Annotated in this window: 49 protein-coding genes and 1 riboswitch (1 of these 50 running past the window's edge); of the genes, 29 read left to right on the top strand and 20 right to left on the bottom strand. The window is 42.8% G+C overall.

The window, feature by feature from the left end; all coding sequences use genetic code 11:
* From RM347_RS23795 to RM347_RS23770, 6 genes are all read left to right on the top strand, one after another.
* Nucleotides 1-360 carry the final stretch of a Rieske 2Fe-2S domain-containing protein gene (locus RM347_RS23795; protein ID WP_322716824.1) on the top strand. 999 nt of this gene lie to the left of the window's left edge, so the window shows 360 of its 1359 coding nt (coding positions 1000-1359); the start codon falls outside the window, past its left edge; the stop codon is at nucleotides 358-360.
* Between the two features lie 212 nt (nucleotides 361-572).
* A complete protein-coding gene (locus RM347_RS23790; RefSeq protein WP_322716870.1) occupies nucleotides 573-911 on the top strand; it encodes a hypothetical protein in 339 nt (112 codons plus the stop codon).
* A gap of 165 nt (nucleotides 912-1076) precedes the next feature.
* Nucleotides 1077-2261, top strand: coding sequence for an AbrB family transcriptional regulator (locus tag RM347_RS23785; RefSeq protein ID WP_322716825.1), 1185 nt, complete (start codon nucleotides 1077-1079; stop codon nucleotides 2259-2261).
* Nucleotides 2262-2385: 124 nt separating this feature from the next.
* Nucleotides 2386-3201, top strand: a complete 816-nt coding sequence (locus RM347_RS23780) for a DUF1838 domain-containing protein (RefSeq protein WP_322716826.1) — start codon at nucleotides 2386-2388, stop codon at nucleotides 3199-3201.
* A gap of 43 nt (nucleotides 3202-3244) precedes the next feature.
* Nucleotides 3245-3406, top strand: coding sequence for a hypothetical protein (locus tag RM347_RS23775; protein WP_322716827.1), 162 nt, complete (start codon nucleotides 3245-3247; stop codon nucleotides 3404-3406).
* Complete coding sequence (locus RM347_RS23770; protein ID WP_322716871.1) at nucleotides 3407-3721, top strand: GNAT family N-acetyltransferase; 315 nt, start codon at nucleotides 3407-3409, stop codon at nucleotides 3719-3721.
* A gap of 73 nt (nucleotides 3722-3794) precedes the next feature.
* Here RM347_RS23770 and glsA read toward each other — a convergent pair whose 3' ends face one another.
* The gene (glsA, locus tag RM347_RS23765; protein ID WP_322716828.1) at nucleotides 3795-4766 is read right to left on the bottom strand and encodes a glutaminase A; all 972 of its coding nucleotides are present in this window, start codon (nucleotides 4764-4766) and stop codon (nucleotides 3795-3797) included.
* Between the two features lie 888 nt (nucleotides 4767-5654).
* Between glsA and RM347_RS23760 the strand changes: the two genes are divergently transcribed.
* The 7 genes from RM347_RS23760 (at nucleotide 5655) to RM347_RS23730 (ending at nucleotide 14917) form a co-directional block, all read left to right on the top strand.
* Nucleotides 5655-6755 (top strand): septal ring lytic transglycosylase RlpA family protein, encoded by a 1101-nt coding sequence (locus tag RM347_RS23760; RefSeq protein WP_322716829.1) that lies wholly within the window; start codon nucleotides 5655-5657, stop codon nucleotides 6753-6755.
* Nucleotides 6756-6957: 202 nt separating this feature from the next.
* Complete coding sequence (locus RM347_RS23755; protein ID WP_322716830.1) at nucleotides 6958-8562, top strand: bifunctional pantoate--beta-alanine ligase/(d)CMP kinase; 1605 nt, start codon at nucleotides 6958-6960, stop codon at nucleotides 8560-8562.
* 505 nt (nucleotides 8563-9067) lie between these two features.
* The gene (locus RM347_RS23750; protein WP_322716831.1) at nucleotides 9068-9670 is read left to right on the top strand and encodes a superoxide dismutase; all 603 of its coding nucleotides are present in this window, start codon (nucleotides 9068-9070) and stop codon (nucleotides 9668-9670) included.
* A 544-nt stretch (nucleotides 9671-10214) separates the two neighbouring features.
* The gene (locus tag RM347_RS23745) at nucleotides 10215-12209 is read left to right on the top strand and encodes a cytochrome-c peroxidase (RefSeq protein ID WP_428850600.1); all 1995 of its coding nucleotides are present in this window, start codon (nucleotides 10215-10217) and stop codon (nucleotides 12207-12209) included.
* A gap of 154 nt (nucleotides 12210-12363) precedes the next feature.
* Nucleotides 12364-12570, top strand: coding sequence for a hypothetical protein (locus RM347_RS23740; RefSeq protein ID WP_322716833.1), 207 nt, complete (start codon nucleotides 12364-12366; stop codon nucleotides 12568-12570).
* Nucleotides 12571-12664: 94 nt separating this feature from the next.
* Complete coding sequence (locus tag RM347_RS23735; RefSeq protein WP_322716834.1) at nucleotides 12665-13801, top strand: AIR synthase related protein; 1137 nt, start codon at nucleotides 12665-12667, stop codon at nucleotides 13799-13801.
* A gap of 429 nt (nucleotides 13802-14230) precedes the next feature.
* Nucleotides 14231-14917 carry a PHP domain-containing protein gene (locus tag RM347_RS23730; RefSeq protein ID WP_322716835.1) on the top strand — a complete coding sequence of 229 codons (687 nt, stop codon included), beginning with the start codon at nucleotides 14231-14233 and terminating at the stop codon, nucleotides 14915-14917.
* Nucleotides 14918-15000: 83 nt separating this feature from the next.
* Here the strand turns inward: RM347_RS23730 and RM347_RS23725 are convergent, their stop codons facing one another.
* From RM347_RS23725 to RM347_RS23710, 4 genes are all read right to left on the bottom strand, one after another.
* A complete protein-coding gene (locus RM347_RS23725; protein ID WP_322716836.1) occupies nucleotides 15001-15705 on the bottom strand; it encodes a precorrin-2 C(20)-methyltransferase in 705 nt (234 codons plus the stop codon).
* A 2-nt stretch (nucleotides 15706-15707) separates the two neighbouring features.
* Nucleotides 15708-16334, bottom strand: a complete 627-nt coding sequence (locus RM347_RS23720) for a precorrin-8X methylmutase (protein ID WP_322716837.1) — start codon at nucleotides 16332-16334, stop codon at nucleotides 15708-15710.
* A 48-nt stretch (nucleotides 16335-16382) separates the two neighbouring features.
* Entirely contained in the window at nucleotides 16383-17990 is a 1608-nt protein-coding gene (gene cobG / locus RM347_RS23715) for a precorrin-3B synthase (RefSeq protein WP_322716838.1), read from the bottom strand.
* A 3-nt stretch (nucleotides 17991-17993) separates the two neighbouring features.
* Nucleotides 17994-18077: riboswitch (adenosylcobalamin-variant (AdoCbl-variant) riboswitch) on the bottom strand.
* Between the two features lie 248 nt (nucleotides 18078-18325).
* The gene (locus RM347_RS23710; protein WP_322716839.1) at nucleotides 18326-18811 is read right to left on the bottom strand and encodes a molybdenum cofactor biosynthesis protein MoaE; all 486 of its coding nucleotides are present in this window, start codon (nucleotides 18809-18811) and stop codon (nucleotides 18326-18328) included.
* A 688-nt stretch (nucleotides 18812-19499) separates the two neighbouring features.
* Here RM347_RS23710 and RM347_RS23705 point away from each other — a divergent pair.
* Nucleotides 19500-21944 (top strand): hybrid sensor histidine kinase/response regulator, encoded by a 2445-nt coding sequence (locus RM347_RS23705; RefSeq protein WP_322716840.1) that lies wholly within the window; start codon nucleotides 19500-19502, stop codon nucleotides 21942-21944.
* On the opposite strand, the gene RM347_RS23700 is transcribed toward RM347_RS23705, so the two are convergent.
* Nucleotides 21934-22362 (bottom strand): KTSC domain-containing protein, encoded by a 429-nt coding sequence (locus RM347_RS23700; protein ID WP_322716841.1) that lies wholly within the window; start codon nucleotides 22360-22362, stop codon nucleotides 21934-21936. The genes RM347_RS23705 and RM347_RS23700 overlap by 11 nt on opposite strands.
* Nucleotides 22363-22632: 270 nt before the next feature.
* Here RM347_RS23700 and RM347_RS23695 point away from each other — a divergent pair, with 270 nt between their 5' ends.
* The 3 genes from RM347_RS23695 (at nucleotide 22633) to RM347_RS23685 (ending at nucleotide 26324) form a co-directional block, all read left to right on the top strand.
* Entirely contained in the window at nucleotides 22633-24396 is a 1764-nt protein-coding gene (locus RM347_RS23695) for a Rieske (2Fe-2S) protein (protein WP_322716842.1), read from the top strand.
* 340 nt (nucleotides 24397-24736) lie between these two features.
* Entirely contained in the window at nucleotides 24737-25129 is a 393-nt protein-coding gene (locus RM347_RS23690) for a hypothetical protein (RefSeq protein ID WP_322716843.1), read from the top strand.
* A 226-nt stretch (nucleotides 25130-25355) separates the two neighbouring features.
* On the top strand, nucleotides 25356-26324 hold the full coding sequence (locus RM347_RS23685) for a tetratricopeptide repeat protein (protein WP_322716844.1): 969 nt from the start codon (nucleotides 25356-25358) through the stop codon (nucleotides 26322-26324).
* Nucleotides 26325-26597: 273 nt separating this feature from the next.
* Here RM347_RS23685 and RM347_RS23680 read toward each other — a convergent pair whose 3' ends face one another.
* The 10 genes from RM347_RS23680 to RM347_RS23635 form a co-directional block, all read right to left on the bottom strand.
* Nucleotides 26598-29171: a beta strand repeat-containing protein gene (locus RM347_RS23680; RefSeq protein ID WP_322716845.1), complete on the bottom strand. Its 2574-nt coding sequence runs from the start codon at nucleotides 29169-29171 to the stop codon at nucleotides 26598-26600.
* Nucleotides 29172-29285: 114 nt separating this feature from the next.
* Nucleotides 29286-29483 (bottom strand): hypothetical protein, encoded by a 198-nt coding sequence (locus RM347_RS23675; protein WP_322716846.1) that lies wholly within the window; start codon nucleotides 29481-29483, stop codon nucleotides 29286-29288.
* An 817-nt stretch (nucleotides 29484-30300) separates the two neighbouring features.
* Nucleotides 30301-30924: a DUF411 domain-containing protein gene (locus RM347_RS23670; protein ID WP_416211873.1), complete on the bottom strand. Its 624-nt coding sequence runs from the start codon at nucleotides 30922-30924 to the stop codon at nucleotides 30301-30303.
* 146 nt (nucleotides 30925-31070) lie between these two features.
* Nucleotides 31071-31622 (bottom strand): hypothetical protein, encoded by a 552-nt coding sequence (locus tag RM347_RS23665; RefSeq protein WP_322716847.1) that lies wholly within the window; start codon nucleotides 31620-31622, stop codon nucleotides 31071-31073.
* A 169-nt stretch (nucleotides 31623-31791) separates the two neighbouring features.
* Nucleotides 31792-32364, bottom strand: coding sequence for a DUF4142 domain-containing protein (locus tag RM347_RS23660; RefSeq protein ID WP_322716848.1), 573 nt, complete (start codon nucleotides 32362-32364; stop codon nucleotides 31792-31794).
* 86 nt (nucleotides 32365-32450) lie between these two features.
* Nucleotides 32451-32654, bottom strand: coding sequence for a ChaB family protein (locus tag RM347_RS23655; protein WP_322716849.1), 204 nt, complete (start codon nucleotides 32652-32654; stop codon nucleotides 32451-32453).
* 147 nt (nucleotides 32655-32801) lie between these two features.
* Nucleotides 32802-33365 (bottom strand): type 1 glutamine amidotransferase domain-containing protein, encoded by a 564-nt coding sequence (locus tag RM347_RS23650; protein WP_322716850.1) that lies wholly within the window; start codon nucleotides 33363-33365, stop codon nucleotides 32802-32804.
* A gap of 33 nt (nucleotides 33366-33398) precedes the next feature.
* Nucleotides 33399-35150 carry a thiamine pyrophosphate-dependent enzyme gene (locus RM347_RS23645; RefSeq protein ID WP_322716851.1) on the bottom strand — a complete coding sequence of 584 codons (1752 nt, stop codon included), beginning with the start codon at nucleotides 35148-35150 and terminating at the stop codon, nucleotides 33399-33401.
* A 117-nt stretch (nucleotides 35151-35267) separates the two neighbouring features.
* The gene (locus RM347_RS23640) at nucleotides 35268-36389 is read right to left on the bottom strand and encodes an aldo/keto reductase (protein ID WP_322716852.1); all 1122 of its coding nucleotides are present in this window, start codon (nucleotides 36387-36389) and stop codon (nucleotides 35268-35270) included.
* Nucleotides 36390-36466: 77 nt separating this feature from the next.
* Complete coding sequence (locus RM347_RS23635; RefSeq protein ID WP_322716853.1) at nucleotides 36467-36910, bottom strand: pyridoxamine 5'-phosphate oxidase family protein; 444 nt, start codon at nucleotides 36908-36910, stop codon at nucleotides 36467-36469.
* A 437-nt stretch (nucleotides 36911-37347) separates the two neighbouring features.
* Between RM347_RS23635 and RM347_RS23630 the strand changes: the two genes are divergently transcribed.
* The 3 genes from RM347_RS23630 to metK all read left to right on the top strand — a co-directional run bounded on the left by RM347_RS23630 (nucleotide 37348) and on the right by metK (nucleotide 42249).
* On the top strand, nucleotides 37348-37893 hold the full coding sequence (locus RM347_RS23630; RefSeq protein WP_322716854.1) for a DUF5132 domain-containing protein: 546 nt from the start codon (nucleotides 37348-37350) through the stop codon (nucleotides 37891-37893).
* A gap of 117 nt (nucleotides 37894-38010) precedes the next feature.
* Nucleotides 38011-41061, top strand: a complete 3051-nt coding sequence (locus RM347_RS23625) for a cation-translocating P-type ATPase (RefSeq protein ID WP_322716855.1) — start codon at nucleotides 38011-38013, stop codon at nucleotides 41059-41061.
* A gap of 3 nt (nucleotides 41062-41064) precedes the next feature.
* A complete protein-coding gene (gene metK / locus RM347_RS23620; RefSeq protein WP_322716856.1) occupies nucleotides 41065-42249 on the top strand; it encodes a methionine adenosyltransferase in 1185 nt (394 codons plus the stop codon).
* 60 nt (nucleotides 42250-42309) lie between these two features.
* Here the strand turns inward: metK and RM347_RS23615 are convergent, their stop codons facing one another.
* Both RM347_RS23615 and RM347_RS23610 read right to left on the bottom strand, forming a co-directional pair.
* The gene (locus RM347_RS23615) at nucleotides 42310-42636 is read right to left on the bottom strand and encodes a type II toxin-antitoxin system PemK/MazF family toxin (protein WP_322716857.1); all 327 of its coding nucleotides are present in this window, start codon (nucleotides 42634-42636) and stop codon (nucleotides 42310-42312) included.
* Nucleotides 42621-42815 (bottom strand): DUF2281 domain-containing protein, encoded by a 195-nt coding sequence (locus RM347_RS23610; protein ID WP_322716858.1) that lies wholly within the window; start codon nucleotides 42813-42815, stop codon nucleotides 42621-42623. The genes RM347_RS23615 and RM347_RS23610 overlap by 16 nt, the downstream gene beginning before the upstream one ends.
* Nucleotides 42816-43166: 351 nt before the next feature.
* Here RM347_RS23610 and RM347_RS23605 point away from each other — a divergent pair, with 351 nt between their 5' ends.
* From RM347_RS23605 to RM347_RS23590, 4 genes are all read left to right on the top strand, one after another.
* Entirely contained in the window at nucleotides 43167-43358 is a 192-nt protein-coding gene (locus RM347_RS23605) for a bromodomain-containing protein (RefSeq protein ID WP_322716859.1), read from the top strand.
* Nucleotides 43359-43538: 180 nt separating this feature from the next.
* Complete coding sequence (locus RM347_RS23600) at nucleotides 43539-44090, top strand: alpha/beta hydrolase (RefSeq protein ID WP_322716860.1); 552 nt, start codon at nucleotides 43539-43541, stop codon at nucleotides 44088-44090.
* A 178-nt stretch (nucleotides 44091-44268) separates the two neighbouring features.
* Entirely contained in the window at nucleotides 44269-44841 is a 573-nt protein-coding gene (locus RM347_RS23595; protein WP_322716861.1) for an HdeD family acid-resistance protein, read from the top strand.
* Between the two features lie 212 nt (nucleotides 44842-45053).
* Nucleotides 45054-47150, top strand: coding sequence for a glycoside hydrolase family 10 protein (locus tag RM347_RS23590; protein ID WP_322716862.1), 2097 nt, complete (start codon nucleotides 45054-45056; stop codon nucleotides 47148-47150).
* A gap of 236 nt (nucleotides 47151-47386) precedes the next feature.
* Here the strand turns inward: RM347_RS23590 and RM347_RS23585 are convergent, their stop codons facing one another.
* Complete coding sequence (locus RM347_RS23585) at nucleotides 47387-47527, bottom strand: RRXRR domain-containing protein (protein ID WP_322716863.1); 141 nt, start codon at nucleotides 47525-47527, stop codon at nucleotides 47387-47389.
* Between the two features lie 398 nt (nucleotides 47528-47925).
* On the opposite strand from RM347_RS23585, the gene RM347_RS23580 reads away from it, so the two are divergent.
* The 5 genes from RM347_RS23580 to RM347_RS23560 all read left to right on the top strand — a co-directional run bounded on the left by RM347_RS23580 (nucleotide 47926) and on the right by RM347_RS23560 (nucleotide 54053).
* Entirely contained in the window at nucleotides 47926-49242 is a 1317-nt protein-coding gene (locus RM347_RS23580) for an efflux RND transporter periplasmic adaptor subunit (RefSeq protein ID WP_322716864.1), read from the top strand.
* Nucleotides 49243-49467: 225 nt separating this feature from the next.
* Nucleotides 49468-50208, top strand: a complete 741-nt coding sequence (locus tag RM347_RS23575; protein WP_322716865.1) for an SDR family oxidoreductase — start codon at nucleotides 49468-49470, stop codon at nucleotides 50206-50208.
* A gap of 319 nt (nucleotides 50209-50527) precedes the next feature.
* Nucleotides 50528-51241, top strand: a complete 714-nt coding sequence (locus RM347_RS23570) for a rubrerythrin family protein (RefSeq protein WP_322716866.1) — start codon at nucleotides 50528-50530, stop codon at nucleotides 51239-51241.
* 572 nt (nucleotides 51242-51813) lie between these two features.
* A complete protein-coding gene (locus tag RM347_RS23565; protein ID WP_322716867.1) occupies nucleotides 51814-52545 on the top strand; it encodes a class I SAM-dependent methyltransferase in 732 nt (243 codons plus the stop codon).
* Between the two features lie 20 nt (nucleotides 52546-52565).
* Nucleotides 52566-54053, top strand: a complete 1488-nt coding sequence (locus RM347_RS23560; RefSeq protein WP_322716868.1) for a hypothetical protein — start codon at nucleotides 52566-52568, stop codon at nucleotides 54051-54053.
* 188 nt (nucleotides 54054-54241) lie between these two features.
* Here RM347_RS23560 and RM347_RS23555 read toward each other — a convergent pair whose 3' ends face one another.
* Complete coding sequence (locus RM347_RS23555; RefSeq protein ID WP_322716869.1) at nucleotides 54242-57115, bottom strand: ATP-binding protein; 2874 nt, start codon at nucleotides 57113-57115, stop codon at nucleotides 54242-54244.
* Nucleotides 57116-57671 lie beyond the last annotated feature (556 nt).

The following is a 57671-nucleotide window of genomic DNA, read 5'->3' as shown; positions in this document are numbered from 1 at the left end:
ATCTTAGTGGTTGAGTACCGGAAGTGGCTAGATACATTTGGGTCATCTTTGCCTTTTTATCAAGGCTATTCCACATGGAAAAATGTTGAGAATGGCGAGCTGAATTCAAAGCCAGTTTTGCTAGACAGATTCACGCGACACACACTTATTTGTAGTTCTTGCAATCGAGCTTATAAAGTTACAAATAGGGTCAAACAAAGTTGTATAGGGGTAGCGATCGCTCTAGCTGCGGTAGGGATACTTGCGGTTGATTATAAAATTAGAATCGCAGCAATATCACTTTCTGTCGCAGCAGTTGTAATGTCCGCTATGGCTGATACACTTAAAACTCACTTTGAGCATTCCTACACTCGTCACTAAAATAGGGACTGGGGACTGAATTCTTGTTATCAGTATTTAATACTTAGTACCCAATACCCAGTCCCCAGTCCCCAATCCCCAATCCCCAATCCCCCCCTTTATCCTCTTCGGTCATGATGAAGTTAGCGGCTCTGCGCTAAAGTAAAAATATTGGGATAAAAATCTCTGGCAGTAAGTTCAATACACCCCTAATCTTTACCACTGCGGCGATGATGTCTCAAGAGCATAACGAATCACTCCAAATTCAGGAGATCACCAAACTCAAACCGAAACACTTTGCTGATTTAGTCAGATCGGCACAATTGATTTTTGACCCCACAGCAGGAGTTTCGGGAAGAAATATCACAGTTGACTGGGAACAATTCGGAATTCCCCATGATGTGGCAGACAATCTCAAATCACTTGGTCAGCAGTACCAATATGCATCTCCTCACATCCCTGTTGAAGTCATTTGGAGTAAATTAACTCCAGAAACTCGTATTTGGTTCGTTAAAAATAAAGATCGGTTGTGGCAGCTTGAGGAAGCTTTCCCAGCCCTTGACGAAGATTAAACGGCTGAACCATTGAAAGGAATACAAATTATTTGTAGGGGCACAATTGCGGTTGTGCCCCTATCCTCTCTCTATAGCGATTCTTGTGTAAATTGAGAACTGGGTCTCTTATGCGATCGCATTAGCTTAAGTACATAAGTTAAATTAATAAAAAAGCCTGTATAGATGAATCAAAGCCTAAGTGTTGCTCCCAGCCTGGAAGAACACACTCATGAAAATCCTGTTGTTAGCAAACAACAGCTATTTACGAAGCAACTAATTGTCCTTGTCTTGGAAATGCTTCTGGCATTACCTCTGGGTTTACTCCTGGCAAAGTTCCAAATTGGCAGGATTGCCTGGATATTTGGCGGGATTGCCGCTGGTACAGTGGTTCTTCAAGGGTGTCGAATTCTTTATCAATATTCCCCCAAACCTAACCGCACTGCAAGAAAAGTGGGAATGGCACTTGTAGGCTTAACTGTCGGCGCTTCCAATGCCCACGGTAATCTAGCTAGTGTTGCTTCTGGTATTCCCATATTTATTTTTCTTACTTTGTTTTTGCTGCTGAGTGGAAGCTGTATTGGTTATATTTACTCTCGCCTCAGCAAAACTAACCTGTTGACATCAATGCTGGCTACAGTTCCTGGTGGTGTAGGAATTATGGCAGCGATCGCCGCCGATTACAACAAGAATGTTAGCTTGGTTGCCCTAGTTCAGGCGATTCGCGTCACCTCAGTAGTTGTTCTAATTCCCTTTATCGCGAAGACATCAGCTGGTAATTACTATCCGCAAACACTCCCAATCAACGGTGCTTGGCTCAATTTCGATCCATCTCAACTAGAATTACTTCTGTTAGTACTGCTAATCACTGGATTAGTAGTTTATCCAGCTATATTATTTAAAATTCCCGCTGGCGATTTCTTTGGTGCATTGTTGATTGGTATCGGGTTTAATCCTTTGCTACATTGGCTGCCTTTTGTGGGTGATATTAGCTTTAATCCGCCGCCTTTAATTAACTTATTTGGTCAAATGCTCCTGGGAATTACTATTGGTGAGTATTGGGGAGACAAACCCAACTTTAGAAAGCGGACTATCGGCTATGCCTTGATGTCTGTAGGGATGACCCTCGTAGCCGGAGCGATCGCTGCTATACTTGCGATGCAATTAACTTCTTGGGACTGGTTAACCTGTCTTTTAGTCACAGCACCAGGAGGATCGGCAGAAATGATCCTAGTTTCTCTAGCATTGAATCATAATGTTGAAATTGTCACAACTGGTCATTTAGTGCGACTAATTGCGATTAATAGTTCCCTGCCTCTTTGGGTGTTCTTGTTTCGCTGTCTGGATGAGCAAGTTTCTGAATCAGTTTAATTGATAAAGGTATTGGGCATTGGACATGGGACAAATGACTAATGACAAATGACTAATGACAAAGATGCAACTTGAATGCTGGTTAGCTTATTCTTTTGTTATCCAGATACTAAGGATGCTTTAGATGGTTGCCCAAATCCAAGAACTCGAAGCCCAACACTGGGTTAAAACTCGTTCTTCCCTCGACCCTAGCGAATCCACTTTCCTGATTTGGAAAGGTAAAATTTACGCCTTTATCCCCGGTGAGAAAAGACAACTCCTGTTTAAGATGCTGGGATTGAGTGTTAGCCGATGTATTCCCACAGCAGAAGGTAGTTGGGATTTTACTTCCAGGGAACTAACTTACTACCTCAACCCAAAAACAGATGAAGTTTTATCCAAATGGGAGAATCCTTGGACAGGCGAGACAGTTCCGGTGATTCACGTTGCCAATAATCCAGTGCAGGGAAGATTTGAGGGAAATTTTCCCGCACAAGTTGATGGTGATAGCACAACTTTCGTTTTTGATATATTTCCCTATTACCCCAATCCCCTAGCAGACGATCGCAAATTTGCCGAATACAGTCCAAATCCAATTTATCAGGCAGCGGAATTATTTAAATTAACAGTGCCAACCGCAGATTTATTCAACACAGCCCTCTCCTCAGTTTCTCAACTCAAACTAAGTTGGGATCGGATTGGTCAATGGCTTCCCTGGATGAAAATGGGCGATCGCCCCGGTCAACTGATTTACAGTGCTGTCGGCAGCAAAGTCAATGGTTTAACAGAACTGCCCCCAGTGCTGCAAGATGAGATTAATAACCGTATTCCTCTATATAAACAAGCCCCAAAAGGATTAATAGATGGGGAAGATATGACTTCCTGGTTGTACTTCCAAAAGCACTTTCAAGCTTACTTGGCTGGTGAAATCTTCCCGCTTCCCCAAGCAGAGGAATTGTAAACTAGCTGGAAAGAACTATCGAACTCTTGCCAGGAGACAGCTGATGGCGATCCGAGAAGCAAACTTAGCCGACTACAGCAACTTAATGGCGGCAGAGTTTCTGGCAGGTTTATCCTATGAAGAACGAGAGACAAAATGGATAAAAATTTTAAGCAATATAGCTCAGGATAATTTCACATATATTGCTGAGGATGAAATTGGATAAATAGTTGGTTTTGCCAGTGGAGGTCAAGAGAGGACAGGCGATCGCCTTTATCAAGGTGAGTTGTACGCTATCTATATTCTGGAGAAGTACCAGCGCCAAGGTTTAGGATATTGCCTGGTTTCCACCATAGCAACAAGGTTACTCCAGCCAGGTATTAGTTCAATGTTAGTGTGGGTTTTAGATGATAACCCCGCCTCCCGATTTTATCAAAGCCTTGGTGGTCAACAGGTATACCAAAAGCAAATCGAGATTGCTACAGTGCAACTGGTTGAGGTTGCATACGGTTGGACGGACACGCGAAGAGGGATTATTTAAAATTTGGCGATCGCTAAATTGGGGATTGGGGACAAGCGGATAAGGTAACTAGGAAAATAACCCAATGCCCAATTCACTCTTGACCAGAACAATCAAATAAATGTAAACCTAACCGTTGGGAAAGTTCTTCACACACTTTGACTCCCCGTACACTGTTACCACGCACATCCAGCAGTGGCGAAAAAACTCCAATGCCCATCTTATTGGGTACAACCGCGATAATCCCACCACAAATACCACTTTTCGCCGGAATCCCAATTTTGTAAGCCCACTCACCGGCAAAGTTGTACATTCCGCAGGTGTACATCACACTCAAAATATCTTTGATGTAACGCTTATCTACCGCCTGTTCTTTGGTGATGGGATTAATACCTCTGTTAGCAAGGGTAGCCGCCATCACCGCTAAGTCTTGGCAATTCACCATCACAGCACACTGCTGAAAATAAAGATCGAGTGACTCTTCAATATTCGGGTCAATCATGCCAAAGTTGAGCATCAGATGCGCCATTGCGCGGTTGCGATGTCCTGTACTGCGTTCTGAGGTAAAAACTGAAATGTCAACGAACACGTCGTGGCCAATATATCGCTTGAACATATCCAGCATCCGATTGAGGCGTTCGGTGGGACCGGAACCTTTAATTAAGCTGGTGGTAGCGATCGCACCTGCATTTACCATTGGATTATAAGGTCGCTTCGATTGCTCATCTAAAACGATCGCGTTGAATGCATCTCCCGTCGGTTCTACGCCAACTCTAGTCAAAACGTAATCCAGTCCATGATCTTCTAAGGCAAGTCCATAAGCAAACACCTTAGAAATTGACTGAATGGTAAAGAGTTGGTCGTAATCCCCAACTTTGTAAACCTGACCATCTACTGTGACAATGCAAATGCTGAACAAATCCGGGTTTACCTTTGCTAGTTCTGGAATGTATTTCGCTACTGCACCCTCGCCCAGGAACTTGTACTGAGAATGCAAATCTTTAAGAACAGCTAATAATGGCGATGAATCTATTTCTAAATCTCTTTGATTTACTTGGCTTGTCATTATGCTGATAGCATTCCCCAAAATACTCACTATATATAGTAGGGGTACAGGCGTACATACTTACAGCCGCAAAGATTTTGGAAAAGATAGCTTGCTCTAAAAAATCATCTTTGAGCAATTACTTAGTACCAAAAATGCCTGTTGTTGTTTTTGATACCAACAAAAATTGATCTACAAGCGATCGCGAAGATTTTCTAATTTCTTCATCATTAATCACAAAAAATATTAAGTTGAGTATCTTTCTTTTTTTTATACTCAGTAATACGGTAATTGAAAGTTATATTTGTCACTTCTCTACGTTGAGTCATGGGGAATAAAAGTCATGATTAATCTCAGTAGAAAAAACATCTTAAACTCAAACTAATTTGCATAATCATTTTAGATGTAACTCATATCACGGCTTATTTATAGGGAAATTTAAATATTTAATTAAATAAACGATTTTAAGTATTTATGCCGATGCTATTTAATTAAAGTTATATTATCTTCTTATAGGAAATAGTAAAAATACATGTTATCTAGAATACACGAGTAGTAGTGAGCCTTTAGAACAGAAGTCAATAGGGTGTCGTCACTTTGGCGTGCAACAAGCGTAAAGTTTTTTTAAGAAATTTTTGAGTTGCAGAAAAAAGCGTTACATAGCCAAAGTCCGCCTTTGAGAAAGGTTTCACCCTTAAATTTGGAACTTTAATTTGATTAAGCAGTCGATAATTACGCTAAAACCCTGATCCCCAAGCCAAAAGGTTCGTGTTAGTCTGTTGCAGTTATAAATAACAAAGTGAAAACGGAACGAGTTCGAGTTTATTCAGAAGGGAAATAACTTTCACGAGTGAAAAATCCCGCGAGTTATAAAACTTTAAGTTCTACAGTCGCTTTAAAAACGGACGCATGAATCAAAGACATTTGTGGATTATTGTTGCCCTGTCTATGGCTGCTTTGGGCATACCCTCAGTCGGTTGTACTCAAACCACCAAGGGAAATGCGCTAGCTTCCCAAAAATCACCTGCCCCTGATGTGGTGAAGGTGGGAGAGTACCAATCCAGAGCAGGGAAACAAACCTTGGATGCTGTGATTACAGAAATTCATCCTCACAACATTGGAGGACGTAAGGCGGCAACCCTTTTTATCCGAAATATACCTGTTCTAACCTTTTTGAGTTCTGTATCAAATACGAGTCTTGAAACTAAAAAAGTTGGTGCAATTGGAAATACTGGGGGCGTACAATCGTACGCCCTTATTGCTAGCAATTCACCACAGGCAGTGAGTACTGGTAACGCAACCGATGTGAGTAACCAGAGTAGCTCCGGTGACAATGACCCGGTTCAGATAGCTGGTGTAATAGCAGCTAAGATCAACCAGTTGAATCGGGAAAATGTGGACGGGAGTAAGATTACCGTAAGTTGGAAAGCAGGGGAAAAATCGACTGCCAATCAAGCGCAAAACAAAAGCGCCCCCCTCCAGCAAAATGGCGATCGCTATGTAATCAAAATTAATGGCGAAGAATTGGTCGAAATCAACGAAGGTACGCGACTAGCAGATACCACAAATAATCTGGCGCAAGATGCATTGCAAGCAACCAATCGCCTGCGGAGGCTAATGGGCAATGCATCTCCCCTAAAAGAGATTGCGAATTTACCAGTACGTCAAATATCAATACCAAAGCTACCCCAACAGATTGCCGTTGGAGTAGTGCGAACCACTTTGAGAGGCATGGCTTCTTATTACGGCTATGACGGTTCTGGTACTCAGACTGCAAGCGGCCAGAGATTCAATCCAGAAGGAATGACTGCCGCTCATCGCAGCTTACCCTTTGGTACGCAAGTCCGTGTAACTAACACCCGCAACGGTCGTTCTGTAGTGCTGCGAATTAATGACCGAGGCCCATACATTCGGGGTCGGGTCATTGACGTATCTGCTGGCGCAGCTCGAATTTTGGGAATGATGGGCAGTGGCGTGGCACCAGTGCATATTGAAGTTTTGGGTAAATAATCATTAGGGAGTAGAGAGCAGAAGAGGAGGGAGCAAGGGAGAAGAGTTTTCCCCTCTGCACCCTGCCCCCCGCGCCTTTGTCTCTTTTCAATGCCCAATTCCCAGTTCCGTATCACTTAATTCCCCTAGTTCAATCATCTCTTCCCTCTATTTCAGATATAAACTAACGGGGGAGGGATCGATAAAAACTAGGGGTATTTTTGTGCGCCTGCTGACAACAGTCGCAGCTTTACGCTGCTATTTAACTAAACGCTGCTCAGAAAACCAGCTGATTGCGGTTACTGAGGATCTGAGACTAGATGAGATGACTGGCTGGTATCAGACGGCAGTCGGTCTGGTGCCAACGATGGGAAATTTACATCAAGGTCATTTAAGCTTGATTCAACGGGCGCGGCAAGAAAATTCGACGGTGATTGTTAGTATTTTCGTCAATCCCCTGCAATTTGCTCCTAACGAAGATTATCAACGTTATCCTCGCACCTTAGAGCAAGACCAACAACTTTGCGAACAAGCTGGGGTAGATGCCATTTTTGCGCCAACTCCGGAAGAAATGGCAGTTCCCCAGAAGAGTATACAAGAATCAAAAGTTACACAAGTTATCCCCCCATCTGCTATGATAACAGGCTTGTGTGGTCGTTCTCGGCTAGGTCACTTTCAGGGTGTCGCTACGATTGTGACCAAACTTTTCAACTTGGTACAGCCTGACCGTGCCTACTTTGGTCAAAAGGATGGTCAGCAACTGGCAATTATTAAACGCTTAGTAGCTGACTTAAATTTGCCAGTAGAAATTGTTGCTTGTCCAACAGTGCGGGAAGCGTCGGGTCTTGCTTTTAGTTCTCGTAATCAATATTTGACTGCAACGGCAAAAGAACAAGCAGCGGCATTATATTGCGGCTTGCGACGAGCTGAAGCTGCATTCATTGCAGGCGATCGCAATAGCAACAAGTTGATAGCAGTGGTACAGCAAGAAGTGGCAATGGTCAGCACGGTCTCAGTGGAATATATTGAATTGGTTGAACCGACTACGTTGATGTCTTTAGAAAAAGTTGAGGAGGAAGGAATGTTGGCGATCGCAGCTCGTCTTGGTGCTACACGTTTGATTGACAATATTATATTGCGCGATCGTCAACCGATCATTGCCATTGATGGCCCAGCCGGTGCTGGAAAATCCACAGTGGCGCGTCAAGTGGCAGCAAACCTGAGCTTAGTGTATTTAGATACAGGAGCAATGTACCGTGCTGTCACTTGGTTAGTACTGCAAAAGGGTATTGCCATTGATGATGAGTGTGCGATCGCTGAATTAACTAACCAGTGTAAAATTGAACTTACTCCTACCCAGGATTTACAATCGTCCGTGCGGGTTTGGATTAACGGTACTGATGTTACCCAGGCAATTCGCACCATTGAGGTAACATCTCAAGTATCTGCGATCGCGGCACAAAACGCTGTACGCCAAGCACTTGTTAAACAACAGCAAAACTGGGGTAAAAAGGGTGGATTAGTAGCTGAAGGTCGGGACATCGGCACTCATGTATTCCCCGATGCCGAAGTGAAAATCTTTTTAACCGCTTCTGTGAGTGAACGCGCCCGTCGCCGCCAGGAGGATTTTAACAAACAAGGTCAACCTGAGATAAGTTTAGAGCAGCTGGAACGGGACATTGCCGAACGTGACTGGAAAGATAGTACACGCAAAGTTTCCCCTTTGCAAAAAGCAGCGGATGCGATTGAAGTTCAGACAGATGGTCTGAATATTTCTGAAGTCACAGCACAAATTGTTAACTACTACCAGCAGCGTTTATCTCAGTAGTAATTACCGCTATTTGCTGTTGTTTTTTAGTTCAAAAGGGTGGTGCGTGAGTGATTATTCACTTACCATCCTTAAAACTGCATTTAAAAACAAAATAGGTAATTTGGCTATTGGCTGTCTTTATTGAAAATCAAGCTTTGTTCTAGCAATTTTAAATTATTTAATACTTAAATCATCTTACTTTCGACTGATTTTCACATTGCAATTAATCTTACTAAAGATAGAAGTATGAAAGCTTTAATTGTTAAATGCTAATTATTTATCGGTTTATAGAGATGAAATATTAGCCATTTTTATTTATAGTCGTGAAGTCATAGTGATTTGGCTTATCATCGAAGTACTTTCTTCCCATCTTCACTTTATCTTCACTTTGGTAGTAGAATGACGATGTTAAGTTTTATGTTCCATCATTAAAGACATAAAACCTTAAAAATAAAAGCTGTTAATTTTCCAAGCTTCTGCAATAGCTTGAAACTGGAAACCGGTAAAGAGAGGATTTCACACAATGGTATTTGTACAAGACCCACTACCCTTCGACAAGAATGCTCTAGAGCCATATGGCATGAAAGCTGAAACTTTGGAGTATCACTATGGCAAGCATCACAAAGCTTATGTAGACAACCTCAACAAGCTCACTGAAGGTACAGAACTTGCTGATAAGTCTCTGGAAGAGGTGATCAAAATTTCCTTCCAAGACTCCTCTAAGGCGGGAATCTTCAACAATGCTGCTCAAGTTTGGAACCACACCTTCTTCTGGAATTCCTTGAAACCAAATGGTGGCGGCACACCCACTGGCGATCTCGCAGCCAGGATTGATAAAGATTTTGGTAGCTTCGACAAATTAAAGGAAGAGTTCTCTAACGCAGCTGCGACTCAATTTGGCAGTGGTTGGTCTTGGCTGATTGATGATGGTGGTACGCTGAAGGTGATCAAAACACCAAATGCAGAAAACCCTCTAGCTCATGGTAAGAAGGCACTCCTAACCTTGGATGTTTGGGAACATGCCTACTACATTGACTACAGAAATGCCCGTCCAGCGTTCATCAAGAACTTCTTAGATAACTTGGTTAACTGGGACTTTGCTGCTGAAAACTTGGCTAAAGCTTAATCAACTGTCAGTCTTAAATTGGTTGTGGCTTTTAATAGCTGTGTAAAGCAAAGATAACCAGTTAATTTATCAATAATTACCAGCAGTCACGAGTAGTATCGTGGCTGTTTTTGATTGGCTAGGCATATAGCCGATCTGGTGGGATATCCTGAGTAAGTCCGCAGCAACACTGGTTTAGATTAAAAAATTAATTAAAAATTTTACTTAAGTAAATGGGCATGAATAATAAAAGGTTTGTACTAAGGGTTTCAGATATCAAAATAGGGCTGAAACCTTTACTCATAGCTAATTTGATTATTTTATATTGCGTAACATAGTTTGATTTATTCCTGCCTACTTACTTAAGTATAAAAAACCTGATATTTTAACGTCTATGTGTCACGAGATACAAAAAAAATTCAAATTCGAGAGTGGAGCAGTAATGCTTCAACTCTTGAGAAGATTAACATTCATATAAAACATGAGGAAAATCCAACTTGGCGCCATCTTTATGGCTGCTGTCTTAGCCAGACTTATTGATTTGGCATCAAGGTTGTCAAGGAAAATGAAAAGCGGTGTGACGATCGCAGCATTTGTGGCGATCGCAGTGCTAGCGGGACATACTGTATCAGCGCAAGTACTACCCCCAACTTTATCTTCGCTAAAGACGGTCGCAATTCCAGAGCCTGACAATTATGGAGAATTTATCAAAGATAAGAGCAAAGCGATCGCGTTAGGAAAGGCTCTTTTCTGGGATATGCAGGTCGGCAGCGATGGCAAAATGTCTTGTGCTACTTGCCATTTTCATGCAGGAGCGGACAACCGGGCTAAAAACCAACTCAGTCCGGGGATCTTGCGCGTGAATGCAGATAAAAGTCCAATTCCGGATAATACTTTCAATATCGGTCAGCCGAACTACACACTCAACCCAGGAGATTACCCATTTCACAAACTGGAAGATCCAAATAACCGTCTCTCAACAGTTCAATCCGACAGTAATGATATCGCCTCCTCCCAAGGGGTCTTTAATTCAAAGTTCGTTGCTGCCGTTCCGGGTAGTCCCGAGGATACAGTGACTCAACTCGACGATCCGGTTTTTAACGTCGGAGGCATCGAAACCCGCCGGGTAGAGCCGCGCAACACACCAACCGTGTTCAATGCGGTGTACAACTTTCGCAACTTTTGGGACGGACGAGCACAGAATATCTTCAATGGGGTAGATCCGTTTGGGACAAGAAACCCCAATGCGAAGCTGTACAAAGCAGCAACCCTCTTAAGTCCGCTACAAGCAGTTAGTGTCAGACTCAAAAATTCATCTCTAGCTTCGCAAGCAGTGGGACCACCGCTCAGTGCCTTTGAGATGTCCGCAGATGGTCGCACGTTCCAAGATATTGGTGACAAATTTGAGTTTAATTTGCTTGACAACATATTAAACATTGTCAAGAGCGGGAAGCTCCCTCTCCCTAGAGAGCTTGGTAAAAAATTACTTCCTCTGAGACCGCTTGGGAAGCAAATCGTACATCCTGAAGACAGTGTACTAGGTCAGTACAGCAGAGCGCCAGGAAAGGGCCTGACAACGCTTACCTATGAACAGATGATCAAGGCTGCCTTTAAGCCTGAATGGTGGCAATCCACTCAGTTAATCCAGGTTGATAAAGCAGATGGAAATAGCCGGAAAGTTGTCCTCCTACCGGATCTCTTGAATAGCACTGAGGAGTACACACAAATAGAGTACAACTGGTCGCTGTTCTTCGGGCTAGCTATACAACTGTACGAGTCAACATTAGTATCCGACAATGCACCTATTGACAAGTTCTTAGAAGGAAATACTAGCGCTCTAACTACCCAGCAGCAGCAAGGTCTCACTCTTTTTCAAAACAGCGGTTGCATCTTTTGCCACGGTGGAGCAGAATTCACTGCTGCTTCGGTTAGAAATGTGCAGAATAGGGGGCGACTCACACGTTCGCCAGCACCTGGAAACCCTATTGAAGACACCGGCTTTTTCAAGATTGGGGTTACACCCGATCTTGAAGATGAGGGTGTGGGCGCTGATGACGGGCTGCAACCTGTATCACGTCCGTTATCGGAGGCGCGGCTAGCCCAGCAAGGAAAGTTCCAAGAGGTCTTTGGTGAAGCGCCCAATATCACGCCTGGTCTAGTAGAAGCAGATGGGGTTTTTAAAGCTCCGGGACTCCGTAATGTAGATATGACTGCTCCCTATATGCACAATGGTGGAATGTTGACCCTGCGGCAAGTAGTCGATTTCTACAGTCGGGGCGCGGCGGACGACACTCCAAATACACCTCGCCTTCCTGTGCTGAATCTGAGCGACGAAAACAAGGAGGCACTGGTGGCCTTCTTAAAGGCACTCACTGATGAGCGAGTTCGTTACGATAAAGCACCCTTCGACCATCCGCAGTTGTTCATCCCTAATGGACATCCAGGGAACCAAACCTCTGTCACCAATGACGGTACTGGTAAAGCTACCGATGCTTTAGTGGAAATCCCATCTGTTGGTCGTAATGGTCGCAGCAGTCCCAGTCCCAACTTTCTTGAGTAACCTTAAATAGCCACAACCCCTTTTGGGTGTAGTAGTTGACCTTGATAAATCTTGTAAATAGGTTTCATCCCCGCTTCTTCGAGGCGGGTTTTTAGTACCCTTAACTGCCTTCTGTATCCTAAAAGTAGTAGCATAAAAATTAAAATACTATTATATGGATAGCAAAGAACTAGCGCAATACATCGAAGCTAGGAATAGCATCTCTAAACCTTGGGTATTGGTACAACTGCGCCTCAAGAAATTGCAAGAGCGTCGAGCCACCCTTACAAACGATGTCTACACTAAAGAATTAGAAGATATTTACCAAGACTTGATGAATTTGGGGGAATGGTGGCGCGGTATTGAAGATGAGGTATTTTAAAGTGAGGAGTTATGACTTTTCCTAACTTTTAACTCTTGCACAAACGCGATTAATCGCGTCTCTACTCCTAACTTCTAACTTAAAACGCAACCTGATGGCTCAAGCTCTCGATCAAGTCGATTACGATACTCTCGATGCCGCAAAACGACGCTTCATCGATGCTGCAAAACGCACACTTGGCTTTGCAAGTGCCTATGGCATCGTACCCGCGTCGGGTCTGGGAGCAAGCGCTAACGCTTTCAGCTTCAACCTCGCTCCGTTTCTGGAGGCGGGGGCTAGAGAACTTTCTATGACACTTGTCCCCGAAGGACTGGGCACCGCAGACGATACCCGCCCTGATGACCTTTCCGAAGAAGAACTTCGACGATTCTGGTGGAATATTGGCATTAAGATCATCTCGTGTCTGACAAACGACGCTGCAACTTCCGGTATGCAGACTATACTTCTTGGTCTTTATCTGCCGTCGAGTACTCCTGAAACAATCTTTACCCCGGCTTTCCTTGATGGGTTTCTGGATGGAGTAGTTGAGGGGTGCAAACGAGTGGGGTGTGTCTATCTTTCAGGGGAAACTCCTCAACTAAAAACTAAGATGATTCCAGGTCGGCTCGACATCGCAGGCTCGGTTTTTGGGGTTATGCCGGCTGGTGTTGCTCCTATTGATAGCTCGCGTCTGGATGCCGGAAATACTATTGTTCTCGTCGAAAGTTCGGGGCCCCATGAGAACGGCTTTACCCCACTGCGAAAGCTCGCCGAGTCTCTTCCTGATGGCTATAGAACAAAACTTCCAAGTGGACAGGAGTTCTGGGAAGCGATGAATGCTGCGTCGTATCTCTACACGCCGCTTGTACAGGCGGTGCTTGGCGAGGGAATTAGTCCCACTGCGATGGAGAATATCACGGGTCATGGCTGGCAAAAGCTGATGCGGTCGGTGAAGCCGCTCCGGTACGTCATCGAAACGATGCTCCCAGTGCCGGAGATATTTACGTTTGTTGAGGGTCATCTTGAAGGCGGAGCCGAGACGATGCTTTCCGTGTTCAATTACGGTGCAGGATTTGCATTCTATACAGAGTCGGAGCAGGATGCAGAGAGGATTGTTATGCTTGCAAGAGAACAGGATCTCACGGCCCTGATTGCCGGAAGGGTTGAAACGTCTCTGAGCCGTGAGGTGGTGATAGAACCGCTGGGAGTCACCTTGAAGGGAGATTCTTTTGGAATTGCGCGAGGGGTATAATAAGCAGCAAGCGATCGCTAGTTTTCTCGAAACTATTTTTGATCGCTAAAATCATTACTAGTTAGATAAAATAGTGTAATTACTGAGACGAATAATAAATTTTACACAGCAAACAGAGTTAGATTTCAGGCTTATTAGAGATAATTGCTCTACTAAGCCTTTAGTATCTAAGTCATTTACCACAGATGCTATAGGCGTATTTATGAAATTTTGGTTGCAATATTTATTACTACGTAAAATTAAAGTACTTTAAATTACCCATGACCACTGAGGTTAAGATTTGCTAACGTAGTCTTAACATATTGAAAAATTTGCTGATAAAGCTGAGAAAGTAGCAGCCAACACTAATTTTTAGTGCTGGATCTTTCTTATCTGGTAGATGTGGCGTTTTAGTGTGTTGAGAATATATATTTTTGTTCAGAGGGGGTTATGGCTGTAAATTTGGCCCGGACTACTGCTTCCACAGAACTTTTGAAGCAAATATTCCATAACATTGATGCACATAGTTGTCCAAGGTTATTCAACTTTCACATGCACACTGTCTACTCGGATGGGAGATTGCAGCCGAGTGGATTGATGGAGCAGGCGATCGCTATTGGGCTAAAAGGGTTAGCCATCACCGATCATCATGGTATTATCGGCTATCAAGCTGCACTTGCTTGGTTAGAAGACTGGAAGTGGAATAATCCTGGTGAAAGCACTCCTCACCTGTGGAGTGGTGTGGAAATCAATGCCAACCTTTTGGATATAGAAGTTCATATTTTGGCTTACGCTTTTGCAACAGAACACCCTAGTATGAAACCCTATCTGCAAAGAAGGGCGACTACAGGCCAAGAATATCAGGCAAGTAACGTGATTGCCGCTATTCATGAAGCTGGAGGATTGGCAGTTCTGGCTCATCCCGCTCGTTACAAGCGATCGCATTTTGACTTAATTCCAGCTGCGGCCCAAAAGGGTCTCGATGGTGTGGAAACTTTCTATGCCTACAATAACCCTAACCCCTGGCAACCCAGCGTATTGGAATCAGAACAAGTGCAAAAGTTAGCTGATGAATACTTTCTTTTCAATACCTGTGGTACTGATACCCACGGTTTGAGCTTACTACAACGCTTGTAAAGATGAATCCATTTTTTTAACTCTCCTGGTTCAATCTGCCAGGAGGTTATTCTATTTTGGATTTTCGATTATTCAACAAAGGACTATAGTCGATTTTTGGTGGGAATCACAATCATTGAAAAATAGGGCACTTCATCTGGATTAACTTCATCCAAGGGGACGATGCGTTGCTGTGACGTTGATGCACGCTCAATATATCTTGCCCGTGACGCTAGTCCTAGTTTATGCAGGATATTCCGCACTTTGGTAAAGTGACGACCTAGCTTCATAATTGCCGCTGCATCAGTCATCAGCAGATGTGTAGTCAGTTCTTCTGCTGGCAATGGGGCGGGTAAGACGGTGAGAATATCGGTGTAGTAGGTGAAAGGTACACCCAAGGCTACCGGACAAGCCATCAGCGAGGAAACTCCGGGGACAACTTCTGTTTCGTATTGGTCACATAACCGCGTGAACAGGTACATGAACGAACCATAGAAAAATGGATCTCCCTCGCACAACACCACGACATCTCGACCCGCTGCTAAATGGTCGGCGATTGGTTCAATTTCCTTATCATAAATAGACTTTGCCTTTTCAGGTTCCAAAGCGCGGGGGAGGTGAAATAGCACCTCGATTTGATTGCCAGGAAGATACTGCGCCACGATCGCTCTAGCAATACTTTCTTTATCTGTGGCTGATTGATAGGCTACCACAGGAGCCGCACGTAATAGCCGTAGCGCCTTCAGAGTCAATAGTTCTGGATCGCCTGGGCCGACACCAATTCCATAGAGACGACCTTTGGGTTTCATATTCATTCTTCCTCCGTTGCCAGGGCGTTAACTGCTGCTGCCGCGATCGCACTTCCACCGCGCCGACCGTGTAAGGTTAAAAATGGTACATTTCTGCTATCTGCTGCCAGTGCGGCTTTCGATTCTGCTGCACCGACAAACCCCACTGGAAAGCCCAAGATAATCGCAGGCTTGGGCGCTCCTTCATCGAGCATTTCTAGCAGCCTAAACAGTGCTGTGGGCGCATTACCAATTGCGATTACTGCTCCTTCGAGGTGCGATCGCCATAATTCTAAAGCTGCCGCCGACCTTGTAGTACCCATACGCTGGGAAAGTTCTGGCACTTTTGAATCGTTGAGGGTACAGATAACTTGATTGTTTGCAGACAACCGCCGTCTGGTGACGCCTTCGGCAACCATCCGACAATCGCACAGAATTGGTGCTCCTGCTGCCAGTGCTGCCCTTGCGGATTGCACTGCTGTTGGTGAATATCCCAAGTCAGTGACAATATCCGTCATCCCACAGGCATGAATGAGACGCACAGCAACTTTTGCTACATCTGCTGGCAGCACATTTAGGTTCGCTTCTGACCGGATGATTGCAAAGGAATTACGGTAAATTTCGTTGGCTTCTCGGATGTAGTCGGGCATTCAATTTGAGATTTTAAATTTTGGATTGACGTATAAAAATCAAAAGGCTTAGATTCCTAACTTCTCTAAAAAGTTGGGAATGTTGTAGTTCACGAATGATTTAGGAGTAATGTTAAATAAGTGCTGTAATTGAGTCAGTGCATATCGATTAGCAAATTCCCCAAAGGACTCGTCAGAATTTAGGCGTTGAATTTTATATACATATAGCATCCGCTCTATTAATGCAGGTAGTTCGGCAAAAGTTACATATTGATATAGTTCACGTCCGAATTTCTGCTTGCTATCACCAACATAAACGTGATAACCCTCTACAGTTCCATTGTCAGCCTCAATGCTGACGCCGAGAAGAGTAATATCACTCTTGCTATGCTGGGCACAAGATTTTTCGCAGCCGCTGAAGTGGATATTAACTGGGCAATCCAGAGTAACGCGAGTTTCAAGATACTCCGCTAATGTCAATGCATGACTTTTGGTGTCTGTGGCAGAAGAGGCGCAACCCCTTTTGCCAGAACAGGCAACTAATCCACTCTTGATGTTGGTTGCTGAGGAATCTAATCCTAAGAAAGCAATTTCACTTTGGACATCGCCAACCCATTGCTGAGGAATATCTGTAAGAAGCAAATTTTGCCAAGGGGTTAGCCTGAGAGTTCCACTACCGTATTTTGCTGCTAAATCTGCTAAACCCCGCATCTGTCTACTCTCCAATCGCCCAAGGGGCAAGACAACACCAATGTAAAATAAGCCTTGCTGACGTTGGAGATGGATGCCAATATGCTGATACTTTCCCTCTCCTTGCAAAAGAGTAGAGAATTTCTCCCCCTTCCCTATTAGGGAAGGGAGTTGGGGGGTTAGGTCTTTTCTTGTTTCACTGTACAAAAGAGAAAAAGGTAGACGCTGCTGAACTTCCTGGAGATAATTTTCGCAACCCAAAGTATTTAGCAACTCTCTCAGGCGTAGCTTACGCTTATTCGTAGTATGACTATGAACTAGATAGACATCCGCCAAAGCTGCCAAGACGGGCAAACATTCCTCTGGTAGTAAAAAAATACCCATGTCGCTAGGCGGTTGACCCTTCTCGCCGACACTGAGATAGAGGCGAAAATAAACATTACCGTCAACTAAAACAGCAGCAAAGGCGATATCATTCAAGCGATCGCACACCCGAATTATCCCACCACCATCAAAGCAAACGCTAAATTTTGCCGACAGTCCCGAAAGCGCCGGATGTGCTGCAATACAATCATCCCAACCTTGGACAAAAGGGCGAGTATCGATTAATTCCTGGGGGTCGATACCAGCGGTTGGACTGGTCATAATATTGCGGATTTGGTCTACAACAGTATTATGAGAACCTAATCCCATTTCCTGGAGGTACTTCAGAACCTCAGCATTTATCCCTGTGCGGATTTCACGGACTTGCAGGTTAGCTCGATTAGTCACATCTATATAGCCGCCACCGTGCTGTTCTGCTATATCTGCGATCGCACGGCACTGCTGACTACTAATAATTCCACCTGGTATTCTAATGCGAGATAATATACCATCTGCGGCGGGAGTAGCATAAAACAAGCCAGGACAAGTGGCAAATCCAGAAAGCAAACTTAAACTCCTTCCCCGTGCAACGCAGGGAGTAGACGGTGAGTGTGTCTTGAGCACATCCTGAGAGTTGGCATTCTGACTTGGGCGATCCCATCACAGCTGCGGCACAGTCCCGGAATTTCACCGGAGTTTCCCAACTCTCAGCTTTAGTAATTCAGACTTTGTTTAGGTTATAGATATCAACCAGACATCATCCAGATAATTATCTTACATTAATATAGCCATAAATTTTACCTGAGCTTATCCACTGCCGTGTTAAGTGGCTCATGCGCCAGTGCGATCGCATGGAAATTCCTACTCCCTGAAGACAAACTTTTTGTTAGTCTAGGGTAGCTGAAAACTCAGCTTGTTCCCTAGACAAAACACGAGCAAAGGCGATTTTCTCTGGAATCTTAACAACTTTCTCCTGATGTTTCACAAGCACCAATACTCACCCAGCGGCTAGAACCATCTTCCCAATGTTCTTTCTTCCAAATGGGGGCATTGTGTTTGAGAGTATCAATAGCATATTGGCAAGCTTCAAACGCCTCACTCCGATGAGGACAACCCACTGCTACTAAAACGCTGATTTCCCCAACTCGCAAACGTCCAACGCGATGATAAATCGCTACTCGATTCACATCAGACGTAGATAAACGAATATCAGCAGCAATTTGATAAAATATCCGCAACGCCATCGGTTCGTAAGCTTGATACTCTAAAGCAATCACAGGTTTACCATCGGTTTGATTGCGAACCATACCACTCATCACAACCACAGCACCGTTGGCTGGATCGTCAGACTTGGTGTAGATTTCTTCAAGAGACAATGGTGCAAAGGTAATGGCAAAACTATCTTCGGCTCTTGGTTTAACAGCAGAGGCAAGTGTAGTCGTCATAAATGCATTGATATTATGTGGGCTTTTTCTATTGTCTCTGAAGAAAGCGTTGCTAGTCTATATTTAGTAGCTCTTGTTAATGCTTTTGAGCAAAAAAGGGTTTTTAAAGTTTAACAATTTTGTTGCCCATCAGCAAAGCAATCAAGGGTTAAAATTCTCTTATTATAAGTAGGTTGGCACGATAAAACTAAACTATGTAAAGAAAGATAAAGTAAGCTAAAACCTTCTTATCTCTTGCCTTCTGCGTCTTGCCACTTTCTTTATTTTAACTACAAATTTTGAGGTCAACCTAGTTTGTAAAAGTAATTTTATCTGTTAGCAAAAAATTATAATGACGCAAATATTATAAAATTTACTTAAAATAACGGAAATTTACTGTTATCCGCTTTAAGGCATATTATTATAATTAAAGCGATCAAGTTATCTGCTTGTTCACTTATTTAAATAATCTGATAGTGACTTTATTCAGCTATCAAGTGCATTCAGGAGGCAGAAGGAACCCCCGCGCAAGCAACTGCCTGGGATTGAACAAGAGGCAATGGAACAGGGAGCAAGCAAAAAAGAGAAGAAGCAGGGAGCAAAAGCAGTGGGGAAAAGGGGAAAACTCACCCCCTTGCCCCCCGCCCCAATTCCTCTTTTTCCCTGCTTATTGCCCCTTTCAAGAACTAGCAATAGTTAGGAACAATTTATGAAATCTTTCGTGTGTAACAATGAATCAGCTAGGCTTGAGGCTCTGCGTCAGTACCAGATTCTCGACACTCCACCAGAACAAGCATTCGACGAGCTAGCGTTCTTGGCCGCACAGATTTGTAACACACCAATCGCCTTGATTAATCTAATTGACGCTAACCGTCAGTGGTTCAAAGCTAAGGTAGGGTTGGATTTACAGGAAATGCCACGAAATAACGAGTTTGGCTCAATTTGTATAGAAAGTGGCGAAGTTCTGATTATTCCCGACACCTTGAGTGATGAACGATTTACTACAAATCCCCTAGTTATCTCAGATGAATTCAGTGTGAGATTTTATGCTGGCGTCCCTTTGTTAGCACCGACAGGAGAAGCGATCGGAACTCTGTGTATAATTGATCGCGTACCACACCAAATTAGTCCCCAACAGGTGGAAGCACTGCAATCTCTTAGCCGCGTGGTAGTTAGACAACTAGAAATCCGGCGGAACTTAGTTGAACTGGCAAGCATAAAACAGGAGTACAAGCAGGCACAAGAAGCATTACATCAAAGCGAATCTACTTTAAGCAGCTTTTTTAACAGTTCGCCGATGATGATGGGAATTGCCGAGTTGGTAGATAATGACATCCTACATATTTCGGATAACCCCGCCACAGCGAAATCCTTTGGACTCACGCCACAAGCAATGCAAAATCGGCTAGCGCGAGATATGGGTGCAACAGATAAGCGTGTGTCCCAGTGGATACATCACTACCGTCAAGCAGAGCGCACTCAATCACCCGTCAAATTTGAATATTCTTACGATACTCCCCAAGGTGAAATATGGTTATCAGTCACAGTCTCAACAATTGCGGTAAGTTCCGGTAGGCGTCCGCAATTCGCATACATAGCCGAGGATATTACCGAACGCAAGCAAGTAGAACAAAAAACCCGCGAACAAGCAGCATTGCTGGATATTGTCAGTGATGCGATCGTCGTGCAAGATTTGTCCAACAAAATTTTATTATGGAACAAAAATGCTGAAAAACTTTACGGCTGGAAGTCAGAAGAAGCTATGGGTAAACAGTCCGATGAACTTTTATCTACTGAACCTTTGGCGCAAGACTCAGAAATTTATCAGACTGTCTTAAAGAATGGCTTTTGGCAAGGTGAATTACACAAAACCAGCAAATCTGGCAAGAAACTAATCGTTGAAAGTTGCTGGAGGCTGATCGTGGATGAGCATTCTCAAGCCAAATCAATTCTTGCCGTTGATACTAATATTACCCAGAAAAAACAACTGGGAAAGCAATTTTTACATGCTCAACGCATGGAAAGTATAGGCACTCTTGCTAGTGGTATGGCTCACGATTTAAATAATGTGTTGTCACCTATTTTGATGTCAGTGCATCTGCTCAAAGCTAAAACCTGCGATCAACAGATTAACCAGATGCTCTCAATAATAGAAAACAATGCTAAACGTGGTGCTGATTTGGTCAAGCAAGTGCTGTCATTTGCTAGGGGAATTGAAGGCGATGTTCTAGGACAAGCTGCTACGCGTCAACACAGCGTGCTTCAACTCAAACACCTGATTTTAGAAATGCGGCAAATTATCTCACAAACATTTCCCAAATCAATTGCAGTGTACACTGAAATTCAGGAGAAATTGTTACCTATTTTTGCTGATAGTACCCAACTACATCAGGTACTGATTAATTTGTGTCTCAATGCGCGGGATGCCATGCTTACAGGTGGAACTTTAACAATATCTGCCGAGAATATTTGGATTGATGAAACTTATGCAAGTATGCATATAGGAGCTACTGTTGGTACTTACATTGTCTTGACAGTTGCTGATACAGGATTTGGAATTAGCAAAAAAATATTAGATAGAATATTTGAACCATTTTTTACAACAAAAGAGTTGGGTAAAGGTACGGGGCTTGGGCTATCAACAGTAATGGCAATTATTAAAGAACATGGTGGTTTTATCACCGTATCAAGTTGTGTCGGTAAGGGTACAAAATTTCAGGTGTTCTTGCCAGCAGTTCAGCAAGTTCCAATCCAGGCGTTAGAAGATATAGAAATACCAATTGGATCTGGAGAATGCATTTTGGTTGTAGATGATGAAGCTGCCATTCAGGAAATTACTAAAACATCTCTAGAAAACTATAATTACACAGCAGTTACTGCTAGTGACGGCATGGAAGCATTAGCAATTTACACCCAGCATCAAGAGAAAATTAGTGCCGTAATTATTGATATGATGATGTCCAAGATGGATGGAGCAACTACCATTCGCACATTGCAAGGCATAAATCCGCTATTGCCGATTATTGCTGTTAGTGGATTGGTAACAAGTGAGCAAGTACCAATCGATAAAACGGCTGAATATACAGCTTTTTTACCTAAACCCTACACAACGCAAGAATTATTGAAAACCCTAAATGCAGTTATTAGTCATTAATATAATCTGCGCTATCTAGACGATCGCAGTCATATCTACCTTTAATCTCTTGATTGAAAAAGTTGCCAATTGAGTCAGAGGAATGTAAATCTTCCCAAGTATCCTCGTCTACACCTAAGTACTGATAAACAGATCCACTTTGAAACTCAACTTGCAAAATGCGTTCGTTGCGATCGTAGCCTACAGCCATAGCCATCGATGAGACAACTGGTAGCATGACAATTGGTTCTTCTTCAAAGGGCAATATATTCGTTTCGGCAATTGCCTCGTTAAGTTCTTGCAATCCTTCATAAGCTTGTACTGGCGCTGGAATTTCCAAAAATTCTAGTTCGTCGCCTCGGTCGAGCAACAACTGCAAATATCCGTCAGAGTGAGCGATCGCTACTAAACTGCTCAAGTCTACCTTAGATAGCTTCATTTATTTTGTGCTCTCCTGTTAGCGTAGTCGGGAGTGTTAAAGTTTTATGCAACACTTACGTGCTTTAATAGTACAAATATACTATTAAAGCATTTGGCTGTCAAGGTTTTTTCACTGGTTTGCAATCGAGTTGAGCCGTGTACCTAACTTATTCATCGGCCTTACGCACTGTACAGTTCACAAAAATTAGAATTGCATCGCTGCTCAAACCGTTAAAAGTTCGCCAGAGTGATAGTAGGAGTTTTGACATCACTTTTGTGGAAAACTGAAATGACTCAAAAATTTGCACCCCCAACTGATAGAGACAAATATACCCGTGTTGCTAAATTTGCAGATGTTCAGGCAGCAGGTAGTTTGTTGGTTCGCAGCGAAAAACACACCATTGCTCTGTTTTACTCAGATAATAAAGTCTATGCAATTGATAACCGTTGTCCTCACATGGGCTTTCCGCTCCACGGAAGCACTTGCAAAGATGGCATTGTGACTTGCCCTTGGCACTATGCCCGCTTCGACCTCGCTAGTGGCGGCACATTTGACTCTTGGGCAGATGATGTTCCCTCCTTTGGCGTAGAAATCCGCGATGGGGAAGTTTGGGTAAATCTAGATCCTCCAGTTGACCTTCATGCCCATCACAGCCAACGTCTTCAGGATGGCTTAGAACAGAGTATTTCGTTAGTTATTGCCAAATCAACGATCGCATTACTAGATATGGGGGCAGATATTACCGAACCATTTCAGATGGGACTAGAATTTGGCACTCGTTACAACAAAGCAGGCTGGAGTGCAGGCTTAACCATCCATACCTGCATGATGAATTTGCTCCCTTATCTGGATGCAGAAGACAAACCCCGCGCCCTTTTCCAAGGACTTTCCGCAGTCGCTAGTGATAGCGCTGGAGCACCGCCTCACTTCGTAGTTCATCCATTACCTAATTCCACCGTTGACCTGAAAACCCTCAAAAGCTGGTTTTGCCAGTTTATTGAAGTGCGGGATAGTGAAGCAGCAGAGAGATGTCTGATATCTACAATTCGGGCGGGAGCTAATTCTGAACAAATTGCAGATATGTTGTTTACATCTGCCACAGATCACCGTTACCTTGACACTGGTCATACACTCGACTTCATAAACAAGGCACTGGAAGCCCTGGATGCCGTTGGTTGGCAAGGGGCGGAGTCAGTTTTGGCGAGTCTAGTTTCTGGTTTAGCAACTGCTTCCCGCATGGAAGAGTCCAATTCTTGGCGCTATCCTGTGGATTTGGTGGCAATTCTGGAGTCTGCCTTTGAGCAGTTACATAAGGCTTTGGCAACAGGACAACCTCGACATGGAACTTGGTCAGGTCAGGAGGAATTGGTGCCGATTTTGTTAGGGGAAGACCCAGAGAAAATTGCCAACTCTCTTTTAACTGCTCTAGAAGCTGGTTGTACTGAAGAACAATTAGCAAGTGTAGTTACTTACACAGCAGCATTGCGGGTAGCTCGTTTCCACACTAACAACGAATTTGGGGACTGGAATTCAGCACACCATCCGTTCACTTTTGCCAATGCAGTGCATCAAGGATTACGACGAGTGCCTTCACTGCAACTACTACGAGGTGTGTTTGATGCTGCGATGAGTGTATATCTGAATCGTTTTTTGAATGTGCCACCAGCAAGACTTCCAGAACCAAAAGACCCCGCTCAAAATCCTGAAGAGTTGCTCAAGCAACTACCAGATTTATTAAATCGCCAACAACAAGTAAATCAGACAGGTAAATTGGTTGCTGATTATTTATACAATGGCGGCTCTGTGGAGCGACTGATGGCAATGTTGGGTAAGTTGATGCTGCGCGAAAATCGGGAGTTTCATGTGATTCAGGAAATGGAAGCAGCCTTTCGGCAATACTCCCTGCTGGGTGAAACTACTGCTGGGAGGCATGTTTTAGTCGCTGCTGCTCGTTATTTGGCGGCACACGCGCCCACAATGCGATCGCAAGGGCAAACCTATCAAATTGCCGATCGGTTGCATAAAGGCGATCGCCTGTTTGAGGAATCTTAATTTAGCTAATCTTGGAAGACTCGATAATTGCTGCGATCGCCTAATGCCGGAATTTGTGCGATCGCGGCAATTTCTGCTTTATTAGGGGAAATCAAAAGGCGGATTGAAAAATTGCATAAATGTTTAACTCGCCACAGTTAAGTACTTAAAAATTTCAATAAATCTGTTCTGTGTATGGATTTAAGGGATTTTCCATTGCTTTTTGCATCGCTTACTAGTTCACCCTTTTGGGTGAGTCATATCTCAACCGATCAGGTGACCTGATCGAAGGAAGCTGAGATTAATAATAAAGAGGAATCTATTACTAAAGAACAAATCGCACTTTACCCAAGAATAAATTATGAAACTTGTTAACTTAATAAATTCCGCACTTATTTTTGCTTCTATTACTCTTGTACCTGGCATTGCTGGTGCTCAAACAGCTACTACCAACAACAGTGAAACAGTAGTTATTAACTCTAACAATTTATCTAGTAACTCTACTTCTGTGAATTACCTCCAACCTTTCAATCTAGTTAGTTTTGCTTATCAGGGAGGTTTGCAACAACATGGTATTCCTAGCGGAGGAGAGCTAGTATTTAAAACTTTGAACAGAAATATTATTGCGAAAGATGTTGTTAAAGCTGCTGTTAATGCAGATAAATTACCATCACAAGTTTTAAACGACCAAAATTATCTAAGTGCTGTTAATTTAGAACTCAATGCATTGCCCGATTATGCTGCTGCTGATTGATTTGGTTTTTCTTATATCTTTTGAGAAAGCTAAATTTCTCAGCATACTATATTCATAGGCTTGTTACCAATATAAATAAAAGCATTTTATACACAGAGATCGCTGAGTATAAAAGAAATATTTTTAAGAGAAGTTGTGCTTATAAGTTGCACTTATCCTGTGCTAAAGCCATATAAAATTGTATAATCAACAGCTTATTAAGCAAAAATTTCGTTTTCTATAGAGAATGACAGAAGTAATTAGATCCGGGAGCCTAAATAACATTGAGTCCATCGAGTTTGAAGAGCAATGCTTAGAAAAAGCTAGAGAAACAGGTGATGCCGACGACGAGCAAAGCCAGCGCAATGGGGAAGTCATTTCTTTAGGAAGTTTGGGCAATGCTTACCAGTCACGAGGTGAGTACTACCTGGCAATTGAGTTTTATCAGCAGTGGTTGGATATAGCTAGAGAAACAGGCGATCGCTTGAGCGAAGCCAAATCTTTATCTGGGTTGGGTAACGCTTACCAATCACTGGGTAAATACCAGCGAGCAATTGAATTTTATCACCAGTGGTTAAGTATCACCAGAAAAATAGGCGATCGCACTGGGGAAGGCATTTGCTTGGGAAGTTTGGGCAATACTTATGAATACCTGGGCAAGTACGAGCAAGCGATTGAATGTTATCAGCAGTGGTTGAGTATAGCGAAGAAAATAGGCGATTGGACTGGGGAATGCATTTGCCTGGGAAGTTTGGGCAATACTTATGAATCATTAGGGGATTACCAACTGGCAATTGAGTTTTACCAGCAATGGTTAGGGCTGGCAAAATTCCTCAGCAATCGCAATGGCGAAGCCATGGCCTTGAGTGGGTTGGGTAGTGCTTATAAGGCTTTGGGACATTACCAAAGGGCGTTTGAGTTTTATCAGAATTCATTAGAGATCAGAAAGGATCTCGATGACCAAAATGGAGAAGCAAACGCCTGGTTTAATTTGGGTTTGGTGCTAGAAAAAATCAATCGAGAGTCAGAAGCGATGTATGCCTTTTGCAATGCTCGTGAAATTTATCACGCAATGGGACTCGATGCAAGCCTGCAAGATTGTAATCATGCCATTGAGCTTCTTTCTCAAAATGTTGCCAGCACAGTATCAGTCTTCTGGTTTGGGAGATGGATAAGTAATTTATCGCAGTTGATCAAAGCGGATTCTAAACAATGAAGCGTGCTGAGTTGCCAGTGCTGTTAGCGGTAACGGGGTTAAAGACTCTGCTACCGCTAACAGCACTAACTAAGGATTTAGTAGAAGCGATGTTGGCGTGTGGGGTAAAATGACTGTAGAATAAGCTTTCTGACTTAAGTTGACACCAATTGCATCTTGTCCGCCCAGATTATGCAACTTAAATACCGCCGATTAGCTTAGTAAAGGATTCAGTTCTGTGTTCCAAGCTTGAAGTTTCATGTTCCAAGCTTGGAACATTGGGTTTCGAGTAAACTATGCTTGCAAGACAAAATCAGATGCCGTGAGAATTGGCGCACCAGTTAGAGTTGCAAATAAACCACCACTGCCAAAACCAGCCGCGATGCCATTTTGGTTGTAAAACAATTGCCCAGTCACAGCGTTATACACAATTTTCGCCGTGCTAGTCCCGGCAGAAGTTGTGATTTTAAAATCGCTCTTGTTACTAAAACCTGTTCCGGGAGTAGAAGCGATCGCATTAAAGGTAGTCTTATCTAAGATTATCTTGTCACCTTGAGAGTGTTTGAAATCACTAATGGCATCTACACCAACAGCAGTCAAGGCAAAGGGAGCATTGGTATTGTAAAGGAATCTGTCAGCACCCGCACCACCAACAAGGATATCATTGCCAGCACCGCCAATGAGAGTATCATTACCAACGCCACCCCGTAGCAGGTCGTTGCCACTCTTACCGTTAATCGTATCGTTACCCCCCTGACCATTAACCACATCATTTGAGTTGTCAAAACCCGTGATGTTGTTGGAGAGGTCATTGAGGAATGTCACGGTGTTCTTGCTAAACAGGCTAGTTTGAGTGGAATTGGCATCGAAGACATCAAAACTGTCAGCGATGCTGGTCTGTTTATCAAACAGGATATTGCCGAGTGCAGGTGTTGAAGAAGTTGCTGGCAGGTTATCCAGGTTTTCTAATTTGAAGTTTTGCAGAGTGACTTTGGTGTTAGCCACATTTTCAAAGGTGACTTCTAAATTGTTGCCATTTTGAGTTAATTGCAGATTTCTGGCAGTTAAGCCATTACCTGTAAATTTCAGTGTATCAACATTGGTAATCACTGCTAATGATGGGTTTGTGCCTTTCCCTACACCACCAAAATCGGTGATGATGTCATTGCCATCAGCTTGGCGAATCAGAAATTTATCTTGACCACCGTTGCCTGTGAGGGTATCGTTACCAGCTTTACCGTCGATGATGTTGTTGCCAATTGTACCGATGAGAGTGTCTGCTGAGGCAGTTCCCGTTAGGTTAATCGTGCTGCCACTGCCGATGTTCTTCCCCCCAAATACCACGTAGCTCTGCCCTGAGTAGCCGCCGTTGGGGGAGGCATAAGGTGCCCCAATAATCAGGTCGTCAATGCCATCACCGTTGATGTCCCCCCCATTGCTGACTGAGGTGCCTGATTCGTCAGATGATGCAATGCCATTAATTAAAAAGCCATTAGTGCCATTCAAATCAGAGAGGTTGAGGGTGCCGCCACTGCCCAGATTCGTTTCCCCAAACACTACATAGCTTTGCCCTGCATCAGATTTGCCATTGGGGGAGGCAAAAGGTGCCCCAATAATCAGGTCGTCAATGCCATCGTTGTTGATGTCCCCCCCATTGCTGACTGAGGTGCCTGATTGGTCAGATGATGCAATGCCGTTAATTATAAAGCCATTAGTGCCATTCAAATCAGAGAGGTTGAAGGTGCCGCCACTGCCCAGATTCGTTCCCCCAAACACTACATAGCTTTGCCCAGTCTCAAATTTGCCGTTGGAGGAAGCCCTATATGCCCCAATAATCAGGTCGTCAATGCCATCGTTGTTGATGTCCCCCCCATTGCTGACTGAGGTGCCTGTGACTGAGGTGCCTGCGGGATTAAGATTATCTTCTCTGCCGTTAATGAAAAAGCCATTAGTGCCATTCAAATCAGAGCGGTTGAGGGTGCCGCCACTGCCCAGATTCGTCTCCCCAAACACTACATAGCTTTGCCCAAGAAAAAAGTTGCCGTAGATGTCGGCATATATTGCCCCAATAATCAGGTCGTCAATGCCATCGTTGTTGATGTCCCCTGCATTGCTGACTGAGGTGCCTGAGCGATCATCTTCTGCAATGTCGTTAATTATAAAGCCATTAGTGCCATTCAAATCAGAGAGGTTGAGGGTGCTGCCACTGCCCAGATTCGTTCCCCCAAACACTACATAGCTTTGCCCTGGATCAAGTTCGCCGTTGAGGTCGGCACGATATGCCCCAATAATCAGGTCGTCAATGCCGTCGCCGTTGATATCTCCTGCATTGCTGACTGAGATGCCTGAGCGATCATTTTCTGCAATGCCGTTAATTATAAAGCCATTAGTGCCATTCAAATCAGAGAGGTTGAGGGTGCCGCCACTGCCCAGATTCGTTCCCCCAAACACTACATAGCTTTGCCCAGCACTATAGTTGCCGTTGGGGGAGGCACCAAATGCCCCAATAATCAGGTCGTCAATGCCATCGTTGTTGATGTCCCCTGCATTGCCGACTGAGATGCCTGAATAGTCACCTCCTGCAATGCCGTTAATTATAAAGCCATTAGTGCCATTCAAATCAGAGGGGTTGAGGGTGCTGCCACTGCCCAGATTCGTCCCCCCAAACACTACATAGCTTTGCCCAGCACTATAGTTGCCGTTGGGGGAGGCACCAAATGCCCCAATAATCAGGTCGTCAATGCCATCGTTGTTGATGTCCCCTGCATTGCTGACTGAGGTGCCTGAAAGGTCATCTGGATTGATGCCGTTGATGGCAAAGCCGTTAGTGCCGTTGAGGCTGGAAAGGTTGAAAACTGAATTTGCCATTATTTCTCCAGTATTAGAAACGCGATTAATCGCGTCTGTACAAGTACCGCAAGGCGTAATTCGTAATTTGTAATTCCGATTACGCAAGAGTTTTAAAAATTTCCAATGGGTAGCTTATTTACGCCAAGCTGTGCTGAGAGGCTGAGTAGCAAGCGCTTCGTCAGGATTTTTCACAATACTGATACAATTTGCTCTCCTAGCCTCCCCAGCACTGCCGTTAGATTGATAATCACTTACTGTGTTGTAGATTGGGCGATGTCTACGACGGGCTATTTGGCGTCGCTCCTGCTCTCTTCTAAAATTGAGCTGCACATCTATTAATATTTCCCCGCTTACTCTCTTTGATGCCTCTCTGCTGCCACATCTGACCGATAGCGGTAATTGAATAATTTGTAATTCGTAATTCGTAATTAGAAAATTTAATCACGAATTACAAGCTTACAATTAAAAATTGTATTGATAGCGGTCTTTTGGTGTCAGCTAGTTAACCGTTCTGACTTTGTAAACAAAAATTACTTTAATAACCGTTAAATCACTTAAATACTCTTATGAATATCTAAGCATTGTCAAGAGGCTGGGTGTCATTCTGGTAAAGTTAGAGTGAATTTTAGGAAGTGCTATATAAAGTTTTTGTGTCACTGATAGCGTACCTCTACGGGGAAGCAAGCTACGCGCAGTGTCTCGTAAAGAAGCATTCAGTAAATCTTGTTTGCAACAGGCTCTTGCGTTCGAGCGTCACAGTCCGTTGTAGAGATCACACTCTTTTTACAGATTGTGTTGAGGAATGAAATCCAAGATTTGCGCGTTTATTGACTAAAATTTGGGTTCAACACAGCTTAAAGCACAGCGTTAGTAATGAAAATAACGATTTGAGTAACCAAAATGGTGATTTTGTAACGAAAATTCTAATGTTTGTAACGAAAATAACGATTTTACTAACCAAAATGGTTTTTTTCTCACAAAATTTATAATGTTTGTAACAAAAATAATTAATTTAGTAACCAAAATGGTTTTTTGTAACGAAAATTCTGATGTTTGTAACGAAAATAACGATTTTATATCATAGAGAAGCCTACACGCTCATTGCAACCTTCAGCATAGCTGCCTCCTGCCTCCTGCCTTCTTCACATCAAGAGGATGGATACTTATTGAATACTGCAACTGAGTTTTTGCGATCAAAGGACAACACAGAAAAGGGGTCTTTTCGATTCCCCATCTCCATCCCAGGAGTGCCTACAGGCATTTGAGGTACAGATAAACCAGCAACATTTGGCTGTTCTTGAAGCAAACGTTTGATGTCATCTGCTGGGACATGTCCTTCGATGACATATCCATTAACAATTGCTGTGTGACAAGATGACAAGTTATCCGGCACGTTGTACTTTTGTTTGACTGTTTCGATGTCAGGTGTAGAAAAGTCTGTGATTTTAAATCCCTGTGCCTTTAAGTGATCAATCCACCCGCCACAACAGTTACAGTCGGGACTGTGATATACAGTGGCATTTAGGGCTGTTGATTTTAATGGTGGCTGTTGATTGTGGATGCGGCTAGTGGTAGCCAGTTGGGCATTTCCTGCAACAAAAGTAGGAAAAATAGCTTCAGCATGACTCATCGGAGCAGTGCTTCCCAAGATGCCCAATACCCCTGCTGTGAGACAAATCATTACCAGTACTTGCACAGCAGCACGTCTCAACATGGGAAGTAAGAATTTTTGCCAGCAATAAAGCAAAAGCGATTCCTTATTAGTCATCATAACTGCAAGGGAGTTCCAAATAAAAAAATACCTTAAAAGGCTACAATATAGATACTGTAGCCTTTTTAAGTGAAAATAGATGGAGCGATCGCTTTTTTTGAGGCGATCGTCGCATGACTCATTTTTGATTCAGCAAAGCCTGCCATTTAGATTTCTTTTCCCATCTCTTTCCCCACAAGTTTGCGTTTTTGGGAATAGTCTGTATAGCCTTGAATATTTTCTGGTTCAAATGGACGCAGTACGCGCGTAGCTTCGCGTGTGAAATCCTCATTTCCGGTAACTACAATGAGGTATTTGCCAGCATTCAAACGATTACGATAGGGTAAAGCATCGCCACTGCTAGCTGTTAAGCCCACTCCTCGACCAATTAAACCAGCGCCTAAGGCACCGGCTACGGCTCCTAATAAACCAGCTATAAACTCATTACCAAATCGAGTAGCCTGGGGAAATATTTCAATTCCTGTGAGATAGTTGAAGGCATAACCTGCTATGAAGCCAAAAGGTATAAGCCACCATAAAAGCCGAGTTGTTTGTTTGTGGGCTTGCTGGTTGGGATCAATGAGTCCAAATTCATCAGCACTAAGATAACCATTGCCCAAAATATTGACTTGTGAAATTTGCAAGCCTGCTTTTTCGAGAGCAGAGTAGGCGGCTTCAGCTTTTGTTCGATCTGGTAAAACTGCAACAAGGTAATTCATAAGACCTCGCAAAAAAGATCAAAGAAGAAGTAAACAATATGTAGACACCTTACAGGCGTCTACATACAAATCCGAGAGCGATTAAAACTGATATTTGTAACAATTGCTTCTTCTACAATTGCTCTATCCCTGTAGTGGTGAGGTAAAATTGGGCGATCGCATTATTTGATCACTTGGTATTTCCAGTAGATTGACCTGTGAGAGAGTGGGCGGTTTGTGAATGTTCTTGCAGAGTCGGCAAAGTTTTAGTTGCCCAAGCTTTCAAGTCCCGATCCTGTCCTTGTTCTGCCTCACCCTGGAATAAGGATACAGTCTTAACATGATCCTTAACCATCTGGTTCATGTATGCTTGGTCAAAAGCTGCGCCAGATAACTTCGATAAATCAGCTTTCACTTTGCTATGCTCCTCGTTGAGCTGTGTTGGAAGAGTGACACCCTTTTGGGCAGCTAATTGTTTGAGTTCATTGTTTGCTTGAGTATGCTCTTGAACCATCTGCTGTCCAAACTTTTTCACTTCATTTTTCACTGCCTTTTGTGATGCCAACTGCCCAAGCTCTACTTCTGCCAAACCGCCCTCAGCAGCTTCAGTAACAAATTGCCTATCTGAATCGCTGAGAGTGTTTTGAGTTGATGGAGTTGGAGTTTGATTTGACTGAGCTATGGTTATATTTTGTCCAGAGATAGCGGTAAACATTCCAATGGCTATAAGCGTAGCCATCATCACTATTTTGTGTTTGTTCATAACTAAATATTCTCCTTAGTTAATAAAGTTTTTTTGTGCAGCCATAAAACTGCTCAATCCAATCCGATCGCAATTTGAAAAATGAGCTATTCTGGCTTTTTGTACCATTGCCCATCGTTACCTTTTTCGTAATCACGTTTCACAGCGCTCCAAGCAACACGAAAGGCACGCTCTTCTTCCCCATATTCTTCTTGAGCATTGTTAAATGCAGCCCGAAAAATTTCTTGGGCGTGCTTGGGTAAATGCTCTTTGACTGAATCAGGTAAGTCTGTAATCTGTTGGTAAGGCATAAATTTAGTTTCCTTACTTAATCGAGTGATGTTCAATCTCACGCTTTGACAACAATTTTCAATTTTTGCTTTGGCTTGTCCAGACAAGCCAAAGTCACCGATTAATTATTTTCCATCTCCTCTGCTCCCTGCTCCCTTGCCTCTTCTTCAACGAGCGCTAGCAACAGAAAGCTTGAACTGCGAAAACAAATTAAGCATTTCCCGATTAAACGCTGGGATGTCATCGGGTTGTCGACTTGTTACCCAATTTCTATCAACAACCACTTCTTTATCTACCCAGTTACCGCCTGCGTTGCGAATATCATCTTGAATGGTGTAGTAACTGGTTAGCGTCCGTCCTCGCACTAAGCCAGCTGAAATCAATTCCCAGGGAGCATGGCAAATAGCAGCAATCGGCTTACCTTGTTCTTGAATTTTTTGCAGGAATGACTGGACTTTAGGCCCCATTCTCAAGGTATCAGCATTGAGAGCGCCCCCTGGTAACAACACAGCATCAAATTCTTCGGGTTGTGCATCGGTAAGCACCCGGTCAACGTTGACTGTAATGCTTTTGTCAAAATGACGAAACGCCTGTATTTGTCCTAGCTTGGCTGACAAAATTTCTACAGTTGCACCAGCTTCTTTTAAAGGACGTATAGGTTCAGTCAGTTCTGATTCTTCAAAGCCATCAGTAGCGATGACAGCCACTCGGAAATTTGATAGATCGGGCATAATACACCTCTGAATTAAGTTCAAGATTTGTACTTAGATCAGCTGTCGCACCTTGTCTGAGAGGATTGTCAGAGCAATCTTCTCGCGGTTAGGTTCGCCTTTGGCAAGTGATTCGGCAAATTTGGTCGCTTGTTCTAGGGTGATTTTCGGAGGTAAAGGTGGTTCCAAGGGGTCAACGATCGCCTCTACAATTACTGGCCCTGGTGTAGCAAGTGCCCGATCCAAAATTTCACCGCATTCAGCCGGATCTTCAATCGTCATTCCCACACCACCACAAGCTTGGGCAAAGGCTGCAAAGTTGATTGATTCCAATTCACAGCCATACTCTGGGTTGCCTAGAAACACCATTTGTTCCCACTTGATTTGCCCTAATGTGCCATTTTTGATAATCACTATTTTGATGGGCAAGCGATATTTCACGCAGGTGACAAACTCTGCCATCAGCATTGAGAAACCGCCATCTCCGACAAAGGCAACACACTGGCGATCGGGGTAGGCTATTTGAGCAGCGATCGCATAAGGTAATGCACAGGCCATCGACGCCAGTGTTCCCGACACCGAGTGCATTTGTCCGCGTTTGGCTGGAATTTGCTGCGCCCACCAACCTGTGACTGTACCCGAATCAACGGAGAGAATCGCCGTATCAGATAGCCGTTTACCCAACTCCCAAGCCACTACTTGCGGCTTCATCGGCTGATCTTTTCTAGTACCGCGCTGTTCCATTAATTGCCACCACTCTTTTGTGCTGGATTGCGCTTGTTCAAGAAAACTGCGATCGGCATTAGGTTGTAATAGTGGCAGCAGTTCTTGCAAAGTGCGGCGACTATCTCCCACCAGTCCGACTTCAACAGGGTAGCGTAAACCAATCCGAAATGGGTCAATGTCAATTTGCACACCCCTTGCTTGACCAGGTTTCGGTAGATACTCCATGTATGGGAAAGAAGTTCCAACCATCAGCAGAGTGTCGCAATTTTCAATCACATCTTGGGATGGTTTTGTGCCAATTAAACCAATTGTCCCCGTGGTATAAGGGCTATCATCTGGAACGGATGCTTTACCCAATAATGCTTTGACAATTGGTGCGCCCAGTTTTTGGGCAACTTGTTCTAGTTCATCAGTTGCCTTTAACGCTCCCCGACCTGCTAAAATTGCCACTTTCTTACCAGCATTGAGAATCTCTGCTGCACGTTGCAAATCGTCCTCAGCCGGTAAACGCACACCACGGCTAAAAACATTAGAAGTGTGATGAGGGACGTTCCGCATCGAACCCTTTCTTTCAGCACTTTGGGGCTGAAAATCTAAAGGAAAGTTGATGTGTGCCACACCCCGGTAGCTCAACGCCGCACGGCAAGCCAAGTCTGCCAGACTCTCAACGTGAGTAGGCCCCATGACACGGGCATTGTAAACCGTCACGTCCATAAAAACCTTATCCAGATCAACATCCTGTTGAGAGTGGGTGTTGATCAGGTCGTGGTAGTGGTGTCCGGTTATTGCTAGGACTGGTTGACCATCAAGTTTGGCATCATATAAACCATTTAGTAGATGCAACCCACCAGGCCCAGATGTAGCAAGGCAAACCCCCAACTTGCCTGTATATTTGGCATAGGCACAAGCCATAAATGCTGCTGCTTCTTCATGCCGCACCTGGATAAAACGGATTTTATCTTGACGCAGGCGCAAAGCTTCCATAATGCCGTTTATTCCATCCCCAGGGAGTCCAAAGATGGTGTCAACACCCCAGTCATAAATAGTATCAATGAGAACATCAGCCGCAGTTGTAGCCATAATAAGTTTCTCCTTATATGGATATGGGGCATTGGGAAGAGGCAGAGGGGCAGGGTGCGGGGGGCAAGGGGGAGAGTTTTCCCCTTTTCCCCCTGCTCCCTGCTCCCCTGCTTCCCCTTATGTCTGCACTTGGCTTTGAGGTGGAAAGCCATGTTGGATTCTGCCTTCATCAGCATCAAACTGCTTGGAGGTTTTGAAGAGTTCAAAACGCCCATCGGCAGCATATTGGGCGCAGCGATCGCGCAACGCTTGCATTTCTTTTGCCTGCATCGGTTGAAAGCCACGGGCGATCGCTAAATTTTGCCGCAGTACTTCTAGTGAATCAATACCACTGACGAGTGTCGCGATCGGTAAACTCATGGCATAGCGGATGGCTTCCTGGGGAGTCACTACACCTTTTTTTACTGCATCAGCATTCCCACTAAGACTTTTCATGCCAATAACCCCTATTCCCCGTTTGTTGAGTTCTGGTAACACCTGCCGCTCAAAACTGCGGAAGGTGGCATCAAAACAATTAAGCGGCATTTGCACTGTATCAAATGGGTAATTGTAGGAGAGCATTTTTAGATGAATAGCGGGGTCTTTGTGACCCGTAAAGCCAACGAATCTGACTTTACCCTCTTTTTTCGCCTGAGCCAGAGCTTCAATTGCACCGTTGGCACGAAAAATTCTTTCTGGATCGTTGTCGTAAACAACTTCGTGGATTTGCCACAAGTCGAGATGGTCGGTTTTGAGACGACGCAGAGATTCTTCAAGTTGCTGCATTGCCACTTTGCGATCGCGTCCGTGGGTGCAAACCTTCGTCATCAAAAAAACCTTGTCTCGTCGCCCTTGCAACGCCTCTCCCATCCACTCTTCACTCCGATGCTTGTTATACTCCCAAGCGTTATCCATGAAGGTGATGCCGTTGTCAATGGCTTCGTGGGTGATGCGAATTGCCTCTTCCTTGCTCTTTGCTTGCCCTAAAGTTGCACCTCCAAGTGCGATCGCTGACACTTTCACCCCTGTTTTTCCCAGTGGACGGAGAGGAATTTCACCAGTGTTTGTGCTGTTCGTTGGAGTTGCAGATGATGCTGGAACCTCTGCCGCTTCTACTTCCGAATTAACATTGAGGATTTGGTCAGCAAAGATTGCCCCTGCACCTGCACCGATAAAGCCTATTCCTTTTAAAAAATGTCGCCGCTTCACCTCTAAAGGAAGATGCTTTTTAGCGGCTTCATTATTGTTTTGATCTGCCATTGACTTTTTGTAATTAAAAATAGTTAATTTTTGCCAATTTAGTCCAAAAATTACACGTCTTCAAGGCGTATTGATGCCTAGAAATTAATTGTTTGTGGTTTAAAACTCGATGCACTATCCCAATAATTAACCTGGTTAATATTCACCTTAAGCAAAGCAATATCACGTTCGTCCAATCCTTTAGGAAACCAGGTTTGAAGTTCCGGCTTCCATAGTTCTCGCATCTTGTTGCGGTCTTTCACAAGTTGTGCAGTACCTGAGATCGAAACGTATCGCTGCTGTTCGGCTGACGAGAAACTAACATTGACTTGCTCATGGTGTTCTACTTCAGTCACTTTATGGGAACCAGCGTATGTAAAGAACCAGAGTATGCTATCAGAGTTAATCTCACCACTCTTTGACATGGGATAACTATGCAAACTGCCATCATCATCGACTGTGGTAAACATCCCATAATCAATATCTTTAATTAATTCACGCAGCTTTTGAATCTGTTGATCGCGGTCTGTAGAAGTTGCCATTGTTTGTACTTTGTTTCTCTATTTGCTTTTTCTCGGATGTAATTTTTGATTACAACCAACTTTAAGACTGGTGAAGTTAATTTTAAGTATTAACGTTTTTTCTTTCAATTGCGTGAGCCTACAGATGGAATTATCCTCAAATTAGCTCTTTTAGTTATATCTATAGAGATATTGTTTGAGAGCGACTGTTCTGGGTCTGCAAAACTTATAAGCATAGCAACGGGAATTTTACGCTTATTTATTTATTTAGACATAAATTCTAGAGCTTTCGTACTAAATTCCAACTGCCTCTGTAACTTTAGAGTGATGAATCTAGCTATTGACTACGCTTATAGTTATAGATATCTTGTAAGTCTACTTTCAGCCTGCGTTGTGAGTACTGTTCATGAGCATCTATTGCAGAACTAATTTTCTTAATTTTTGGAGGGAATTTTTAGATGGCATCTACATCAAACTTGCAAGAAGTTAATCTACCTGAAATTATTGAGAGCATCAGTGCAATAATTTTTGCGCCTGTAATTATTCCTATTGCAATAGCAGTGAAGCAACCGATAGTCCAAACCGCTATTAAACAAGGAATTACTCTATCTGAAAGATGTAAGGAAGCAGTTGCAGAAGCGATAGAGGTTGTTGAAAATATAACAGCAGAAGTCAATGCCGATTTAATTAATAAGCAGCGAGAAGAAGTTAATTTTAGTAATGTCCAAACTTATTTAACCGATAGCAAATCTGAGGTTGCTAAAGATTTAATAAATGTGATGTCTGACTTGAATGCTGATGTCGGGCAGATGAGCAACGGCGTTGTAGATTTGCGGTTGCTAGTACCTCTGGGATTAGGAGCGCTTGCCATCCACCAATTGATAGATAAAGGACTAGAACTAGAAGAAATTCCCTGGTACACGTTAGCCTGGTATGCCTTTGATACCTTTGTAAAACTTAACAACATGAGTGAATCAAAGCTACAAAATTTATCAAAAGATTAAGACCTTATCCTGTGGTAGTAGATTAGGATTTATTTCAAAGACTTAAGTTATTTTTTGCAAGAGATAATATTAATCTAAATATATTTGTATAGGGGAATTATAGGAGCCAGAATTGCTGTGGTTCAAGCAATACATACCAGTATCGAGGGGAGAGCCAGATACAAAGTAAATGAACTCTATCGTTCGCCATCTCTGAAAAAATATTTGGAGCGATCGCTCTCAAAACAAGCAGGAATAACTTATGTCTCTGCTAACCCATTAACCAGCAATATTCTGGTTAATTACAATAGAGATAAGAACCACAAGCAAATTGGCTCTTTAATTGAAAAAATATTATTACATTATCACGAAAAGAGCGAAAGCTTTCAACCAGAAAAATTAGGAACGAGTAAAAAATCCTTTAATAAAATAATTGATAATGCCGAGGAGCAAAAAATCCAAAAGTGGCATTTAATGACAGCAAATAGTGTCGTAGATGTATTAAATACCTCAAAAATATCAGGATTATCCAGTGAATCTGCCGCAGAAAACCTTAGTAAATATGGCCCGAATGTTCTAGCCCAAGCAGCAACTCGTTCCGATCTGAGCATCTTAATTGACCAGTTCAAATCTCTCCCAGTGGCTTTACTGGGTGTCGCCGCCGGGATTTCTATTCTCACAGGTGGAGTCATTGATGCTGTAGTGATTATAGGTGTTGTTGGTTTGAATGCGGTCATTGGTTATGCTACAGAAAGCCAATCAGAAAAAATCATTCATTCTCTTAAAAGTCAAGAACAAACATCAACTTGGGTAATTAGAGATGGTAAACAGATAGAAATCCCTACAGAAAATGTAGTATTAGGAGATATTTTATTTCTCAAACCTGGTAGTTATGTAGCAGCAGATGCCCGACTTATCGAAGCAGATAACCTAAGTAGTGATGAGTCTGCCTTGACGGGAGAAAGTATTCCCGTTACCAAAATTACTGCATCTTTGATTGGAGAAGATATTCCCTTAGGCGATCGCCTGAACATGATTTACAAGGGGACTTTGATTACAGGTGGTCAAGGACTGGCTGCGGTTGTGTCCACAGCCAAATTTACCGAAATGGGCAAGATTCAGCAAATGGTTGGTGAGGCAACAGCAATCCAGACTCCCCTAGCAAGACAACTAGATGAAGTGGGTAGTCAACTGGTTTTAATCGGCATGGGAATCTGCGGCCTGGTCTTTGCTATGGGAGTACTACGAGGATATGGTTTAGTACAGATGCTCAAATCATCCATATCCTTAGCGGTGGCTGCGGTTCCAGAAGGATTGCCGACCATCGCCACCACAACCTTGGCCTTAGGCATCCGAGATATGAGGAAGAATAACGTCCTCGTTCGCAGTCTAAGTGCGGTGGAAGCTTTGGGTTCTGTACAGACGATTTGCATGGATAAAACCGGGACACTTACAGAAAACAAAATGTCCGTGGTGGAGATATATGCAAAGACCAAACACATTAGAGTATCTGATGGTAAATTTATCGCCGATGAAGAAAATATTAACCCCTACACCTGCGATGAACTGTTAAAGCTGATTCATGTATCGGTTCTCTGCAATGAAAGTCAAGTTAGTCTAGAGGGTGATGGTGAATATATTGTCACAGGTTCGGCAACAGAAAACGCTTTAATTTACATGGCAATTAGCGCTGGGGTGGATGTCATTGAACTCAGACAAAAATATCCTCTGCTGCAAACCAACCTGCGATCGGAAAATCGTAACATCATGAGTACAATTCATCAGACTCCCGATCGCCATCAATTAGTTGCTGTTAAAGGTAACCCCGCTGAAGTTGTGCAGATATGCCAAAAATGGATGAGAGACGGTCAAGTAGTGCCTTTAACAGAGGAAGATAGGCAAGCGATCGCCATTGAAAACGATCGCATGGCGGGGAAAGCGCTGCGGGTACTGGGTGTAGCTTACAGCTATATCGATGAAACTAAAAACGGGAATAATTATGAATCAGACCTGATTTGGCTGGGTCTTGTGGGGATGGCTGACCCCATTAGAAAAGGTGCCAAAGAATTGATTGGTGACTTCCATGAGGCGGGAATTGATACAGTGATGATTACCGGCGATCAAAGCCCAACCGCCTATGCGATCGCCAAAGAATTAGAATTGAATCGATATCCCCAATTAGAAATTCTCGATTCTACTAACCTGAATAATCTCACTCCAGAGGCATTGATCGCACTCAGCGACAAAGTAGATGTTTTTGCCCGCATCAGTCCCAGCAATAAACTGCAAATCGTCCAGGCTTTACAAGCAGCCGGAAAAGTAGTTGCCATGACCGGCGATGGTATTAACGATGCACCAGCACTCAAAGCAGCACAAGTGGGTGTAGCAATGGGCAAAAGCGGAACCGATGTGGCGCGTGAGGTTGCAGATATCGTTTTGGAAGATGACAGGCTAGAAACCATGATGATTGCTGTCAGCCGGGGACGGACAATTTACAACAACATTAGAAAATCTGTACATTTCCTGTTAGCCACAAACCTCAGCGAAATCATAGTGATGACCACCGCCACTGCACTTGGTCTAGGCGAACCCTTAAATGCCATCCAACTCCTCTGGTTGAATTTGGTAACTGACATTTTCCCCGGTCTATCCTTAGCAATGGAAGCACCAGAACCGGAGGTTTTGAGTCAGCCACCCCGCAACCCTGACGAACCAATTATCAAGAATTCCGACTTTGGCAGAATTGCCTTTGAATCAGCAACACTATCCCTCAGTACCTTAGCAGCCTATGGTTACGCCATCCTCAGATATGGCATTGGTCCCCAAGCAAGCACCGTTGCCTTTATAAGTCTAACTAGCGGGCAATTGCTACATACAATTAGCTGTCGTTCAGAAAAACACAGCATATTTAGTCAAGAAAAGCTGCCTAATAATCCTTACTTAAATGCTGCAATTGTAGGCTCTTTTGGCATACAACTTTTGGCTATAACTATTCCCCCATTGAGGAGTCTTTTGAAAATTACGCCACTAAATATTGTGGATGGTGCTGTGATTACAGGTAGTGCTTTGTTGCCCTTGTTGGTGAATGAAATAACAAAGTATTATACATTTTTGGAAAAAGATGAGCTTCCAGATATAAAAGCACAGACTAACACAGATAAATTATTTGTATCTGAATCAGCGAGGTAAATTATGAAAAAAGACTTCATGTTTACATCAGAATCAGTTACAGAGGGACATCCTGATAAACTTTGCGATCAAATCAGTGATGCGATCGTCGATCGTTTTTTACAGCAAGATCCATACTCTAGAGTAATTACAGAATGTGCAGTATCTACAGGTATCGTTTTTCTTGCTGCTAGATTTGAACCGAACATAAATGTAGATTTTACTAATATAGCAAGACAGGTGATCGAGCAAGTAGGTTATGAGCATAAAGAATTTAATGGTAAAACCTGTAGTATTTTAACGAGTCTTAGAGAATTACCATTTGGTAAACACCATTTATTTCATGAAAATAGTTTATCTGACGAAGAGATAGAACAAATCACTGTTAATAATCAAGCAACAGTTTTTGGATTCGCCTGCAATCAAACATCTATTCTCATGCCATTACCAATATGGTTAGCGCACAAACTTGCTAGACAAATTAGTGAAGTGAGACGTAAACAAATACTTCCATATCTTACTCCTGATGGCAAAACTCAGGTAGGAGTTGAATATAAAAATTGCCATCCTTATAGAATCCACAGCATTACAGTTATTGCCAGTCAAAATAAACCATCAAAACCGGAGTTTAAGCAATTACAGGATGATATTCGAGAAACTGTGATTACTCCTGTGTTTCAAGATGAAGATATTAAACCAGATGAACAAACCAGAATATTTATCAATCCAGATGGGCCATTTATTCGAGGAGGCCCGGCGGCTCATTCTGGGTTAACCGGCAGAAAAAATGCCATAGATACTTATGGCGAATATTCTAAACATAGCGGTTCAGCTTTGAGCGGCAAAGATCCAATTAGGATTGATAGAGTGGGAGCATACATTGCTCGTTATGCAGCTAAAAATATCGTAGCGGCAAAACTGGCTGATGAATGTGAAGTACAATTAAGTTATTCTATAGGGCTTTCCAGACCTGTTAGTGTCCAAGTCGAAACTTTTGGTACAGGCAAAATTTCTGATGAAGAAATCACGACTCTTCTAGAAAAGCATTTTGATTTTCGGCTTGCAGGCATTATTAAACAGTTTAACTTGAGACATTTGCCTTCATTAACTAAAGGTGGTTTCTACAGGAAACTTGCTGCTTATGGTCATGTAGGCAGGATAGATATGGAACTTCCTTGGGAAAAAGTAGATAAAGTTGATGTTTTTTGAACGGGGATTAATAGATTGTTGGTAACAATCAGAATCTAATCAATTCTGCTTATTACACTACTATATAATTTCAATAATTTTATGAATTACCTCTGTTAAGTTTTCAGATTTTATTTGACCTGCTTGATATAAAAAAATTTGTTTATCAGCAGTAAAAATCCGATTTGGTCTGATATTACTTGGCTGATTTAAACGACCAGAGCTAAAATCACTCTTATCCAGTTTAATAGCATAGATATCGCCAACAGATTGGCTAGTAATTTGGCAAAGAATCAGGTCATCTCCCTGAAGAGTAGCAATAACTAAAGCAGGTCTGCGTTTTGTTTGGGTTAAGTCCGAAAATGGAAATGGAACAATAACAATATCTCCTTTTACAAATCCTGCCATGCTTCATCTTCCTCTGGACTTAACCAATCTTTTTGCAGTGATGATTCACTCATAATTGTGATTTCTAAAACTTTATCTTTCTGGTACTTGGCTTGTAAAAACTGAACAAAATCTAAAATTTCCTGTAACAGAGGTTCAGGTAATTTGTCTAGTTCTTGTGTTATTTGTTCTTTAAGCATAATTGTCTTCTTTTATCTTTCAGCAATATCTAAAATAATATTGATCATATCGGTTTTTTAATAAAAATATAAAATCAAACAAATTCTGCAAGTGTAAAATTTTATATGACACCCAGTAGCGATCGCCAATAATCACCATAGTTATCATACTTGCGATGTCTCATTCATAACTTTTTCCCAGTGTCCTAATCTAGCCAATCCTGACCAATAGAGTATTATTACTCAAAAATTATTTTAAATTTGTACCCTCTGAATGAGCCTCTTCAACCTATAGCAGGAGTGTCATTTTCCATTAAGCACCTACTATGAAGAACTAGGAAATCAAATTGCAGTATATCTGCCTTTCAAATTATGGACTGGAAGTACAGGTGGAAAAATGGCTATCGGCCAAGCCGAGATGAAGCGGCAAAAAACCCTCATTTGTTAGATGAGAGTCAGTTTGATAACGATCAAGACCGAAAGCTAGCTGAAGAATCTGCAAGAAAGCATTTGGGTATACCAGCACCAACCTTAGACGAAGATAAGCCAATACTACCTCATTAGCTTCGCATAACGAAAAGGTTTAATAACACCATTTCCAAAAATCTTTGCAACAAATTGGCTGTAGGGGCGTACAGGTATGCGCCCCTAATCATGTATCTGTAGCAGGAATTTCGTGAAATAATATAACGCTTGGGCATTTTGTGCCTATGTACGCTCCGCACTATTAGAAAGTTCGACAAAATGCAGATTACTCAATTTTTCAATCGATTAAACAATAGGAAATTTACTAAGTTACTCACTCAAACAGTAGCTTTAGGACTAGGTGCTATTGTTCTCCTCTCAAGTACTAATGCTAATGCTGCCGAGCAAGTTGTTTTAAAGTATGGTACTTTTCAGGGGCAAGTATCTGTTCAAGAATTAACTCAGTTTACAGAAACTGGCAAGACTACCCCGACATTAAGAGCTTATTTACAGGCGGCGCAACAAGACCCCGCAGTAGCTCGTAAGGCACTTAAAGCTTCGATAAAAGCCGATCCTGCCTTTTTAAATAGCTTACTATCTAGCTGGGCTGGGCCAGTTTTGGTTAACCAAATTGGTGAAGTAGTTCACCCTCCCGCAGGAGAACTAAATCAGCAGGCGCTGCGAAGCGCTTTAGGTGCATCTATTCAACAAAATGGTGAAGTTACACTGCTTGGAGCCATTCAGAATTACCCAAATACTTCTGTTGAACTTGAAGGAGATCGTCTCATTCCTGTTTATGAACGCCTAAGCAATCTTGCAGAACTCTTATAAGGGTTACGTTATCGGATGATTGGTTTAGTCTCTCAATAGTCGTGCAATAGTCGTGAGTTTTAGTCACGATCGCACTGAAGTTACTACTGATGAGTCTATCTTAGGGTTCATACCCTGTTACTTAGAAATTCCCTAACCTAAATGTAGAGTTTAGTCTAAAAATAGGGAAAAGATTTGTATGACAACCGATGTTTCTAGAGATATTAAGAAGGATGTTAATGGGTCACTGATCAGTGGTGTTCTCCTGAGTATTTTAGGGGTGATTGCGATCGCAGCGCCTAATTTCACCACCTTATTCGCCGAAACTTGGATTGCGGTGATTTTGATTTTCGCCGGATTTACAAAACTAGTTTATGCCACTCAAACCCGCCACCAAGGAGGTTTTATTTGGAAACTTCTATTGAGCGGACTCTATATTGCAACGGGTATAATGCTGTTTGTTTATCCTTTTACGGGTATTCTCACACTAACTCTGTTGCTTGGCAGCTTTTTACTGGCTGAAGGCACATTCGAGTTAATTCTGGCATTCCGGTTACGTCCCCAAGATAACTGGACGTGGATACTAGGTGATGGGATTATTACGCTGGTCTTAGGCGCAATGATTTGGTTCCAGTGGCCCTTTAATGCGCCCTGGCTTCTTGGCACACTAGTTGGTGTTAGCATTATTTTCACTGGCATTTCACGCATAATGCTGTCATTGAATGCGCGTTCTACCTTGAATCCTACTAATGAAGCTGCAAATCCTACTTAGTAGATAAGGAATGGGGAAGAAGCAGGGGAGCAGGGAGCAGGGAGCAGGGAGCAGGGGGAAAATTCCTCTCCTCTGCTCCCTGCCCCTCTGCCTCTTTTCAATGTTCAAACTTGAGTAGTGACAGTTTACTAAGACATTGCAGCAGTGATCGCCTTCAAGTTGCTAAATTAACAAAGGAAATCAAAATCCAGGCCAGCTAGCTGCAATTAACAATGGTATCTATTGCTACTCCCTTCTCGGATATTCAAAACCATTGGGCACGCTTATTTATTACAGCCTTAGCCCAACGTGGTATTGTCAGTGGGTTGCCAAATGGCACCTATCGCCCCGATAACTCACTCACCCGCGCTGAATTTGCCGCCATCATCGCCAAGGCATTTCCCACAGTTTCCAAGAAGCGGCAGTATGTCCCCTTTGTTGATGTATCCACTAGCTATTGGGCAGCCACCGCCATTCAAACAGCTTACGAAAAAGCATTTATTAGCGGGTTTCCTGACAAAAGTTTCCGTTCCGCTAACCGAATTACTAGAGTAGAAGTTTTAGTTTCCCTGGTAGCAGGCTTAGAAATTGCCACCAAAGTAAAACCTGACCTCCTCTCACAACTCCCACAAATTTATCAAGATTCTGTTCAGATTCCTGGGTATGGCAAAAATCAGGTAGCTATTGCCACTAGCGCTGGATTAGTGGTTAGTTTCCCAAATGTGAAATTACTCAATCCCAATCTTGCAGCCACCCGTGCAGATGTGGCAGCGATTATTTATCAAGCTTTGGTGTATTTAGGTGAGGCAGAAAAAATTTCCTCTAGTTACCTAGTGCAGCCGCCAATACCAACGCCAACACCAACACCGACACCAACGCCGACACCAACGCCTATACCCATACCTATACCGACACCCATACCCACACCCACACCTGTCGGTAGCGTTAAGGTAAATCATAGCCGGGAGTTCCGGGGGGCGTGGGTAGCATCTGTGTGGAATAGTAATTGGCCTTCCAAGGCGGGACTTTCTGTTGCCCAACAAAAAGCTGAACTCAGCGAGATTATTAGTAAATTACAGGCGCTAAACTTCAATGCTCTCATCTTCCAGGTGCGACCGGAAGGAGACGCTTTATATGAATCTCAATTAGAGCCTTGGAGTGCTTGGATTACAGGAACTCAGGGGAAAACACCAGAACCATTTTACGATCCTTTAGCGTTTGCGATCGCAGAATGTCACAAGCGCAATATTGAACTTCATGCTTGGTTCAACCCCTACCGCGCTAGCACTTCCACAGACCCAGCCAAAACAGTTCGTCCCCACATAGCAGTTACTAATCCAGAAAGCGTTTATTTATGGAAAACTCAACGCTGGATGGACCCAGGCGTGAAAATAGTTCAGGACAGAGCTTATAACGTAATTATCGACGTAGTGAAGCGCTACGATATTGATGGCATTCACTTAGATGATTATTTCTATCCATATCCCATCGAGGGACAACCTTTCCCCGATGACAAAACTTATGCTGCATATAAAGCGGCCGGTGGTACACTCAGCCTTAGCGACTGGCGACGGGACAATGTTAACAAAATGGTACAGCGCCTCTGGCAGGGAATTAAAGCAACCAAACCCGACGTTAAATTTGGTATTAGTCCCTTTGGAATTTATCGCCCTGGACAACCCACTGGTATTACTGGGTTAGATGCTTACAACGTGCTGTATGCCGACTCGAAGAAATGGCTAGAACAAGGCTGGATTGATTATATTGCTCCTCAACTTTACTGGCGCACAGACCAACCTCAACAAAGTTATTCGGCGTTGCTAAAGTGGTGGACACAGGTAAATACAAAGCAAAGACACGTTTACGCTGGTAACAATCTGACAGAACCAAGCAATAAAAGTCGGGAGAGTGATGAGATTGAAAAGCAAGTGAAAATTAGTCGCAGTCAAGCTGGACAGTTGTCACTGGGGAATATCTTCTTTAATATCGGTGTTTTGACGGAAAATAGTCAGGGCATTGCTGATAAATTCCAAAGTCTGCTTTATAACAAACCTGCGCTACCTCCAACTTTGTCTTGGCAGGATACAACACCACCCTCTCCACCCATTGAACTACAAGTTAATAACCGCAAACTCAGTTGGCAGCCTGGTGATAATCAGCCAGTTCGTTCCTGGACACTTTATCGCCAAACTGGCGATACTTGGACAATTCAGCGAATTTTGTCTGCTGGCACAACCTTCGCTACTGTCCAACAAGCGGGGACCTATGCCGTGTGTGCGGTGGATAGATTGGCGAATGAGAGTGTGGGAACAGTTATTACAGTGAGTTGAACAAAACCCGGATTTCTCACACGATAAGCAAAAGTGACTCGCTTAAAGTCAATTTCACTTCGTACCTGAGCAACATTTAAATTTTTTCCCATTCTGGAAAAAATTCACCATCTTGGGTAATCCTGGGCCGCAAATCCTCATCACCAAAGTCCTCGCTCCGTGGAGAGCTAATGGCTTTAGACATGGGGGCAAGGGGCAGGCGAATTTATTCGCCATCCAAATATTAAAACCCATAACTATAGCCATCCTTTTATACAAAAGGGGTACATTTTGAAGACAGCAGCTTTCTGTTTTGTCAACAATTCCCTTGCTCGTGCTGCACTAATTGGATTGAGAGGCTGTTTGTTTTGGTCGATAACGAATACATAATTTTGCATTGCTGCATACTCATTCCGGGTAAAGTTAGCTGCGACATTGTTTAGAGTCCGTACTATCCAAGCGACACTGATTTATTTTCTATAAGTCTGTTTAATCGCCTAGTTCCAGGGTTCAGGACTAGCAAGCATCCTGAAGTGGGTCTTTAACTCTTGCTCTAAACTATTAGTCTGGTCAGGTAAAGTATCCTCCAAGCTCATAGCTAAAAGCTAGGGCTTGGCACTCAACTAGAGAACCCTGACCTTTCGGTAGATTTAGACAGAATCATCAAAACAGTATATTTGGATGGGATAACACATAATTTGCCACAAAACCTCATGCTAAATCAGTAATTTCAATATCAACAGATGAAATATTGATTGAATTCTAGTTAATTTGTTCCTTAAGTTCCTCATAAGCCATGACATCCCCTGAACCTCAAACTGATTTTGGAGAAAAAGCTCCACAAACCTCATTTGAGCCACCTTCTGGAAAACGGCGGTGGCTTTGGTTATTCTTAGCAGCACTACTATTGTTAGGGGGCGGAACAACTCTAGTTTGGCGTTTGCTCACTCCGCAAAATTCAGCACCTTCAACTGCTAATACTCAACCTCAAGGGGTAAGAGTCAAAATATCGACAGTACAAAGCGGCATAATTGAGGAAAGTTCAGATTTTATTGCTAGCCTAAAGTCCCAGCGCTCAGTCACGCTCCAGCCGAGGATTCAGGGCCAAGTTACTCAGATATTTGTCAAATCGGGAGATCCAGTCGCACCAGGAGCGGCAATTCTCCAAGTAGATCCTACCTCACAAGCAGGTGTCAGTGGAAGCAATGCTGTGCCTCAAGGATTTTTAGTGCAACTGGAAAATGCCCGCGCTACACTCAAATCTCTGGAAGCACAACGACCATCCTACGTTGCGAATGTGCAATTGTACCAGCAGAACTACGAAAAGTTTGTCACCCTAGCTGAGGAAGGAGCCGTGTCTCGACAAACTCGCAATCAGTTTGCTGATAGGCTCGCCAATGCTAAGACAAGCCTTGATGCAATTGATTCTAGGATTCAAGCACAACGAGCCAATATATTACAGGCTGAAAAAAGCTTGCAGCAAGCTAATGTAAATATTCCAAAACAACAAGGGAACCTCCAGTACGACAAAATTACTGCTCCCTTTAGTGGCACAGTTGGCAACATTGCTGTGAAAGTCGGTGATTTAGTTAATACTTCCACACAATTAGTTAATATCACGCAAAATCGACCTTTAGAAGTCAACATCTCTGTGCCATTACAGCAAGGGCCTCAATTGCGTAAGGGAATGCCAGTGGAGGTAATGAATACACAAGGTCAGAAGCTTGGTAGAAGTAGAGTATTTTTCATTGCACCTACTGCTAGTAATGAAACACAAGGGATACTGATCAAAGCACTTTTTGATAATCCTAACGGTCAGTTGCGTGCAGATCAATTGGTAAGGGCTAGACTGTTCTGGAATCAGCGCCCTGGAATTTTAATCCCCACAACAGCAATGACTCGTATCGGTGGGGACACTTTTGTTTATGTAGTTGAAACAGAAACATCTCCCCAAGGTGTATCCCAACAAGTAGCTCGGCAAAAGCGAGTGAAGCTAGGCGAAATAAAAGACAATAATTACCAAGTTATTGAAGGATTACAGCCAGAAGATAAAGTTATTATCTCAGGGTTGCTCAATCTTAGGGATGGCGTTGCGATCGTTCCAGAGTCTTAATTAAGGGGAATGGGGGAGGCAGAGGGAGCAGGGGAGGCAGAGGGAGCAGGGGAGAAGGGAAGAAATAACTAATGACTAATGACTAATGACCAATACTTCGGCTTACCTCGGCACGAGTCGCTCAGTACAAGTGACTAATGACAACGATCGCTAAATTTAACCTTGATACAGTACTTTAACAGCAGATAATCACTTTGGTTAACCAAAAGAAAACTAGATTAATCTATGTCATCAATAGCCGGAAAAGTTGCAATTATCACTGGTGCATCACGGGGAATTGGACGAGCGATCGCACTAAAATTAGCTGGTAACGGCGCATCTATTGTTGTCAACTATGCGGGTAATGCAGGCAAAGCACAAGAAGTTGTTGCAGAAATTGAAAAGTTGGGAGTACAGGCAGTTGCCGTCCAAGCTGATATTAGCAAATTACCCGACATCCAACGGTTATTTGAGCAAACTCTTGAACGCTTCGGTAAAGTCGATATTTTGGTCAACAATGCCGGAATCGCCTTCTATAAACCAATTACTCAGGTGAGTGAAGAAGATTTCGACAAGATTTTTGCCATTAACGTCAAAGGCACTTTTTTTACTTGTCAACAAGCCGCGCAACACATGGCAGAAGGGGGACGGATTATCAACTTTTCCTCATCAACCACGGTGATGATGCTGCCAACTTATAGTGCCTATGTAGGAACCAAGGGTGCTGTTGAACAAATCACGCGGGTACTAGCTAAAGAATTGGGTGCAAAAGCGATCGCAGTTAATGTTATTTCTCCTGGGCCCACCGATACAGAACTGTTTCGAGAAGGCAAAACACAAGAACAGATAGACCATTTAGCCCAAATGGCTGCTTTTAATAAACTGGGAGATGTGCAAGAAATCGCCGATGTAGTAGCATTTCTCGCTAGCGATGAAGCCAGGTGGATCACTGGGCAAAATATTCGTGTAAACGGTGGAATCGCGTGAGCTAATCAAAGCTCTCGTCATGAACGCGATATTCGCCGTTGCAAAACCTCAGCCAATAACCTGAGCATTACTAATCCTGTTAGGGTTGGTAAAGATTAGCCTCCTACATCCATTCATTCGAGCTTTTTGGTAAAAGCGTCGAGTTTTTTACTGGAATATAATTATCCAAGAGCAGCTAACAAAACGAAACGGGTTGCTAAATATGGGCTGAAAAAGTTTGTATAAACCATTCATAACTTATACAAATAACGGCTTGTGTTTTTGATTGTCGAGTCTGTGTTTCCGTACTAAATATCACTTCACTGTCACTCTAAAAATTATGGATTTGTCCAACTTTACTACACTTCAAAACTTAGAAGCTGCTTTCGGTGGTGAATCGATGGCAAATCGCAAGTATCTGTTTTTTGCGGATGTGGCGCGTCAACTTGGGTTTACAGACTTGGCGAAACTTTTTAAAGAAACAGCAGACCAAGAAACTGAACACGCTTTTGCACATTTTAAATTGCTGCATCCAGAACTTGTGGTAGAAGATGCAGGTGCTTTAACTGATGAACAAAAGCGGGAAATTATATCACGCTGTTTATCTTTGGCAATTGAAGGTGAAACATACGAATATACCACAATGTATCCAGAGTTTGCCGCCGATGCTCAACGCGACCGCGACAATCCTGCGGCTGAAGAATTTCTCAAACAAGTTAAAGAATCTACCGATCATGCCAACACATTTCGGGAAGCTGCACATCGTTTTGGCTTGTTAAAATTCATCGAAAATTACCACGCCGATCGCTATGCTGAAGCCTTAGAAGTATTAAATGGAGGACAAACAGCAACCAGAGTTGCAGGTGAAGATCCCAAAACTCGGAAATGGATTTGCAGACAATGCAGCATGATTTACGATCCCGTTGCTGGCGATCCTGATTCGGGAATTGCACCTGGTACACCTTTTGAAGAAATCCCTGATGATTGGGAATGTCCCATTTGCGGTGCTAGCAAAAAAACCTTTAAACCATTTGAGGAAAAAGTTGCAGCCTAAGACGATAATTACAGCAGAATCAAGAACACTCTGAGTAGCGGATTTTACTAATGGCTTCTCTAAGAGAGGCTTTGCTAACACCAATGTCTTCTGTTATGAAGAAGTATGACGACCAGAAGTTATAAGAGTGAGAAGGAAAATTTGCTTGATATCTGGTTCTTGAGTTTAAAAACTGTAGATCATTAACTTGCAAACTGCTGTAATTAAGCTGTCTTTTTAGCATATAAATGCGAAGTATCCCAAGAGATACTTCGCATTCTTGTCTTTATATAGAACTAATACAGTCAGTTAACAGGTTATTAACATAACTTTTTGCATGGATGCTACCCGAACACCTTATTCTCAAAAAGCTCAGAAGCTTTACAAATTATTTAATATTTCAGTGTATTACTAACTAATATCTCAATAATTCTTAATAAAATTCTAGCTAATATAAATAATAATTAACTTTCTGCAATATTTTTTTGGTATTATCGTTTAATATTTCAAGCACTACACAAGTTACTTATTCTTTATGTAAATTTAAGATTTGCTAGCTTTTACTAAGTTTCAAATATTTCGGAGATATTTTTGTGTCTGTTATTAAAATTGCACATGAGCAGACCCATGCATACCAAAGATTTTCAGAACAGTATTCTAATTTAGGAATTGAAGACACGTATTATCTTGCGTTCGCCGATATTCCCCAACGCATTCAAAACCCTGATTCCGGTCTACTAGCTCTAGATTTTGGGTGTGGAGCAGGGCGATCAACTCGGTTTCTCAAATCCTTGGGATGGGATGCCATTGGTGTTGATATCAATGCCCAAATGTTAGCCCAAGCTCGTCAAATTGATCCAACTGGAACATACTATTTGATTGATGCATTGCCGTTGCCTTTTGCAGATGCTTACTTCAATCTGATTTTTCAAAGTTTTGTCCTGCTCGAATATTCCTCCATTCCTCAGATGATAGAAACACTCAGAGAGTGCGATCGCTTATTAAAAAATGATGGCATGGCGATCGTCGTGACTTGTTCAGAGGAATATTACTCCCATGATTGGCTGTCGTTTCAAAATGATTTTCCAGAGAATCATAGCCTTCAGTCAGGGGAAAGAGTTCGAGTCTCAATTCGGGGAACAGAGATAGTTTTATATGACTACTACTGGACGGATCGAGACTACCGAATTGCGTTTGAGCAGGCGGGGTTTGAGGTCATTCAAGCGCAACGACCTCTTGCTCAAGGGAACGAACCCTTTACCTGGGTGAGTGAACTGGAGCATCCATGTTGGGTGATTTATTCGCTCAAGAAACGTACTAACTAAAAGGAAGGAGAACTTTACCTATGACCGGAGTGTTACCTATCCAGGCAAAACTACAAAATCAGCCTTCTGTAATGTCTACCCTTGAAGGGAATAATGTGGTGCAGGCTGTGCTTGATGATATTCACCAAACCCTTGGTAATACAGGGGGTGAAGTTTACTTTAGTGGTGTCGATGAGCGTCGTTTCATGGAGTTCGATCCAGACAATATTGTTTCCCGCTGGCGGCAACTGGTAGATCAAGGGATTGAAACGCGAGTGCTTACCCGATTTGGTGATGCTTTCACCCTTAAAGCCTCCAAATCCCAACATCGTTGGATTCCAGAGCATTTCTTCAATCCCACTACTATTTGTGTCTACGGCGATAAGGTCGCCACAATTCTTTGGGGTTCTCCGGCTCAGGTATTAGTAGTGCAAGATTTTGCCTTTGCTGATGCACAGCGCAAACAATTTCTCTGTATGTGGGAACAGGCAGAGATTCCAACTACTGAAAGCAACACACTAGAAGTAAAGGATCTCCTGGCTGAACGGACAATCAAACGATTTGGCGGTCGGGTTAGCTATATCAGCGCCAAAGATCGACAGCTTTTTCGAGATTTTCGCTTATTAGATAAAACGCAGACTTACGGTAACAGCTTTTATTATGTCTGCCAAGCAGCTAATGGACTCGGGCCAGATCGCCTCGGACTGAAGTACTTTGATGGTCGGATGCTGGCTGGTATCGGTATTGGTAACCGCTTCTCACTTGGAGGTAACTGGCACTTCCATGTTGTCAATCCGATGGGAGAATTTGATCCAGAGAGCTTACTGCGTCTATGTCGGCATTTATTAGAGCTAAGTGGCGTTCCTGTGTTCGTGAAAAAGTTAACGATGGAAGAACGCGATCGCCTTCTGGGCATTGGCTTTTCACCAATCGAGGATTATCCCTGGCACGCCCAAGCTATGGAAGAAGATGATACCTTTGCTGAACAAATCCTTGATGTCAATGCTGTTTTGGAAAAGCTAAAGGTGCATCAACGCAGTGGTCTCAAGACCAACTATCGCTACTTCTGCTCTAAGTTTGGAGATCAAACTACATCTGAGTTTCTATGCGAAGAGAATGCTGCTGAGGCACATGATATCGTCAATAAGTTCTTTGACTATTTAGATATCAAGCAGTTGCACATCTCCCAGACCTCAGACTACGACAATATTATTCATTATCCGCCATTAGGCAACAACGGCAAAATGTACTTCTCGCAGTTGATTCGGATTGGCGGTAAGGCTGCGGCTTTCTTTGCTATGGAGCCTGTGAGTGATGATACAGTGGGACTTTATGCTAGTATTACCCTGCATCAAGAATTTCCTAACCTTTCTGAGTACTTGATTGTGGAATGCTGTCGGCTTCTCCAAAAAGCAGGATATCGGTATTTAAATTTAGGTGGCTCGGAAACAAGTGGATTGTTTAACTTCAAAGAGAAGTTTTCACCTGTAGAATACAAGAAGCTTCAATGGGTGGTGTATAAGGTTTAGGTTATTCCTCTTGTACCGTGCCAAGAAAAAATAGTTATGATTTTTGGAAGTCTGCTCGCATGAGAATTTTGAACTTCAGATTGAAAACAAATTTCATTAATTAACAATGAAATAAAGTTGTTTCAATTAAAGATTTCAGATTTTTCTCTATTGCAAGTGAAAAAGAGTTATTTTCTTAGCAAAGCAGATTAAAGAGTGCTGGTGTTGCCTATCTTAGCAACATACACTGGTTTAATCGGGATTTGAATGCAAAACTTTGCCCCTTGTCCCGGCTCAGAAATACACTCCATCTTACCACCGTGTTTATCCACTACAATTTGGTAGCTGATAGATAATCCCAAACCCGTGCCTTGTCCCACGGGTTTTGTAGTGAAGAAAGGATCGAATAACTTCTGTTTCACAGTTGCGCTCATTCCAGGGCCATTATCTTGAATAGAGATAGCTATCCAATCAGAATTTACTACTTTAGTACAAATGATAATCATACTAGGGTAGTTTTTGATTTCTGCTACTGTTCTTTCGTCGTTGTACTTGTCTAATGCATCAATAGCATTACTAAGAATGTTCATAAATACTTGGTTTAGTTGACCGGCATAACATTCTACGGCTGGTAACTCTCCATATTCTTTGTGAATCTCAATCGCGGGATGTTCTGATTTTGTCTTCAAACGATTATGCAAAATTAACAGTGTGCTATCTATTCCCTCATGAATGTTGACAGGTTTCATCTCTGCTTCGTCCAGCCGAGAGAAGTTGCGTAAGGTAAGCACAATTTCGCGGATGCGCTCAGTGCCGACTTTCATAGAAGAAAGAGTTTTGGGCATATCTTCTATTAGATAATCAAGTTCAACTTCTGCGATCAAATTTTGAATTTCTGGTACCGGGTCTGGATAAATGTCCTGATAAAGCTCGAGTAAACTAATTAGATCCTGGGTGTAGTTATCAATATGAGTGAGGTTACCGTGGATAAAGTTAACGGGATTATTGATTTCGTGTGCCACACCAGCAACAAGTTGACCGAGGCTAGACATTTTCTCAGTTTGAATTAACTGTCCTTGCGTATGCTGTAAATCTTGTAAAGTTTTTTCCAGTTCAGCCGCTTGCTGGCGCAAAGTTGCTTCAGAATAGCGTAATGCTTCTTCTACTTGCTTGCGATCGCTAATATCCCTTAAAAAAACAATATATTCTTGGCGCTGGTGATTGATTTTGTGTGAAATCGTTGTTTCAATGATTTGCTTATCTTGTCGGGATTTTTGTAAGATTTGCTCACTTCTGCTTTGCCAATAAGTAGGCGCATCACCTAATTCTGGCAAAAACTCATCAAGATGAAGTCCAAGCAATTGATTAACATCTGTTCCTAATAATGCTTCAGCAGCCGAGTTAGCTTGAGTGATTACGCCATTTTCATCAAGCACTAAAACTGTATCTAGAACAGTATCTAAAGCAGTAATAAAGCGACTTTCAGCCACTTCGCGGGCTTCGGCAATCGATGCGATTTGTGGTAAAGTAGTCCAGCAAGCGATCGCTACTGCCATAAATGAGATTACCATCAGCAGAATGAAAAAAAGATTTTTATCTGCACCATTAGGAAGCTTTTCCAACTGCTCCTTAACGATCCAGGTAATAGTGGCAGTACTACAAATTAATGCCACTAAAATTCCTACCTGAAACCCGACAAAATCTTTAATCTGGGTACTGTATGACTGTCGGCGTTGTACCCACCATCGCAGATGGAAAGGTGCAAAGGGAATTCGCTGGATAGCCGCATCAGCTAACAAAACTATCACAGGTAACAGTAGCCCAGCAGCTAAGTTTTGCCACCTCCACGCTAAACCACCAACTACTAGAGCTACTAGCTCTACAAAACAAAAGCCTAAGGATAACCAAGGCCATCGTATTCCAGGCTGTCCACGGTTCAACCATAGCCCAAAGTGGAATGTGATAATACATAATAAATAGCTAATAGTGATAGTTATGACTAAATTATTAAGATCGCCCGAAAGTAAATAAAACAAACTGAATATAAAGGCAAATATTAAGCTAGGTTGCAATACACCTTGGCGGGAAACAACTGTAAAGACTGGAGACATATACCCGTCTAAAGCCAATTGGTACAAAATACGAGGAGTATTCGCTACCCCGACAGCAGCACCAAGAAGACAACTAGAGCAAATCAATAACGTTACAATTAATGAAGCTGCCTGACCCCAAAAAGGTGAAGCTGCAACAAAAGTCTTAAACAGATCGCCTTCTAACTCTGGGTTACTGGCTAAACGTATCAGCACCCAAGAGCCACACAGAGAAATGATAGCGATCAAATAACCAGCTACTGATAATAAGCGTAAAGTTTGACTGGGTTTTTGACTATCCGCCACAAACGCCGCACCTGTTTCAACACTATAAACAGCATAAACGGCGAAGAAAAACCACTTCGGCCATTCAACAGCCGAAAAACTAGGCAAACTGTCAGGAAGCAAACCAGGACTTTTTGGCGAAAACGCTAACCAGCCTATACCTTGAACAGAAAACAGAAGCACTAATCCTACTGCTGGAATAATGAAACATAAATGCAGAATCGCCAAGGCGCGTGTACCACTAAACGCGATACTGAATAGAAGTAGTGTGAAACCAATTTTCATCACCATCTCTGGACAATGAATGCCCCAAGGTTCAAGCTGAACTTTGATCAATTCTGTAAGAATGATGCCGTTGATGGGAAATGAAACCCAACCAACAAAATATCCTAGTGCTGCGTAGCGTCCTAAAAGCGGAAAATTTTTCAGCAGTCTGCTTGTGTAATTAGGTGTTCCTCCTGACACATCTGGCCATTGCCTACCCAAAGCTTGCACCTGAAAGCACAGCATTACACCTATGATGGTTGCTGGTATCCACACAAACAAGGCTTGCATTCCTAGCCCAGAAGTTATGAATGGTGCAGAGGTAAACCATGAAAGTAAGCCAGACAAACCAAAGCCAAAAGTTTCAATAGCAGTTAAGGAACGCGGAAGCTTAATGACTGATTTGTAATTTTTTTCCACACCCAAAACTGACTGGGTAGGCATAATTAATTAAAAATGACACTACAAGCGTTTAAATAACATATTCTTATTTATTGGAATAAGGGTGAGAATGCTGAAAACTTCAAGACTAGCTCATATTCTGACTATTTTGATCAGTAATTATCCACAACCTTGTAAAGGAAACATTGCCTGTTTGATAGCTTTTGCTGCGATAGCTGTCTCTATTGCTTTGAATATCTCAGTTCTTTGTATTTTGTAGAACTGTAGGAAAACTCTTTGAGATACACCACATTTTACAGATAACTCTGGAGCTTCTGACTTCTTTTGCTCAGAAGTTCCAAGAGTCAATCCAACAGGCTGTATATTTGGTTTTGAGGCCTAAGTTCTGTACCTCACTGAGTTACAAACTTTTGTATTTCCAGTCTTGGAAAGAATACTTAGATTTACATGACTTTGAGCTTTATATTGTTTCTTTGTGAAGCTGCAATATATTTTACCCCCCTTGCCAAGGGAAGCCAGCAGGCAGGGTGGTTTCATACAACGAGAGAAAAATAATAATGATTTGTAGAGGGTAGAGAAAAATGGATAACTAACAAGT

This window comes from Nostoc sp. ChiQUE02 (assembly GCF_034531305.2).
GTDB lineage: Bacteria > Cyanobacteriota > Cyanobacteriia > Cyanobacteriales > Nostocaceae > Nostoc.
Note: the sequence above shows the minus strand (reverse complement) of the source record. Positions and strands in the feature narration are given on the sequence as shown.

Excerpts from the sequence above, each read along its gene's own strand:
- RM347_RS23790 (WP_322716870.1), top strand. The coding sequence starts at position 573 with ATGTCTCAAGAGCATAACGAATCACTCCAAATTCAGGAGATCACCAAA.
- RM347_RS23785 (WP_322716825.1), top strand. The coding sequence starts at position 1,077 with ATGAATCAAAGCCTAAGTGTTGCTCCCAGCCTGGAAGAACACACTCAT.
- RM347_RS23780 (WP_322716826.1), top strand. The coding sequence starts at position 2,386 with ATGGTTGCCCAAATCCAAGAACTCGAAGCCCAACACTGGGTTAAAACT.
- RM347_RS23775 (WP_322716827.1), top strand. The coding sequence starts at position 3,245 with ATGGCGATCCGAGAAGCAAACTTAGCCGACTACAGCAACTTAATGGCG.
- glsA (WP_322716828.1), bottom strand. The coding sequence starts at position 4,766 with ATGACAAGCCAAGTAAATCAAAGAGATTTAGAAATAGATTCATCGCCA.
- RM347_RS23760 (WP_322716829.1), top strand. The coding sequence starts at position 5,655 with ATGAATCAAAGACATTTGTGGATTATTGTTGCCCTGTCTATGGCTGCT.
- RM347_RS23750 (WP_322716831.1), top strand. The coding sequence starts at position 9,068 with ATGGTATTTGTACAAGACCCACTACCCTTCGACAAGAATGCTCTAGAG.
- RM347_RS23745 (WP_428850600.1), top strand. The coding sequence starts at position 10,215 with ATGAAAAGCGGTGTGACGATCGCAGCATTTGTGGCGATCGCAGTGCTA.
- RM347_RS23740 (WP_322716833.1), top strand. The coding sequence starts at position 12,364 with ATGGATAGCAAAGAACTAGCGCAATACATCGAAGCTAGGAATAGCATC.
- RM347_RS23735 (WP_322716834.1), top strand. The coding sequence starts at position 12,665 with ATGGCTCAAGCTCTCGATCAAGTCGATTACGATACTCTCGATGCCGCA.
- RM347_RS23730 (WP_322716835.1), top strand. The coding sequence starts at position 14,231 with ATGGCTGTAAATTTGGCCCGGACTACTGCTTCCACAGAACTTTTGAAG.
- RM347_RS23725 (WP_322716836.1), bottom strand. The coding sequence starts at position 15,705 with ATGAAACCCAAAGGTCGTCTCTATGGAATTGGTGTCGGCCCAGGCGAT.
- RM347_RS23720 (WP_322716837.1), bottom strand. The coding sequence starts at position 16,334 with ATGCCCGACTACATCCGAGAAGCCAACGAAATTTACCGTAATTCCTTT.
- RM347_RS23710 (WP_322716839.1), bottom strand. The coding sequence starts at position 18,811 with ATGACGACTACACTTGCCTCTGCTGTTAAACCAAGAGCCGAAGATAGT.
- RM347_RS23705 (WP_322716840.1), top strand. The coding sequence starts at position 19,500 with ATGAAATCTTTCGTGTGTAACAATGAATCAGCTAGGCTTGAGGCTCTG.
- RM347_RS23700 (WP_322716841.1), bottom strand. The coding sequence starts at position 22,362 with ATGAAGCTATCTAAGGTAGACTTGAGCAGTTTAGTAGCGATCGCTCAC.
- RM347_RS23695 (WP_322716842.1), top strand. The coding sequence starts at position 22,633 with ATGACTCAAAAATTTGCACCCCCAACTGATAGAGACAAATATACCCGT.
- RM347_RS23690 (WP_322716843.1), top strand. The coding sequence starts at position 24,737 with ATGAAACTTGTTAACTTAATAAATTCCGCACTTATTTTTGCTTCTATT.
- RM347_RS23685 (WP_322716844.1), top strand. The coding sequence starts at position 25,356 with ATGACAGAAGTAATTAGATCCGGGAGCCTAAATAACATTGAGTCCATC.
- RM347_RS23680 (WP_322716845.1), bottom strand. The coding sequence starts at position 29,171 with ATGGCAAATTCAGTTTTCAACCTTTCCAGCCTCAACGGCACTAACGGC.
- RM347_RS23670 (WP_416211873.1), bottom strand. The coding sequence starts at position 30,924 with ATGATGACTAATAAGGAATCGCTTTTGCTTTATTGCTGGCAAAAATTC.
- RM347_RS23665 (WP_322716847.1), bottom strand. The coding sequence starts at position 31,622 with ATGAATTACCTTGTTGCAGTTTTACCAGATCGAACAAAAGCTGAAGCC.
- RM347_RS23660 (WP_322716848.1), bottom strand. The coding sequence starts at position 32,364 with ATGAACAAACACAAAATAGTGATGATGGCTACGCTTATAGCCATTGGA.
- RM347_RS23655 (WP_322716849.1), bottom strand. The coding sequence starts at position 32,654 with ATGCCTTACCAACAGATTACAGACTTACCTGATTCAGTCAAAGAGCAT.
- RM347_RS23650 (WP_322716850.1), bottom strand. The coding sequence starts at position 33,365 with ATGCCCGATCTATCAAATTTCCGAGTGGCTGTCATCGCTACTGATGGC.
- RM347_RS23645 (WP_322716851.1), bottom strand. The coding sequence starts at position 35,150 with ATGGCTACAACTGCGGCTGATGTTCTCATTGATACTATTTATGACTGG.
- RM347_RS23640 (WP_322716852.1), bottom strand. The coding sequence starts at position 36,389 with ATGGCAGATCAAAACAATAATGAAGCCGCTAAAAAGCATCTTCCTTTA.
- RM347_RS23635 (WP_322716853.1), bottom strand. The coding sequence starts at position 36,910 with ATGGCAACTTCTACAGACCGCGATCAACAGATTCAAAAGCTGCGTGAA.
- RM347_RS23630 (WP_322716854.1), top strand. The coding sequence starts at position 37,348 with ATGGCATCTACATCAAACTTGCAAGAAGTTAATCTACCTGAAATTATT.
- metK (WP_322716856.1), top strand. The coding sequence starts at position 41,065 with ATGAAAAAAGACTTCATGTTTACATCAGAATCAGTTACAGAGGGACAT.
- RM347_RS23615 (WP_322716857.1), bottom strand. The coding sequence starts at position 42,636 with ATGGCAGGATTTGTAAAAGGAGATATTGTTATTGTTCCATTTCCATTT.
- RM347_RS23610 (WP_322716858.1), bottom strand. The coding sequence starts at position 42,815 with ATGCTTAAAGAACAAATAACACAAGAACTAGACAAATTACCTGAACCT.
- RM347_RS23605 (WP_322716859.1), top strand. The coding sequence starts at position 43,167 with ATGGACTGGAAGTACAGGTGGAAAAATGGCTATCGGCCAAGCCGAGAT.
- RM347_RS23600 (WP_322716860.1), top strand. The coding sequence starts at position 43,539 with ATGCAGATTACTCAATTTTTCAATCGATTAAACAATAGGAAATTTACT.
- RM347_RS23595 (WP_322716861.1), top strand. The coding sequence starts at position 44,269 with ATGACAACCGATGTTTCTAGAGATATTAAGAAGGATGTTAATGGGTCA.
- RM347_RS23590 (WP_322716862.1), top strand. The coding sequence starts at position 45,054 with ATGGTATCTATTGCTACTCCCTTCTCGGATATTCAAAACCATTGGGCA.
- RM347_RS23585 (WP_322716863.1), bottom strand. The coding sequence starts at position 47,527 with ATGCAAAATTATGTATTCGTTATCGACCAAAACAAACAGCCTCTCAAT.
- RM347_RS23580 (WP_322716864.1), top strand. The coding sequence starts at position 47,926 with ATGACATCCCCTGAACCTCAAACTGATTTTGGAGAAAAAGCTCCACAA.
- RM347_RS23575 (WP_322716865.1), top strand. The coding sequence starts at position 49,468 with ATGTCATCAATAGCCGGAAAAGTTGCAATTATCACTGGTGCATCACGG.
- RM347_RS23570 (WP_322716866.1), top strand. The coding sequence starts at position 50,528 with ATGGATTTGTCCAACTTTACTACACTTCAAAACTTAGAAGCTGCTTTC.
- RM347_RS23560 (WP_322716868.1), top strand. The coding sequence starts at position 52,566 with ATGACCGGAGTGTTACCTATCCAGGCAAAACTACAAAATCAGCCTTCT.
- RM347_RS23555 (WP_322716869.1), bottom strand. The coding sequence starts at position 57,115 with ATGCCTACCCAGTCAGTTTTGGGTGTGGAAAAAAATTACAAATCAGTC.